Origin of the sequence: Aquimarina aggregata, assembly GCF_001632745.1 — a bacterium.
Lineage (GTDB): Bacteria > Bacteroidota > Bacteroidia > Flavobacteriales > Flavobacteriaceae > Aquimarina > Aquimarina aggregata.
The window spans coordinates 230,687-288,357 of sequence record NZ_LQRT01000058.1 but is presented as its reverse complement, the minus strand read 5'-3'; the positions used below and the strand labels follow the sequence as shown (position 1 = coordinate 288,357).

Here is a 57,671-nt window from a genome sequence, read left to right as displayed (position 1 = left end):
TTAGTTAATTGGTCTAAAGAAGTTTTTAAATATATACTCTTAGCTTTTTCTGATTCTTTAATTATTTCAAGATTACCTGCAAAACATGGTGTACCTCCACCAAGCGAAATAACGCTGTTATTTTGCTTTTCTAATACCTCTTTTAAGTATCGAGATTCTTGTTTTCTGAAATAAATCTCTCCTTTTTCTTCAAATATTTTTGAAATTGTATTTTTTTCTTGATTTTCTATATAATCATCCAAATCCAGATACTCTAATTTCATCTTATCAGCTAACTTATTACCTATCAAGGATTTTCCGCTACCCATATACCCCATTAAAACTATATTCATACTGTAAAAATTAAGTAGATATTGCCCAAAAGAAATATCATTTTAAACAAAATGCAAATTTATATCAAATTCTTCTTGAAAAATAAATTAATGATAGTATATTTGCACCCGCATTGAAGGAAAAAAATGCAAGACCTGGTAGCTCAGTTGGTAGAGCATCTCCCTTTTAAGGAGAGGGTCCTGGGTTCGAGCCCCAGCCCGGTCACAAAACATAGATAATAACAAGGTATTGCTATTATAAATTATGTTCTTTAAAAATATTTTGATAAGAAAAAATTATCAATGACCTGGTAGCTCAGTTGGTAGAGCATCTCCCTTTTAAGGAGAGGGTCCTGGGTTCGAGCCCCAGCCCGGTCACTAAAAAAAGTATCGTATATTTTTACGGTACTTTTTTAGTTTTAGAGTATCTTAAAGCACCTTTTATTGCCCAGGTGCTGGAATTGGTAGACAGGCATGGTTGAGGGCCATGTGTCCATTAGGGCGTGTGGGTTCGACTCCCATCCTGGGCACTTTTATACATTAAAGAATCAAAACTAAAAACCAAGCAAATAAACAGTTAGAATAATGATAAATTAAAATATTTATCTTTACTTGGTTTTTCAACTTGTAGAATCACATTCCCGTCAAATGCACCATTTGCTCCACCAAGCAAACACTCATCTAATGTTTTTTGAAAAATCAAGAAAGAAAAATTACTATCAAATGCTATAGCACTAATCTACTCTTTTCTTGAGTTCCAAGATTATTTTACTTTCTGCTGCCGTTTGTTGCGGAATATTATAAGTAGACCAAAAATCCAAATTGTATTCTTTTGCTTGATTCTCTATACTTTCACTAATATTCATATTTTTTAAGAATGGATAGTTATGAACATCATCAATTATTATATTATTTATAAAGAGCTCTTTTTTAGGATATTGTACAAAGAGTAGTTTTTTTGATTCTAATCCTTCAAAAATTTTCCATGTATCTTCTTCTTTTTGATACTTTAGGTACATTTTCCCCTTGTACTCTTGATATTCAAACACTACATTATAATGCACTTGTAAAGCACCATTTGTAAATTTCCTCGCCCAAGATCTATTATTGATAGCTTGCCTTGTAAGCTCCATTCTTACAAATGCAAAAGTCTCTGTATCTATAAATAATGTCGCATTTTGAAAAGGTTTATCAACTCCTTTTATTTTATAAACCAATCTTTCATTATACGGTAAAACACCGTCTAATTCATATTTCCAGCCATTTTTTCCTTTAATGGGGCCGTAATCAAATCTAATAAAGTCATCCTCTACCAAATCAATAATTGAGTTTTTTCGTTCTGAATTTTTATTCCAAGGATTCTTTTCAGTTAAGTACTTTGTTCTAACTTCTACTAACTCAACAAGAGGTTCTTTTTTAATCGCATATCCCTGATAAAACAATTTAGCAGCGCATTCTAAATACTCGACATACTTATCATCTTCTTTTTGAAGATCTCTCACGTAACCCTCTAAAATATATGGTTTTGTGGGGTAATTATTTTTAATCTCCTGATAAGCTTTTTTAACGATTTCTTTTGCAGTAAGTTTTTTATCTTTAGTAGATGTGATGATTACTGTTTCTAAATTGGTAGTTCTAGTCGAGAGAAATATTTGTTGGTTCTCTTTAAAAGTATTCGCTTTTTTAGAAACCGATACATACCCTATTACCGATATGATAATTATATCCATTTTTCTTTTTGACGGTATATAAAAAGTAAAGTAACCTTCTTCATTGGTAACCGTACCTATAGATTGGGACTTAATATACACCGAAGCAAAAGGAATTGGTTCTAACGTTTTTTGATCTAAAACCTGTCCAGATAAAGTTGTAATATCACTCTGAGCAAAGTTTGTCAAACAGCCTAATAAAAAGAAAACAATACTAAAAAATAAAGATAGTTTGTTCATATTCATTAAAATAACGAGAATAATCGATCGCTATCGTATACTTTTATTTTTTTATTAAAAAGACCTACACAATAGTAAGAAATTTATAACAAAAAACAATAATGCATAGGCAATGGCCTATTCTCGTATCTAATAGAATAAGTACTACATAATTTATCGATTAAAAACAATTCTTAAAATAATCACAACTAACGATTATTTTCTTGAACAGCTTTTGATTGATTCATAAAAGACTCGATAATCCGTTACAGAAACAACATCACCTTTTTTACTCAAGATAATGGATTTGTCATTTTCAAAGTTTCTAACGGATAACAGTTTCGTTGCATATCCTTGATAAACGATCTCAAAATGACTTTGATCCTTCACTCTTAGTTCATCCAATTTAAATTCAAACAAGCCTTCATTATCGCTATATGCATTCATACAATCATTCTCATCTAAGTATAATTTTATTGCTACATATCCAAGACTTTTCCTTTTAGAATCAACTATTTTACCTCGTATGACTCTTAAATCAGAAGAGACAACCGCATCTCCATCTGTCTTTTCGTTTCCAGATTTACAAGACGTTAAAAACACAAAACTTAAACAAAAAATAATTATTTTTCTCATACTCTTTATTTTAAAAATTATGAATGATTTAAAGTTACTAAGCATTCAAATGATTAACTCTAGTTATTAAATATACAAAAAATACAAATCTTTCACATGAAAGATCAATATACTTAAATCATTGTTAATATAGTGTAACTTGATATCAATATAGATAAACATCTAAGCTTTGTTAAATTCTATATTGCAGAATATTAAACCAACAAAAATGTTAGGAAAAGCAGCAATATCAAAGGGTGACGGAAATTTTTCAATAGAAGAAATTGAAGTAAAGACGCCTGAAAATGATGAAGTACTAGTAAAAATACAAGCAGCAGGATTATGTCATACAGATCATGATTCTTTACATTGGGGAAGAAAAGTAATCCTTGGTCATGAAGGGGCTGGTATTGTTCAAGCTGTAGGAAATGCAGTAACCACAGTAAAACCAGGAGATAATGTGATATTAAACTGGGCAATTCCTTGCGGCAAGTGCTTTCAATGTCAAGAAATGAACCAGCATATTTGCGAAAACAATTCACCTGTAGTAGCTGGCGATAAATTACCTGATGGCGAAGTTTCTACCGGACATGCCGCATTAGAAAGGACTTTATATCAAGGAGAAGGAATTGAACGATCTTTCAACATAGGAACACTATCTACCCATACGGTCGTTAAAGAGCAAGCGGTAGTAAAATATGAAACAGCCATTCCGTTTAGCTCTGCTGCGATTATTGGTTGTGGTGTAATGACTGGATATGGATCTGCTGTAAACACAGCTCATGTTACGCCAGGATCTTCTGTAGTCGTAATTGGTAATGGTGGAGTTGGACTTAACGTTATCCAAGGCGCAAGGATTTCTGGGGCAGCAATGATAATTGCTGTAGACGTTAATCCAAATAGATTAGAAATGGCAAAACAATTTGGAGCTACTCATACTATTCTAGCTAATAAGACTGACAAAAATTTACAAGAGGTCTCCAAATTAGTTCAAAAACTAACAGGCAATGGCGGAGCAGATTATGCTTTCGAATGCACCGCTATTCCCGCTTTAGGAGCAGCACCTCTAGCTATGATTCGCAATGCAGGTACAGCAGTACAAGTAAGTGGTATAGAAGAAGAAGTTACTATCGATATGAGCTTATTTGAATGGGATAAAATTTACATAAATCCATTGTATGGCAAATGCAGACCTCAAATAGATTTTCCTATCTTATTAAATTTATATAAAAAAGGAGAACTATTACTTGATGAAATGGTAACCAAAATATATAAATTTGAAGATCTTGATCTAGCTTTTGAAGATATGTTAGCTGGTAAAAATGCAAAAGGAGTAATCGTTTTCGAATAATCTCTATTTATGTCAAAATTTAAAACTGTAGAAATTTCAGATCCACGTTTTGAGGCTAATAACTTAAGACACATCACCGTTAAAAGTAAAAATCTTAGCCATAGAGGTGACATTAGTGTTTTTGTACCTCCTGGAGTCGACCATAAAGATTTACCTATTACCATATTATTGCACGGTGTATATGGCAGTCATTGGATTTGGTCTCAAAAAACAGGGATTCACTTAAAAATGAACTCTTGGATAGAACAGAATATACTCTCTCCTATGGTGGTTGTTATGCCATCAGACGGGTTATGGGGGGACGGGAGCGGTTATTTACCTCATCAAGAATCAAATTTTGAAAAATGGATCATTGAAGATGTCTTTAATGCTACACTAGAACTAATCCCTCAAACCAGTAAGCAATCGCAGTTATTTATTGCTGGTTTATCAATGGGTGGTTTTGGTGCTTTGCGACTTGGTATAAAGTATGGATCTATGTTTTCAGGAGTCTCTGGGCTTTCATCGATTACACAACTCGAAGAAATGAAATCTTTTATTGAAGAAGATCTTACACTACTAAAACAAGACCAAACTGAAAACGAATCTGTTTTTGACACTATCGTAAAGTATAAAAATCAAATTCCAAAATTTCGATTTGATTGCGGATTATCTGATCCATTATTGGCTGGTAACCGAAAATTACATACCCAATTAAATGAATTAGCCATTCCGCACATTTACGAAGAATATCCCGGTGGTCACGAATGGGAATATTGGGAAAAGCACATCAAAGATACTATGTTATTTTTCAATCAATTGATTCTAAAGAAATAGAATCTAACGAAAAAAACAAAACTGTTTACGTAGATTATTTGTAAATACTTTTTTCTCGGTATTAAAATCCTTTATTTTTAATTTTATGATCATACAAAATAAAATAAAGTCTGCACTATTATTGTTTATCATAGCAATATTGGCCCGCCCATTAAACGCTCAGGAACTACCTTTATTTAAAAATGGTGATGTCGTAGCTTTAATAGGAGATAGTATAACACATGGAGGGTCCTTTCATGCTTTTTTACAAGTTTTTAATGCTACCCAATTTCCTAATGAAAAAGTGAGCTACTATAACTGTGGTATTGCAGGTGACAATACGCCCGGGACCACAGATAGAGTTGAAAAAGACATTTTGATACACAACCCTACACATGCTTTAATCATGTTAGGTATGAACGATGTAGGCCGTTGGTTATACCCTGGTACCAAAAAGGTAGATCAGGAAACATTAAAAAAACGTGAAGAGATTTTAAAAAACTATACCAAAAATATGGAGAAATTGAGTGCTCTCCTTATTGAAAAGGGAGTGAAACTTATTTTCACAACACCTTCTATATATGATCAAACTGCAGTATTAGAAAGAAAAAACAACTTTGGCATTAATGATGGGTTAATCGACTTTGGAAATGCCGTACGAGAAATCGCTAAAAAACACAATGCGCCAGTTATCGATTTCAATACCGCTATGCTAGCGGTAAACAAAAAAATTCAAACTAACGATAAAACAGCAACTATTGTTGGACTAGATAGAATACACCCTGGCGATAATGGCCATTTGGTAATGGCTTATGAAATAATTAAGACTATAATTCCTGTAGCATTTACTTCTACTATAGAAATTGATGCAAAAACCATGAAAGTGAATAGTGCTAAAAATTGTACGGTTGATATAAAAAGTGGAATTAAAAAATTTCAAGTATTACAAAATGCATTACCATTTCCGGTTAAAGAAAGCCTAAGAACTACAGAAAAACTAATTCCAGAATCAGGAAATATTGCTAGAGAAATACTATCTATTAAAAATTTGGAAGAAGGTAAATACACTCTATTAATTGATGATATTAAAGTAGGTTCATATTCTAATTTGGCATTAAAAGAAGGGATAAACTTATCACGAAACAGTCTTACTCCACAATACAAACAAGCAACTAAAGTATCCGATTTGTGTTTTGAATATAGGAGTACTAATGATAAACTAAGAACCATTGCTGCTACAGAGTTTCGGAGTTTAAAAGAGTTTAATGGGCCAAATACTCTTGAAGCTAAAAAAGCATTTCTAGAGGCTAAAAACGAAAAATCTAAAGGGAAAAGTTGGTATTTTTATGAGAAGAAAAAAGCCAAAGAATATTTTGAAGTTTTACCTAAAAAAGATTCTATCATTAAGGCTTTAGATCATATTCGAACAGAAATTTATACTGCAAATAAACCTGTTACTCATACATACAAACTAATCAAAATTTAAATCACCTACCTACTTATTTAGCCTCTAAGTCTAGGGTATTTGAAGTAACTGTTTTACTTTTTGTAGAAATCTTAATTGCTCCAGTATCTTTTGTAGATTGCACGAATAATATAGCTTTACCTTGATGTGTTACTATCTCATTTGATTTATGAGATTGAATGTTTCTCTCCCAACCATTATCAACCCCAATATTTCTAGCTGCTCCTTCTACTTCAAATTCAATTTTTATATCTGCATCTGTAACAACAGCTCCATTGGCATCAAATAATGTTGCCGTAATTACTGCAACATCATATCCATCATTTTTAATAGTGGTTTTATTAGTTGTTATTTTGATTTCAGATACTGTACCTTGAGATTTTAAGACATACTCATCTGCTTTTACTCCATTATTATACCCAACAATTTTCAATTCTCCATCTGCATAAGGCACTAACCATTTAAGGATATGATCATTTTCTACTACGGTTGTTAATTTTTGTTTCCCTAATGATTTTTTATTTAAGAATAACTCTGCTTCTTCACAATTTGTATATGCTTGCACAATAATTGATTCTTTATCCTCATATTGCCACTTAGGATATACTTTATACCACTCCCAAAGGCGTAGTTTATCCCATACTGGCGGAGGTGTAAATTGCATATTAAATTTCCATCCTTCTTTTTCAGAATAAGAATACTCTGATTCTGAAACAGGAGTAGTAACCATATATACTTTAGGGTCTTTTTTCCATAATGTTTCAAAAAAATGTCCTCTTGGTGTTTTAAATCCAGCAAAATCAAAGAAAGAAATATTTAAACCTTTGCGCGGCCATGGTCCAGCTTCGCCTAAATATGCAAATCCTGTCCAAGCAAATATTCCCGCTACAAAATCACGATCATTTGCCGTCTTCCACTCAGAATAGGCACCCCAGTTTTCTGAACCTAAAATTTTTAAATCAGGATATGTTTTATGAGCAATATCATAATCAGCCTGACGATAATTAAATCCATAAACATCAACAGTAGTACCATAACCACTAACCATTCCAATTGAAGGAAGTACACTACCACATACAGTTGGTCTTGAGGTATCCTCTTCTTTTACCCATTTTACTAGTTTTTTGGCAATGGTAGTCAAAGGATCAACAGTTTCTATATTATTTTCAAAAATTGGTTTGATCTTATCTGCATCATATACTGGAACATATTCGTATCCTGCAGCACTTGAATTAGGGTTTACTTCATTAAATGTTTTTGAATAATGAGGATAGGTCCACTCTATTTCATTACCAATACTCCACATAAATACCGATGGATGATTAAAATCTCTTCGAATTAAATCTTTTAAATCGCGCTCTGCCCATTCATCAAAAACTTCGGGGTAAGCTTTGGATGCCTCTTTTGAAGCAGCATTATCTCCTAAATACACTTTACTTTTGGCTTTAGGGGCACTCCATTCGTCAAAAGCCTCATTCATTACTAGAAGTCCTATTTCATCACAAACTTCAAGCAATTCTGGTGAGTGAGGGTTGTGTGCAAAACGTATTGCATTAGTTCCTATAGATTTTAGTTTCTTCATTCGATATTCCCAAATTGCCTTAGGTACAGCTGCTCCTACCGCCCCAGCATCATGATGTAAGTTGACACCTTTTATTTTCATTCGTTTTCCATTTAAAGAAAAACCTGTATTTGCATCAAAATTAAACGTCCGAATACCAAATCTTTGAATTACATTATCGACTTGTTGTTCATTTTCAAAAACAAGAGCTTCTAAATGATATAAGTTTGGATCCTCTAAAGACCATAATTTAGGAGTATCGATAGTAATATTTACATTAGCATTTAAATCATCACTTTGTGTACTCTTAGAAATTATAACATTATGGTTTGAATCCAAAATATTGTATTTCACCACAATCTGTTGTTCTTCTTTTGGATTATTATTTATTAATGCGGTTTTTATTTGAATTTCTGCTGAGTTGGAATTCACTTTTGGTGTAGTAATCTGCAATCCCCATTGGGCAATATGTAAAGGTTCTGTTTTAATCAGTTTTACATTGCGATAAATTCCTGAGCCTGTATACCATCGTGAATCTACATACGCAGTATGATCCACTTTAACAGCAAGAACATTTGGTGTGCCATCATATTTTAAATGATTTGTAAGATCATATACAAAAGTAACGTACCCATTTGGTCTGGTTCCTAATAATTTTCCATTGATCCAAACTGTAGAATTATTGTATACTCCATCAAATTGAATACTGATTTGCTTATTCTTATCAGCTTCTGTAAGTATAAATGATTTTCTATACCATCCAATACCTCCAGGTACAAAGCCACTACTACTTGCTACATCTCCAGTTTCTTGATATCCTTCTTCAATACTCCAATCGTGAGGAACATTAATCATTTTCCATTGATCATCATTAAATACAGAATCAAAAGCATTTGGGGTATCACCCAAATTAAATTTCCAGTCATAATTAAAATCCTCAATGCTTCTAGAAATATCGTTATTATCTGTTTTGCAAGACGAAGAAATTGATAATATACTTATCAGTAAAAGGAATAATCTCATAATTTAATTTTTATTTTAGATGTAAGCAACTTATCTATTTCTACTTTAAACACACCTCATAAAAACAAAACTATAGTATTATAATAGCTATAATTTACACTATATTAGCAATAACTTTTACTCTATTTTCTTTGAAACAAGTAATTACAAATAATAAAATAGCTGTATCTCTAGAAAAGATCGAGAAACCACTACATTCTTCTTTTCATACGGGGGTTTATCGTCAACGTTATTTTAGTGGAGCTTGGCATTACCATCCGGAGTTTGAATTATTACTGATAACAAATGGTAATGGAAAGCGATTAGTAGGTGATCACGGTGAGAATTTTAACACAGGTGACCTTGTATTATTAGGTGGATTTTTACCTCATGCATGGATTCCTGATGATCATTACTTACAACAAGACTCTACTGATCATTGTGAATCTATTTATGTACAATTCAAAAAAGATATTTTTGGATCTCAATTCGTTGATATCCCAGAATTAAAAGGTGTTAGAAGGGTCTTATTAGCCTCTGAGCGCGGATTAAAAATCGTAGGAAAACATAAAGAAACGATCATCCTATTATTAAAAGAAATCCCTAGACTAGGGCCTCTTGATCAATTACTAAAATTGTTAAAAATACTAGATCTAATTAATTTATCTGGATATGAAACTTTAGCATCTGAAGGATATCTTAAGGAGAGTTTCTTTTTTAAATCTAATCGAATTTTAAAAGTACATGAGTATATTATGGAAAATTATAAAAAAGAAATTTCTGTAGATCTATGTGCTGAAATGATAAATATGACCATTTCTTCTTTTTGTAGATACTTCAAAAAAGAGACAGGATATACTTTTACTAATTATCTTAACAAAATACGTATTGACTTTTCTAAAAAGCTACTAACCAATACCGATTTACCCATTAAGGAAATAGGGTTTGAATGTGGTTATAACTCTGTGCCTTATTTTAACAAACAATTTAAGAAAGTTGTAGGGGTGCCTCCTTTCTCATATAGAAAGTCGATACATAAAAATGGATAAAGCTCTAAAAGTACTATCCATTTAAGAGGCAAAGAGCAAAAAATGAGTTTTATGATTCTACTACTAAATTAGCTGGTTTAAAATCAACAAAGGGATCTACTAATTTTGATGTATCTATTCTTTTCTGGTTTTTAATAAATTTTGTACCCAAAACATATGCTTTAGCATTATTAATAGCATCTACAGCCAACAAGGTGTTGTCTTTAAAATACCAAATAGAGAATTTTGTATTTTCACTTTCTTCTTTACGCACACATACTTTATTATGACCTGTTGACAAACCTACCATCTGTAACTTAACATCATATTGATCCGACCAAAACCATGGTATCGCATCATAAGTAGCGTTCTTTCCACAAATGGCAGCAGCAGCAACTTTAGCCTGATCAACAGCATTTTGAACAGATTCTAGCCGTACAAAACGATCATAATGTGTATTATAATGAAACGTGCAATCACCTATGGCATAAATATTTTCATCATTTGTTTGTGTTGTTGAATCAACCGATACTCCATTATTAATATCAAGACCTGCGTCTCTTGCCAATTCGATATTTACTTTAATTCCTACTCCCACAATTATCATATCAGATTTAAAAGTAGAATTATCCTCACAAATAATAGTATTTAAACCTTCGGATGTTTTAATAGAAATAACGTTCTTATTGGTATGTATTTCAACCCCATTATTACTATGTAAGTCTTCAAAAAATGTTGACATTTCTGGAGTAGTAACTCTGGCCAAAATTCGATCTTCTCGTTCTAATATTGTAACGGTTGCTCCTAGTTTCTTAAGAGATGCAGCTGCTTCAAGACCTATATAGCCTCCCCCTATAATGACTACTCTTTTATGTTGACTTTTAGCTAATGAATTTCGTATATTTTCTACATCACCTGCAGTTCGTAAAGGGAATAAATTACTTGCCTCTTCTATCCCTAAAATAGATGGTATAATTGGTCGTGCACCTGTTGCTAAAACTAATTTATCATAACTTTGTGTAGTTCCATCATGTAATACGATTGTTTTTTTAAGCCGATTGATCGATGAAACTTCAGTTCCCAACTGTAATATTATATTATCTTTTTCGTAGCTTTCTTGAGACTTTAAAACGTTTTTTTCGATTGCATCTTTACTAGTTAAATAGGCTTTTGAAAGCGGTGGTCGATGATAGGGCAATGTTGGATCCTTATCAAAGAGTATGATTTTACCTTGCCAACCTTCCTTGCGTAAAGCAAAAGCGAAATTTACGCCAGCATGACTTGCTCCTATGACAACGCAAGTCTTATTATTTGAATAATTTTCAGACATCAAATTCAATTTTATTCACTTTCTGCAACTTGCAACACTACACCATCTAATTTTTCATTAATTTCAATTTGACAGCATAAACGACTGTATTCATTATAATGATCATTAAGTTCTAGCATATCTGTTTCGATTTCACTTGCTTCTCCAGTTTTTTCAACATGTTCTGGATGTACATGCACATGACATGTAGCACAAGAGCATACACCCCCGCAATCCCCATCAATTCCTGGAATACTATTATCTACAGCTAGTTGCATCAAAGACCCCGTAGTACCTTCTAAAATGATTGATTTATTTTCTGTTGTTATAAAAGTAATCTTAGCCATATCTTTTTTTATAAATTCTTTAAAAATATTAGTACATAAACCCTATTAAAATTATAGTGCATTAAAATTCACCTTAATGCTATCATATCCCACTTTGCGTTTAAATTCTTCTAGATCTTCTATATTTTCTGTATAATCTAATATCTCTATAGATTTAACCTTTTTGGCCAAGGTGACTAATAAGATATTCATAATTTGTCGAGCATGTGTAGCTCCTAAACAATTGTGCGTACCAAAACCAAAACTTACGTGAGGGTTAACTTTACGATCTAATACTATATCGTTTGGATTTTCGAAAACAGAAGCATCTCTATTCGCTGATGCCCAACATAAGGATATACGAGAATCTGCCTTTATCGCATGTTCACAAACTTGAGTATCTTGAGTTGCTACTCTCCCCATGTGCGTTAATGGCGAAAAGTATCTAATTAATTCTTCAACTGCTTTACCTGTAACATCAGGATTTTCTCTAAGTTGTTTTAATGATTCAGGATGTTCTGCAAAATAAGCAATAGAATTTGTAACTGCATTAATCACTGTATCTCGTCCTCCTGCAAATGTTAAAATCATTACACCTTTTACTTCTTCGTGTGTAAGTTTTTTTCCGTTTACTTCAGAACTTAGCAACATAGAATACAAATCATTTCCTGGATTTCTTTCGGCTTTGATAATTTGTTGATCAATGTAGTCGTATAATAGATTAGCTTTATCTGCATCTAAAGATTCTCCTTCACTTCTAAATACATGTGTACCCCAACCAATCCATGTCTCAGACTCTTCAAAAGGTATATTAAGTAGTAATGTTAACGCTCGAGATTGTAATCTCAAAGAAAAATCTTGTACTACTTCAACAGTTTTTTTTGCAATCACCTCATCAACAATTGCTTCTATTTGCCCAGTAAGTTTTTGTTTATACTCTTTTTCTAATGGTCGTTTAAACCATGGTTCTATTAATGAACGATAATCTTTGTGCAACGGTGGGTCTACTTCAAAAGGTATTTGACGAGTATCTCGAATATTCACTTCAGAGGGCACTACAATACGTCCTGGAGTAGCTCCAGATTGAAAAGCTTTCCAATTATGTGCACATTTACGTACATCTTTAAGACGTAAAATCATAGTAACAGGATCATCCTGATCATTCATCTTACCATATCCTTTACTCAAACGAGCTTCCTCAAACGGGTCTAAAAGCTTACTTTTCTCCATCTTAAACATATTTTTTTAGTACTTATGCTCGTATAAAGCTTATAAATAGTATCAATCTAGCCACTTACAACTATATCATATTTACTTTATACAGTACAAATAACGATAGATTAGACGCATCAATCTTATTCTATTTTAACCTATACCTAAACTATTTTATCTTCGATATTAAAAGATTAATACTCTACACATGTACTTATTTACACAAAAAACCTTTTACTAAAAATAGTAAAAGGTTTTTCTTTATTAAAACTGTATGTCTTATTATCTAACTATAGATTTTTACGGTATTAAAAAATGAAATACGTTGATAATACTACTAAACATATTACCAGACCAACTATCTTAACATGTTTCCATGGTGTAACATCAACCTCTTTAGTGTAAGTCTGTACATAATCACTCTCTCTTGGTTTTAATTTTCCAATAGTTAACATGATTATTACTGTTAATACAAATGTGATTGCCTGCATGTGTAGCATATGTAAATCTATAACTCCAAATCCATTTGCTAAAACGATATATCCAACATAAACTGTAAAAGCAAATATGATTCCTACTTTAGCGGCTATTGCAGGTACCTTCTTTGTTAAGAAACCAATAACAATAACGGTTAAAATCGGAATACTATAAGCTCCATTAACGGTTTGTAAATATCCAAAAATACTATCGGCATATACTAAAAATGGTGCTATAATCATGGAAAAGAATGCCAGAATAATCCCAAAACGTTTTCCCATTTTCACAACAATCTTCTCACTGGCTTCTTTATTTATAAACTGCTTATAAATATCAACTCCATATAAAGTTACACAACTATTTAGTGCAGAATTAAATGAACTTAAGATAGCACCAAACAGAACGGCTGCAAAAAAACCAACCCAAACATCAGGCAATACATCTGCAACTAATTTTGGATACACATCACTAGTATTTAAATTTGGCCCATACTTATGATATGCTATAATACCTGGTAAAACCACAATGATCGGCCCTAATATTTTAATAAAAGCTGCTAATGTTAGTCCTTTTTGTCCTTCTGCTAAGTTTTTAGCTCCAAGAGCACGTTGAATAATTTGTTGATTACTCCCCCAATAGAACAATTGTACTAGCATCATACCTGTAAAAATGGTAGCAAACGGGATAGAAGAATCTGGTCCTCCTACTGCATTAAACTTTTCTGGATGTTCTGTTGTCAATTTAGTTAATCCACCAAAAACACTACCATCTTCGCTAATTGCCATTAAACCAAATACCGGAATCAACAATCCTCCTATTAACAATCCGACTGCATTTATTGTATCAGAAACTGCTACAGCTTTTAGACCTCCGAATATGGCATAGATAGAACCTATAATTCCTATTCCCCATACACATATCCAAACTGAAACCCAATCGCTTACCCCGAGTAATTCAGGAATACCAAACATTCCACTAATAGCCTTTGAGCCTGTAAAAAGTACCATAGGCAATAATACAACAGCATAACCTGTAAGAAATAATCCCGAAGTTAACGCCTTAGTAGTACTATCAAAACGTCTTTCTAAAAATGTTGGAAGTGTAGAGATTCCACCTTTTAAATAACGTGGTAGCAAAAATATTGCAGTAATCACCATTGCAATAGCTGCTAAAGTTTCCCAAGCCATTACGAGTATACCATCTGTATATGCATCCCCATTTAATCCTACAATTTGTTCTGTTGAAAGGTTCGTAAGTAATAAAGAACCTGCAATAACGGTTGCCGTAAGACTACGACCTCCTAAAAAATACCCCTCAGAAGTATTTTCATTTGTTTTTCTAGTTGCAAAATATGATATGATTGCTACTAGCAATGTAAACCCGATAAATGAAATAACTCCCATAATACTCTAAATTTTATACTTCAGTTTATGTTAAATTAAAAAAGATGATTAAGACGACAATATATAAATGTGCATTTTATATGTATAACACATATGTCTTTTTAGATGCATTTTTCTGTTAAACCCTAATTATACTAATGAAAGCAGAACATCTCTAGAACCAAAATACAACATATGTGGTATGATTTGTACAATCTATCGTAGATAATATATACTTATAAAGCTATTTACATTCCGTAAAATACTCGATAAAATATTTCGTAAAGTGTTTGGCAAAATGTTTCGTAAAATGTTTCGTAGAATATTATCATTGTGTAAAATCAGAAGTTCTATTTTAATTAATTTTATAACCGTTATATGCGAAATTATATCGCGAAAAAGAAATGTTAAAATAGTAAAAATAATAACTAAATGATTGTTTTAGGAGATAAAGAATATTATAAAGGAATCGGAGAAATCAAATATGAAGGGAAAGAATCCGATAATCCATTGGCCTTTAAGTATTATAACCCAGATATGGTTGTTGCAGGAAAAACAATGCGAGATCATTTTAAATTTGCCATTGCATATTGGCACACATTCTGTGGAGTAGGTTCGGATCCTTTTGGACCTGGAACACAAAAATTTGCTTGGGATCAATCTTCTGATCCTATTCAAGCAGCAAAAGATAAAGCCGATGCAGCTTTCGAATTTATAAGTAAAATGGGATTTGATTATTTCTGCTTTCATGATTATGATTTAATACAAGAAGCGCCAACATTTTCTGAATCAGAACAGCGTTTATCTACAATTACTGATTATTTAAAACAGAAAAAAGCAGCATCTGGAATAAAACTACTTTGGGGAACAGCCAATTGTTTTTCAAACCCAAGATATATGAACGGAGCCGCAACTAATCCTGATTTTAATGTTGTTGCTCGTGCTGGTGGACAAGTTAAATTAGCATTAGATGCTACAATTGCACTAGATGGAGAAAATTATGTTTTCTGGGGTGGTCGCGAAGGATATATGTCACTGCTAAATACGGATATGGGTCGGGAATTAGATCATATGGCTCAATTTTTAACTATGGCCAAAGATTATGCAAGAAGTCAAGGATTTAAAGGCACATTTTTTATTGAACCTAAACCTATGGAGCCTTCAAAACATCAATATGATTTTGATACTGCCACTTCTATTGGTTTTTTACGTGAGTATGGGCTAGACAAAGATTTTAAAATTAACATAGAAGTAAACCATGCAACGCTAGCACAGCACACTTTTCAACATGAAATTGAAGTTGCAGCCAAAGCTGGTATGTTAGGTAGTATTGATGCAAATCGTGGAGATTATCAAAATGGTTGGGATACAGATCAATTTCCTAATAACATACAAGAAACCACCGAAGCCATGTTAGTATTCTTACAATCTGGTGGATTACAAGGTGGTGGTGTAAATTTTGATGCCAAAATCAGAAGAAACTCAACCGATATAGAAGATGTGTTTCATGCACACATTGGTGGAGCTGATACTTTTGCAAGAGCATTACTTATCGCTGATAAAATCACAACCTCTTCGCCCTATAGCAAGTTAAGAGAGCAACGCTATAGTTCTTTTGATTCTGGAAAAGGAAAAGATTTTGAAGCTGGCAAATTAAATCTAAATGATCTCTATAAAATAGCTCAAGACAATGGAGAACTGGAATTGCAAAGTGGAAAACAGGAATTATTTGAAAATATAGTAAATCAATACATATAAGTATCCAACACTATTAATACTATTTCAAAAACCTTCTTAAAAACTTAAACCATTTCTTTATGTATTGTATGCTTCGAAAACATACAATACATAAAGATTATTTTTAAAATAGAGAATTACATTATTAATTATCTTAAATTGAAGATTCTGCCATAACTATAGGTTGCTGAGTTAAAAATTCAAAAGCTTAAGGGTTATTTTTTTCAAGTAAAAAATATATTTTCCTTATTTAGAAACTTTGTTTTAATGTTTATAAATAGAATTCAAAAAAGAACGGCAAAATTTAGAGCTTCTCTACTCTACCTCATATTCTTTTTAAATTCATTTTCTATTGTTTCTCAACAACATCAAGAAATAGTACTATTAGAAGCTATCGAAAACCAAGCTAGTTTATCTAATACAACTATAAATACTATCGTTCAAGATTCTGTAGGTTTTCTATGGATAGGCACCTATGATGGACTATATAGATACGATGGGCATAATTTAAAATCATTTCAATATGAACCTAACTCTAATTCTGGGCTAGCAAGTAATATAATTTTAGAATTACATATCGATAATGATAATAACCTTTGGGGAATAACCCCAACTAAAGGAATTTTTAAGCTTGATTTACGTACTGAGCAAATTGAACGCTTTCCCGAGTTAAATAAAAAGATAGTTGAATTAGGTGGAAATACAAATAGCATCTATATTCAAAATAAAAACATATGGATCGCTACTAACCTAGGTGTCATACAATTAACAAATACAAATAACACACTTGCTTTACTCCAATTTTATTCATCGTTTACAAAGAATGGTAATCACCCAATTAATAAAATAATTTGTGACGATGAAAGCCGAGTATGGCTAGGAACGAATACAGGCTTATTTTGCTTAAAAAAAACAAAATCGAAAAGCTATGATTGGCAAGAAGTTTATCTTGGAACATCTGTTTTCGATTTAAAAAAAAGAAATAATAAAATATATTTTGCATCAGCTAACCATATATTTTCTTATTCTAAAGATTCAATTTCCACAATAAAAACAATTCATCAACAAAACTTAATACGAAGACTCTCTATCGATTCTCAAAATAATCTTTGGTCCGGTTCATCAAAAAGTCTCGTTGTTTTTAATAAAACTTTAGATCAAAAGACAATGAACACTAAAAAATGTTCATTTATTAGGCCTGATAATTTTTTGAAGGATATTCGTTGTTTTTATGAAGATAGTTCTGGAGTCGTTTGGATTGGTACCGCACATGGCTTATTTAAATATAATTATAAAAAGTCTTTGTTTAAAAGATATTACTTTACCAATAAAGACAAAAGACAAGGGCTACCTATATCTGCATTATTACCAAATACAAATCAAAGCCTATGGGTTGGCACAGAAGGAGGAGGACTCGTTTCTTTAGACAACATATATAACCAAAACTCAAATATTACACAAAAATACATTGCATTACTTGATTACAAAAATGAAGCTATTACGGCAATCGGATATGACAAAAGAAATACTTTTTTTTATGGAACAAGAGATTTACAACAACTTGTAACATTTAATTCAGATCTAGAATTAAGATATATAAATACCTCGTCAAATTACAAACGATATATGGATATCGAAACTAATTCGAAAGGTAACATTTGGCTAGCTACCATCAATAATGGCATTACACATTTAGAGAAAAAAGATAACAATGCATTTAACATTACGAATTATACAAAAGATCTTTCTAAAAATCATAACTTCCCTTCGAATGTTGTGCGTAGTATAGCTTTTGATGAAAACAAAAATATATGGTTCGGTACAGATAAAGGACTTGTTTTACTAACAGATACAGAAAGCAAAAAAAACAATCCCGTTTTTGAAGTTTTTCAACACAAAGCAAACACTAAAAATAGTATTAGTGCAGATTTTATATTACCCATAATAACCTCTACAGACAACACAATTTGGATCGGTACTTTTGGCGGAGGGTTAAATAAATGTCATTTCAATGAAAAAACAGGTACTTATGATTTCACTGCATACACAACAAAAGATGGATTACAGAACAATACAATAAAAAGTCTAGCAGAAGACGATCTAGGTAATATTTGGATGGGAACCAATAGTGGCATTTCAAAATTGAATCCTAAAACTAACAATATTAAAAATTTCAGTAAAAAGGATGGTTTAACAGATAATGTTTTTATGGATTTATCTGCTACACGGCTAAGTAATGGCATGCTCGCTTTTGGAGGACAAAGTGGGTTAACCATTTTCAAACCTTCAGAAATCAAATCAAATAATTTTACTACTAACCTCGCAATTACTAAACTTGAAATAAACAATATCGAAATTAGAGTTAACACGAATTTAAATGATCGCATTTTATTAAAAAACACAATTTCTAATACTCAAAACATACTTCTTAAAACCGGTGAAAACAATATCGCAATCACATTTCAAAACCTTAATTATTCTGATCAAAACGATATATTAAGCTATAAATTAGAAGGCATTGACAAAGATTGGCGCACAACTAAAAATGCTTTGGGAATTGCCAAATACTCTAATATCCCCAGTGGAGACTATATTTTCAAAATTAAAAACTTTAGTAATCCAGACGTTAAAACCAAAACATTAAATATAAAAGTACAATCTGCTCATTCTTTTGCAATACTGTATATTCTCTTTTTTAGTATTGGAGTGGCATTAATTATATATTTTAAAACAAGGTATTCAAAAAAACAAAAATCGAAAATTTCTTCGACAAATTTAGAAGCAAAAATAAGTGCCGTAGACCAAGACTTTATTACTAAAATAGAACAAGAAATCATTATTGAACTTTCTAATCCTGATTTTACTGTAAGTCAGCTTGTACAAAAGATGGGGCTGAGTGAATATTTATGTAATAAAAAACTAAAAAAATTAACAGGATTTACAACAAATTCATACATCCGAGAACAACGTTTATTAAAAGCTTCTGAACTTTTAAGAGCATCAAACTTAACTATTGCAGAGATTACTTACAAAGTTGGTTTTAGAGATTTAGAATATTTTAGAAATTGCTTTAAAAAGAAGTATGGCAATACGCCTTCAACATACCAAAAAAATAAAACTCAACACACATAGGGCTTTATTAGTCCATTTTTAGCAAATCTCATGCTAAATTTTGTTTTTACCTGTGTTCATCAATACTTAAAAATACTAAAATTGTAGTATCATAACACAATAACAACAAAATGTTCAAAACACTTACAACCATAACAATTTTAGCACTACTTATTAGTTGCACCTCAAAAACAGAAAAGGTAATAGAAACAGAATTACGATCTCCTGATAGTAAAAATACCTTTTCTTTTGACGTTGATAGTACTGGGATGATTTCATATACTGTTCATCATAATGATTTACAATTTATAGAAACCTCTAGACTAGGTTTTGAATTAAAAAAACACTCCTTAAAGAATAATTTTGAGCTGTTATCTTCGAAAAAACAAAGTAACAATAGCCAATGGAAAACTGTTTGGGGACAGAGAGAAACAATTAAAGATCATTATAATGAATTAACACTTCATTTAAGGCAAAAAGAAACTAACCTTTTATTGGATATTGTTGCAAGAGCTTATGATGATGGAATTGCTTTTAGATATGTTTTTCCTCAACAAGAAAGTTTAGATGAATTTATCATTATGGATGAGCTTACAGAGTTTGATTTTGCAGGAGATTATAAAGCGTGGTGGAATTTTGCAGATTATGATAATTATGAAAAAGAATACTACAATTCTCCTATAAGTCGGATAGGTGATTCTACAAAATTTTACAGACGTCCCAATAAAGAAGAACGTCCAAATATGGCTAATACGCCTACAACCATAGAGGTAAATGATAATTTAGTAATTAGCATTCATGAAGCAGATCTTACAGATTACGCAGGAATGAACTTACTAAATACACTAAACGATTCTAAACTAAAAGCACAATTAACGCCATGGTTAAATGGAGATCTAGTAAGAGCAAAAACTCCGTTTCAATCACCTTGGAGGACCATTCAAATTTCAGAAAATGCAGGAGGATTAGTTGAGTCTGATATGATTATGAATCTTAATCCACCCAATGCTTACGAAGACACTAGCTGGATACAAACTTATAAATATATTGGTATTTGGTGGGAACTTCATATCGGAAAAACCGCTTGGGCAGAAAAAACTCAATTCGGGAAACCAATAACCAAGCCTCATGGTGCAAATACAAAAAATGCAAAGTATCATATCGATTTTGCAGCTAAACATGGATTTCCTGATGTATTGATCGAAGGTTGGGATAAAGGTTGGGATGATATGGAAGGCTCATGGACAGGCTATGGTATATTTGATTGGAAAACATCGACAGATGATTTTGATATCAAAGAAGTATGCCAATATGCAAAAGAAAAAGGTGTTCGTATGATGATGTATCATGAAACAATATCTGACATTGATCACTATGAACCTGCTATGGACGAATTATATAAAATGTGCAGTGATCTGGGAATTAAAACTATAAAAGTTGGTTACACTGGTGATGTAAACTACGATACCGTAAAAAAAACATATAAACAACACCATCATGGTCAATATATGGTACGTCATTATAAAAAAATGGTGCAAAAAGCTGCAGAATATAAACTAATGATTGTAAATCATGAACCAATAAAATATACAGGAGAGCAACGTACATATCCAAATTTAATGGCTCGTGAAGGTGCGCGTGGACAAGAATACAATGCATGGAGTAAAGGTAATCAACCAGAACATGGTGTAGTTCTACCTTTTACTAGAATTCTAGGAGGACCAATAGATTTTACTCCGGGAATTTTTAAAATGTTCTTAGGTAAAAGAGATTGGAGTGAAGTACCGTTTCGTGTAAAAACAACATTAAGTAAACAATTAGCATATTACTTAACTATGTATAGTCCTATGCCAATGGCAGCAGATTTACCTGTTAATTATGAAGGTAACCCAGCTTTTCAGTTTATAAAAGATGTTCCTACCGATTGGTCTGATTCTAAAGTTTTAAATGCTAAAATAGGAGATTATTACACTATAGTTAGACAAGAAAAAGGAACCGATAATTGGTATTTAGGGAGTATTAGTGATGAAAATGCTCGATCCTTAGATATTGATTTATCTTTTCTTTCAAAAGGAAAAAAATATCAAGCTACTATATATGCAGATGCAAAAGATGCACATTGGTTAGAAAATCCAGAATCTTTTGAAATCATAAAAAAAGAAGTTACTTCTATAGATAAAATGACTTTGGAACTGGCTCCTGGTGGCGGACAAGCTATTGAATTTAAAACACTATAAAGTTTAAGATTTCATGAACATATTTATATAAGTCCATTTAAATTTTCTCAAATTGAAAAAAAACTCAAAACTCATTTTAGTCTTAATCTTTAGTTTTAGTCATTCATTTATTTTTGCGCAAAAAATTTCTATATGGGAAAATCATGTAAAATTAAATTCTTGGGCTCATAAAATTCCAGTGGAGCAATCTACTGAAATAGCTAACATTGGATTTACAGGTAAACATGCTAATTATACAAATGCAGATACATGGTATCCTAGTTGGGCTTCTGACGGAAACTTATATTCTCCATGGACAGATGGAAAAATCAATAATGAATTATGTAGATCTTACCCTGGAGAAAAAGCACATACAGGTCAGGCTAAAATAGAAGGCAGCGATCCTTTGAATTTAAAAATCACTTCTTTAGGAACTACAAAAGGTAGTGCTTTACCTTATGAAGGAAGATACCCTGCCGGATCTTTAGTTTACAATGGCATCTGGTATTATGGAACATATTGCCTTCTGGACGCTCCTTCTTTAAGTATGAATTGGCCTATACTTGGGCCATTTGTTGGCTTTAGAATTTCAAATGACTATGGAAAAACCTGGAATACCCCTAAAGTATCTCCGTCCAACAATTTATTTAACGAAAAAACTGATTTGACTGCTAAACCAGTAAAGATTGGAGTTCCTCATTTTGTTGATTTTGGTAAAAATATGGAACATTCACCAGACGGGTATGCATATCTTACCTGTCATAGCGCTAGAATAGATAACAACAAACCCAGACCTGGTAACTTAAGTTGGGTTAGTGGAGATCTTATTTATCTTATTCGAGTAAAACCATCTCCCAAAACAATAAATGATAAATCACAATATGAGTTTTTTGCCGGAAAAGACGAAAATGGTAAGGAGATTTGGTCTAAAGAGTTACATGATTTAGAACCAATTTTCGAATGGAATAATAACGCCGGTAATGTAAGTATGACTTATAATGCACCTCTCAAGAAGTTTTTAATGTGCATTACCGATGGATGGCCTACAGTAAAATCAATGGATAGTTATATTTTGAAATCAGATAACATTACTGGACCGTGGAAAATAGTTTCTTATCTCAGAGATTTTGGACCACAAGCATACTTTTTAAATATCCCTTCTAAATTTATTAGCGATGATGGCAAAACAGCGTGGTTATGCTACTCTGCTAACTTTGCCTATTCAAAAAACGGTCTAGGTAACCCTACTGGCAGTAATTATAGCATGTCGTTGCACGAAATCAAATTTTTAGATAAAAAAGAATTGTCCTCAATAAAAAAATAAAATGAATCTTTATAAAACCTTCACATTATCTTTTTTTTTAAGCCTTAGTCTTTTGCAGGCTCAATATCAAAATGATTGGGAAAACCCATTAGTTGTTCAGAAAAATAGGGCGCCATCAAGAGCTACCTTATATTCATACCCATCACTGGATCAAGCTAAAACGCTAAACAGAGAAAATTCTTCTTGGTATCAATCTTTAGATGGCTTATGGAAATTTAAATGGGTATCAAAACCTGCAGACGCTCCAAATGATTTTTACAAAGAAAATTACGACGTCTCTAATTGGAATACTATCGAAGTACCTTCTAGTTGGGAAATGAAAGGATATGGAAAGGTGACTTATGTAAATTCTGGATACCCCTTTCCTAAGAATCAACCTTATATAGATCATAATCATAATCCAGTAGGTTCGTATAAACGAGAATTTGATGTTCCAAACGATTGGGGAGACAAAACTATCTTAATTAATTTTGGAGGAGTCCTAAATGCCTATTACCTCTACATAAATGGAAAAGAAGTTGGATATAACCAGGGAAGCTACACCTCATCAGAGTTTGATATTACTAAATATGTTAAAAAAGGTAAAAATACTATTGCTGTTAAGGTATACCGTTGGAGTGATGGAGCCTATCTAGAAGATCAAGATCATTGGAGAATGAGCGGTATATTTAGAGAAGTATTTTTACAAGCATGGCCAAAAGTAGCTATTTCTGATGTTTTTGTGCGTACACCATTAGATCAAAACTACACTAATGCAAAGTTGCAACTACGACCTAAATTATATAGTGCATCAGCTCAAAAGTTAGATGGTTATATCGTTAAAGCAAATCTACTTGATGGAGAAAAAACAGTTTTAAAAAATCCCTTAACTATTCCTGCTAGTAAAATTAAAAATGAATGGTACCCACAAATCGATAGTCCATATTTTGCTTTATTAGAGGCAGATATTAAAAATCCAAAGAAGTGGAGTGCAGAACATCCAAATCTTTATACGCTTTTACTAACTCTAGAAAAAGATGGAAAAGTAATTCAAGCTACATCTACTAAAATTGGTTTTAGACAAATCCATATTAAGGACGGTGTACTGAAAGTAAACGGAAAACGTATTGTAATGTTTGGCGTTAATCGGCATGATCATAGTCCAACAGGTGGTAAAACTGTTACACGAGAGGAAATATATCAAGATCTTATGATTTTGAAACAAAATAATATGAATTTAATCAGGACCTGCCACTATCCAAATGATCCATATCTCTATGAATTGTGTGATGAACTAGGAATTTATGTCATGGATGAAGCAAATATAGAAACTCATGGTATGAGAGGCGAACTTTCTAATAGGCCAGAATGGGCGTATTCTTTTTTAGATCGTGCTATTAAAATGGTTGAGCGAGATAAAAATCATCCATCTGTTGTATTTTGGTCGTTAGGAAATGAATCAGGTGCCGGACCAAATCATTCTGCAATGTCAGGTTGGATCAAAGAGTACGACCCTACTCGACCAATTCATTCTGAAGGAGCTCAGGGGGATCAAAGCAATCCTAAATATATTAAACATAGTAACGAAAAATGGTCTTATGGAATTTTAAATCCTAATGATAGATCCTACGTAGACATGATAAGTAGAATGTATGCACCTGTAACAATGCTTGAACAACTAGCAACTAACACAAGAGATCGACGTCCTATTTTTAATTGTGAATTTGCTCATGCCATGGGAAACTCTCTAGGTGGATTAAAACACTATCTTGAGATCACACGCAAATACCCCAACATTATTGGGGGTGCAATCTGGGATTATATCGACCAAGGAATCTCTTTAAAGACAAAACAAGGAGTATCCTATTGGGGATATGGAAATGATCCTAATGAAAATTTTGGAGCACATCCAGGTCGTTTTAATTTTCTAATTAATGGGATTATCAATCCAGACAGAAGTCCCAAACCAGCATTGTATGAATGTAAAAAGGTTTTTCAACCTATAGAGTTTTCAAAAATAAACGAATCTAACTTAAGTTTTACTATCAAAAACTGGCATCATTTTACTAACCTAGATTCTTTTACTTTTAAATGGAATCTTAAAGCTAATGGAGTAATTATCAAATCAGGAAATTTACCAACAATTAACTGCAACCCTTCTGAAAAAAAGACAATTACACTTCCTTTTACTCTAAAAAAAGAACCTGGAGTAGAGTACAATATTCATATAGCTGCTTTCACTAAAACATTAACAAAATATGCTAAACCAGGTCATGAAGTAGCTTGGGAGGATCTAGTACTTTCTAAAATACCTAAACATGGGAAAAATAGTTCTTCAAATGTGATTATTTCTGAGACTACAGATTTTGTTTTGATAAAAACGAACACTTACGAGGCCAAAATTAATAAAAGCACTGGGTATATATCTTCTTACGTTGCTCATAACAAACCTATATTACTTTCGCCATTAAAAGCAAATTTTGTGAGAGCATCTACAGATAATGATCGTGCTAGAGGTAATAAAATTAATCAAAGATCTCGAGGTTGGAAAACCATTGCTGATAGTTTAAAAATAAATGATATTAGTATCAAAAACAATATAATTTCGGTTAATAGTACTTCGAGTTTTGCTTCAAATTTAATGCTAACGTATCAATTTTTAGATCAAGGAATTAAAGTAAATTTTAAAGTCAATACTCCTAAGAGCTCACCAGATTTGATTCGATTCGGAATGCAAACTACAATCCCCGATACTTTTAGAACTACTGAGTATTATGGAAAAGGTCCTCATGAAAATTATTCTGACCGAAAAGAAGGCGCAAAATTAAGTTTACATACATGTGAAACAAACAAAATGAGTTTTGACTATATCTATCCACAAGAAAACGGAAATCGCAGTGATGTACGTTCGTTACGCTTAGTGGGACCAACTAAAACTCTTAACATTAAAGGGTATCCTACTGTTGACTTTTCTATTTGGCCCTATACACAAGAAAATTTGGAAGAAGCCACTCATACTTATGACCTTAAAACAAACTCTTTTTATACACTGAACATTGACCATGCGCAACTAGGAGTTGGTGGTGATGATAGTTGGAGTCAAAGCGCTATTGCACTACCCCCCTATCAATTAACCAAAAATAAATATGAATATTCTTTCATGTTTTACGCTGAGAAAAACAATAAAAATTAATCAAATTATAATTATAAATCCCTACTTGGCGTTTTGGTATCTCGTATCTTTTTATAATTTGTAAACATTTGATCAATTCTTTCTTTATGTTTTGGACGATCTATTAGGTTATCTTCTTCTTTTTCTGAAGGAGATTGATCTAAATTAAATAAAGCTATAGGCTTGATTTCATCTTTATCATATTTAATAATTAATTTCCAGGCTTGATCTCGATAAGCAACTTCTTTACCTGTACCTCCTTGAATCATTAATACTTTTCTTGTATCTACTTCTTGTTTCAATAAAACAGGTAATAGACTTGATGAATCCATTGCTTGATTATCAGGGATTTTCTTGTTTGTTATATCTGCTAGTGTGGCTAAAATATCTGTTCCGGACACCAAAGTTTTTGATATCGTATTCGGTTTAATTTTTTCTGGCCATACTACTATAAACGGAACTCTATGTCCTCCTTCATAAATTTGATTTTTAGCACCTCTGTAAATATCACTAGGTCTATGCCCTGTTGCCATTGTTTCTTTAAATGTTAATCCTCCGTTATCTGATGTAAATATAAATACTGTGTTTTCATACAGCTTATTTTTCTTCAAAGCAGTAATCAACATATTCATTTGCACATCCATCTCTGCAATCATGTCTAGATGATAATTTGCATTAGTTCCTCTAACTTTCTTACCATTCAAAGAGTCAGATGGTGTATGTGGTTTATGTACTGCTTGAGTGCAGTAATACATAAAAAAAGGTTTTTCTTTATCCACATTATTGATATAATCTACGGCCTTAGTAGCTAAAAGAGGTCCTATTTTAAATGGATTCCATTCTGTATCACCTAAACCTTCGTCTTTATCTAATTTTACTTTTAATGCATTCATCTTTTCTTGGGTAATTAACCCAATTTTAGAGTTATCATTTAAAGGCATCCATTTTTCATTTTCATAAATAGCATATGGTACATCTTGAATTCCTGCCGGAAACATTAAACTATAATCAAATCCGTTTTGTTGAGGCCCTGCGCCTACAATTTGATTAATATCAATATCTGTTTGTGTTTTCCAACGTGGTCCTCTATATATTTCAGTAGTACTACCTTTACGATACCAGTCACCTCCCATATGCCATTTTCCAAAAAATGCAGTATGATAATCGGCTTGTTTCATCAATTTCCCTAGAGTTAGATCTGTTTTTTTAATTGGGGATTCCTGATATGATCCCCATACTCCCCAAGGTGCATAACTATGGTATGTATTATTACCCGTCATGATACTATATCTCGAAGGAGCGCAAAGTGCAGTTGGAGAATGTGCATCTGTAAAAGACATACCTGCTTTCATTAACTGATCCATTTGTGGGGTTTCTACTATGATTTTTTTTGAATGTGCTTTTCGGTATCCAGATATATCACCTAATCCTATATCATCTGCTAAAACCACAACAATATTAGGTTTTTGAACTTTAGCCTGAGAAAGCCCATTAAAACAACAAACAACACTTAGTAATTGGATAAGAAGCCTATTTTTCATGTTTTTATATTTTATAACAGCAATTTATGGTTAATGACAAGAATTATTTACTAATTATGTTTTTATATGTTGTTCTTATGTATTGCACGACAAATCTATTATTTGAATCTAATTTCTAATATTATATAGAATCATTTAGCCTAGAGTTTTACACATATGTTATGCCTACGCTTAGTATCAATTCAGACTTTAGCGGTAATAAATTAAAAACAAAATTTACTAGATGACATTCAAAAAAGTTCTTTCTATCGTGTGTTGTACGCTCGCAACGATATATTCTGTAACAGCCCAAAATCCTTTGGTAACACATTTATATACCGCTGACCCAACAGCTCGTGTTTTTGATGATATACTTTATATTTATCCATCACATGATATCGAGGGTTGTACTGAAGATCAAGGGTCTAATGGATTTTGTATGCCCGATTATCATATTTTTTCGACTACAGATTTAATAAATTATAGAGATCATGGTGTAGCTCTTGATCAAAACGATGTGCCTTGGGGTCAAAAGAATATGTACGGAATGTGGGCTCCCGATTGTATAAAAAAAGGAGATAAATACTACTACTATTATCCAGGGATGCCAGAAGACAAAAGTGCCTTTAGACGTGTTGGCGTAGGAATATCGGACAGCCCGACTGGACCATTTACATGGGAAAAGGATTATATAAAAGGAATTCAGGGGATTGACCCAAACCCTTTTGTAGATGATGATGGCAAAGCATATATTTATTATGGTGGAGGTAAAGGTACTGGTGCATTAAAAGTAGCAAGATTAAAAGACAATATGACTGAAATTGAAGGAAAACCGGAGGATATTATTGGTATTCCTGAAGAAGGTTATAGAGAAGCCTCTTTCATGTTTAAAAGAAATGGTCTTTACTATTTCTCTTGGGGTCGTGTAAATCAAAATAATTATGAAATTGAATATGCTACCAGTAAAAGTCCAATGGGTCCATTTGATTTTCAAGGAGTTATTATGCCAAATATTGATAATGGTACGAACCACCACTCTATTGTAGAATATAAAGGAAAATGGTATTTATTTTATCACTATTGGTCTTTAAGCAACCACAATAGATTACGATCTATGAGAGCCGACGAAATCATATTTAATAAAAATGGAAGTATTGTTCCTAAAGTAGCTACTTTAAGAGGAATCGGAACACCTAAAGCAGGAGATCTTATTCAATTAGATCGCTATAATGATCTTGTTAATGCTAAAATTAGTCTATTAAAAGATCAACCTACAAAAGGTTGGCAAATAGATTATATTAAAGAGTACGGTTGGGTCCAATTTGATAGAGTATTGTTTGAAAAAGGTAAGCAAAATAAATTTACTGCTCGTGTGGCTAGTGGTTCGCAAGGAGGTACTTTAGAAATACGCATTGATAACCCTCAGGGTCCTTTATTAGCAAGAATAAAAATCGAAAATACAGGTGGATGGAATAATTGGAAAGAAATAACCGCTCCTTTTATAAACCAAACCAAAGGTGTTAAAAATATATTTGCAACTTTCAAAGGTCCTAAAGGATATTTATACAATCTTGACTGGATAAAATTTGAATAAGCATTTTTTTATAGTACAAAGGACACTAAAAGTTGTGTACACAACTTTTAGTGTCCTTTGTGTTTTTACAGTAAACTGTATTCTACTCTTCTTGTAACAGACTGTTATTACAAGAAAAATATCAACAAAATATCGGGTTTGTATTCTATTAGATAATCTTAGATAAAAAATAAATAGAATTTAAAAGTTGGGACTTATTTAGTAATACTAACGTATTTCTCAGATTATTTTATCACATCTTTTACACATCTAAAACCAGTATGTTCTAAACCTGAGTCTGGAGTAGAACTCATTCTTGCGGCTGCTCTATATCCTGTGCAATAACTTTCACTACACAAAAAAGAGCCTCCTCTTACTACTTTATGCTGTTCTTGATTATAGTATTTTTTAAAATAACCATCTTCTCTTTTGTCAAGTTGTAAATATGCATCTGGATAATATGTATCCAAACACCACTCCCAAACATTACCTGCCATATCCAATAATCCAAATCCATTTTCAGGAAATGATCCTACACTAGATGTTTTTACATAAGAATCCTCTAAGTTGTTAGACATGGGAAAATTTCCTTGAAAAAAATTAGCATACTTTGTAGCACTTTTAAAATCATCTCCCCAAAAATAGATATTGTCTTTTCTTCCTCCTCTTGCCGCATATTCCCATTCTACTTCTGTAGCTAAACGTTTTCCAGCCCAAAATGCATATGCCATTGCATCATACCAAGAAACTTGTACTACTGGATGGTTATCCTTACCCTCTATTGTACTATTTGGCCCATATGGTTTTTTCCAATTTGCACCTGTTTCAAATTTCCACCACATCTTAGGATTAGTTTCATCAAAAACTAACGCTCCGGGATCATATACTTTACCTTGAATTTCAATTTCTCTTTCTGCTGTAGTTACATATCCTGTTTGCTCTACAAATTCTCTAAACTGTTTATTAGTAACCTCGGTTTTATCTACCCAAAAATCTTTGACCTCTTCTTTATGTCTCGGAAATTCATCTCTTCGAGCTTGATCACTTATACCACCCATTAAAAAGATACCTCCTTTTACTTTTATCATACTAAGCGTATCTATATCAGATTTCTTTTTCTTTGGTAACTGTAAAATTTCTTTTAAATAAATCTCGTGATAAGATAGTTTCTTTTCTTCTACCTTCTCAATTATATCGGTACTACTCTCTCTTTCTTTATTCTTATTACAAGATGTTAGCATACCAATGCATACTAATACCAAAATATATGTTTTCTTATATTTCATCATAATCATCAAAATATTAAATAGCAGAACAAAAGTGAACTTTTTGCATCTAGAAAAAATCAATAACAAATTTAAACTTTCATATAACAATAAACGATTATAAATCTGTATAACAATAGACCATATGAACAATAATAAAACAGTTAATAACAAACGAGATATTTTTATGTCTGATTATAAATTTATGTAATACCAAGACCTATAAATCTTAGTTCACAAACGACGAAAACTATATATTACATAATCCAAAAATAAGACAAGGTTTCATTGATAATTTGTCGTATTTTGAGCCTTAAAAGTATGTTAATATTAAAACTTTAACTTATCCTAAACAATTAAAACATTTGTTTCATTAATTAAGACATTTGTTACTCTGGATAAATTAAAATATGTGAATTTTTGTTAAAATTAATGGGAAAACCTAAATTCAAACAACAAAAATCATACAATATGAAATTTAATTTACTTGCTAATTGCAAGAACAAAAGCTATTATGCATTGATTTTATTTATAATGGGTTTTGGCGCAATTCATGCACAATCAATAACAATAAGTGGAGCAGTTTCCGATGGAGACGGCATTCCCCTGTTAGGAGTAAATGTATTAGTCAAAGGTACGAGTAATGGAACGGTCACGGATTTTGATGGACTTTATGAAGTAAAGGCTAATGTTGGCGACATATTAGTATTTACGTCTATTGGATTCGAAGCAAAAGAAGTCACTGTAGGGTCAGAATCTAAAATAAACATTTCATTAACTAGTAATGTTTCTGAACTAGATGAAGTTATTGTTGTCGGATATCAAACTCAGACTAAAAGAGAAATATCTGGATCGATAAGTCAGGTTAAAAGTGAAGTATTAGAACGACAAGCCGTTGGAAACTTTGCTGAAGCACTTCAAGGTCAATTAGCCGGAGTTAATGTACAGGCGCAAAGTGGTGCTCCTGGTGCTAGGGTTAACATCCAAATTCGTGGTGCTAACTCATTGGCCAGTTCAGGAACTCAAGGATTAGATCCACTTGCAGGAGAAATTAACCCTGCAAATAACGCATTAGGACCACTATATATTATAGATGGTGTTCCTTTTTCGGATAATCCAAACTTAAGTCCAAACGAAATCGAATCTATCGAGGTTCTTAAGGATGCAGCAACAGCAGCTATTTATGGATCTAGAGCTTCTGGTGGAGTTATTATCATAACTACTAAAAGAGCGAAACCGGGAAGTTTAAAATTTAACTTTTCTACATATACTTCTGTAAATAGAATTACATCTAGTGTACCAACACTTACAGGAAGTGAAGCTATTGCAACAGACATACAATTTATTGAGAATTCAGGATTGTCATTTGAAAGCAGTGGTATTTTAAATAGAAATCCAGATGCTTTAAATAACAATACAGATTGGCAAGATATTATCCTTAATAATAATGCCGTTACTACAAATTATAATTTTAAACTTTCTGGAGGTAGTGATACGGCAAACTTTAGTTTAGTATTGGATCATCTAGATCAAGATGGTGTATTAATAAATTCAGATTTTAAAAGAACTAATTTAAGACTTAATAGTAATTTTAAGACAGGGAAATTTTCTTTATTCTCTAGTATGAATTTAAGTCGATCTGATGCCAATAGAGAACCTTGGGCTATCCTTTATGATGCAGTAACTGCTTCTGCTACAGAACAAGGTCCTGATCGATTAGGTGCCGGAAACGAATTAGGAGGTAATGCAGATCAATTCAATGTTCTTGGAAACATTCTTCAAAAATTACAAGAAGTTAGTACTAACGAGAGTAATTCTGCTGGTGGTACTTTACAATTTAGATACGAACTAGCTGATGGGTTGAGTGCTAGACTTAACCTTAGTGGTAATAGAACACAAACAAGAGGAATATTTTTCCAACGTTCTTTTCGATTTGTTGATGATGAAACAGGAGAAATATTAGTTGGTAGAGAAGATGCTGCAATAGCAAAACTTCAAGAATCGACTACAACATTTCAACAAACTTCTGTAGAAGGTATTTTAGATTATAATAAAACATTTGGTAAACATAAATTATCTGCTCTGGTTGGATATACTTTAGAAAACAGGTTATGGGCAACTACTAGAACAAGTGTAAGAGGATTTAGATCAAATGACCTACCAACTATAGATCAAGCCATTGATAGAGAAAACATTAATGTACAAGGTCAAGATACAGATTCGGCTCTTTTAGGAGCGATAGGGACTTTAGGGTACAATTATGATGGTAGATATTTATTAAGAGCGAATGTAAGATCAGATAGCTCAAGTAAATTCGCAGAAGGAAATCGAGTAGGTGTATTTTATGGTGCATCATTTGCATGGAATATTAGTAATGAAGAGTTTTTCAAAAATGCTTCTGCCCTATCTTTTATTAGTGATTTAAAGTTAAGAGCCAGTTACGGTGAAGTTGGTAATCAAAACATTGGTGACTTTAGAACACTTCCTCTAATTAATAATAATCTAAATGTACCAATTGGTAACGACGGAGGAATTGTTAATGGTTTAAATCAAACTAGAATTTTTAATGAAAACCTACAGTGGGAGACTAGTATCTCTCAAAACTTAGGTATAGATCTTAATCTTTTCAATAATTCTGTAACCATTGTTGGAGAATATTATAAAGTAGAAAAAGATGATCTATTATTTGATTTAGTTATTCCTGCTTCTTCTGGAGCCGATCCAGACGGAAACAATGGTGCTCGTATTGCCAGTAATATTGGTGCCCTTACTAACGAAGGATTAGAGATTACTGCTGGATATAAAAATAATTCTCGTGCACTTAAATGGGGTATTAATGGTACGTATACCATGAATATTAATGAAGTGACAAGACTAGCTGGTAGTACTTCTCAAATTGTAGGAGATAGACTTACGCCTGGTAGCAATAGAATTTCTACACTTCCTGTGAATTTTGCAAGAGAAGGGTTTCAAGCAGGAGCATTTTTCTTATTAGATACAGACGGGATAATACGTACTCAAGAAGAGTTAGATGAATATTTATTACTTGGTGGTCTTACCGATGGTGCCCAAATTGGAGATGTTAGACTTGTTGATGCTAATGGAGATGGAACTATTGATTTTGACAATGATAGAGTATTTAAAGGTAATAACACTCCTGATTTTGAAGTAGGACTAAATATAAATTTAGATTATAAAAATTGGGATTTTAATATGAGTTGGTTTGGTTCTTATGGTAGTAAAATACTAAACGGACCTAAGGCGTTAGCGTATGATTCTCAAAATCACAGAGATTTATTATTTGCATTTACACCTACCAATACAACATCAGATATTCCGATCAATAGAAGAGGTGGGGAAACTACGAACTACTCTCCTATTACTGACATCTTTTTAGAAGATGGAGATTATATAAGACTTAGAAACATTCAATTAGGATATAGTCTTCCTCAAGACATCTTAAAAAAGCATGGAATTGCTAAATTTAGAATATACTTAGGAGCATCAAATTTACTTACTATTACCAACTATACTGGATTTGATCCTGAAGTTGGAGGTGATGGATTATTCTCAAGAGGTTTAGATAGAGGATTAACACCGATAACTGCGTCTGGTAGAATTGGTCTAGAAGTTGGATTTTAAAAAATAAAAAGATGAAAAAAATAGTTATAATATTATCCCTAATAAGTATCGTTGCAGTTATAACGGGGTGTAGTCAAGACGAATTCCTTAACGTCGAAAATAGAAACTCTTTGAATGCAGAAAACTTCTGGCAAAACCAAAACGATGCAGAATCGGGAATATTTTCTGTGTATAGTTCACTTCAATTTACAGGTGTTCTTGGAGGAACTTCGGTAACAAACTTCGCTTTATTATCAGAGGCTAGTAGAACAGGAAATATAGGTTTCAGTGCCGAAACACTTGAAATTGATAATGCCATAATCAACTCTGCCAATCCTAGAATTTTTAATATGTGGGAGGATCTATACAGAGTCGTATTTAGAGCTAATCAAGTAATTAAAAATGTTCCTGGTATCGAAATGGATGAAACCGCAAAAAGAGAAATACTAGGTGAAGCTTATTTCTTACGTGGACTAGCAATGTTTTGGTTAGGAACAACTTTTAATCAAGGTGATGTTCCGCTACCATTAACTCCTGCTGCTAGTGTTGAAGAAAGTAGATTATCTATTTCTCCAAAAGCACAAGTATTTGAACAAATATTTTCTGATTTACAATTAGCTCAAAACAATTTAAGAGATCGATTAAACTGGACAGGCGAAGGTCAAGAAGGTCGAGCTACTTGGGGAGCTGTTACTGCAATTTTGGGAAAAGTTTATCTATACGAAGAAAATTTCAGTAGAGCGAGAGAAGAGTTTTTAAAAGTAATCAACTCTAATGAATATTCTCTTACTGCCAATATAGAAGATAACTTTACTGAAGCAGGAGAATTTAATTCTGAATCTATATTTGAAGTTCAATTTTTTGCAAACCTAGAAAATAACGGAAATTTTGGTGATGGTGAAGGTTCGCAACCTAATGAATCTACTTTAAGAGGTACATCTTGGGTAAGAGGTAATGGTGGTTTTGGTGCTGTATTTGCTACGCATTTCATTTCTGCACTTTATCGTAATGAGGTTATTGATCCTAATTTACCAATTAATCAAGCGCCTGTTACTGTATATGATGATGAAAGTAACCCAAGTGAAGAAGCAAGAAAATTCTCTACAAGAAGTGAAGCATCGATAGCCTATGAAGGTGATGGTTCATTATTTTACGGTCAATCAACAAGAGAAGGTTTTATTAGAGTAGTTTCAAGAGCACAAATTAAGAAAAACACACATTACTTTGAAAATAGAGAACCTAGAAACTCTGGAATTAATGAACGCATAATACGTTTAGCAGATGTTTATTTAATGTATGCAGAAGCTGTGTTACGTGAACAAGGAGATGCAGGTATTACTGAAGCACTAACCTATATAAACCAAGTTAGACAACGATCTGGATTAATTACCTTAGAAGCTTTATTTGAAGGTGTTGGTACACCTCCAATACTTAGAAATACTTTTCCTGATTTAACAGATGCAGAAATATTGGCACTAGTTCCTGATGTTCATCCATCTCTTATGATCGAACGTCAAGATTTAACCGCTGATAATATTATTATTCACCTATTTAATAAAGAAAGACCAGCAGAGTTTGCTTGGGAAGGTAGAGGTATTTTATGGCATGATTTAAGAAGAAGACCAGATGGAGGCGCTAATCGTATTAGAGAATTAGGAGAAATTCGTTATACAACAACTACTCTAAATGTCCAACCTTTTGAATTGTTAGAAGAGTTCGTGGATAACACTATGCAAGATTTTAGAGATCGAAAAGTGAATTTTACAGAAGATGATTATTTCTTCCCTATTCCTGCTCAAGAAATCTTGCAGAATCCAAATATAAATAATTAACATTTTTAAATAATTAATTATGAAAAATATATTTAAAAAGACTCTTTTTATTTGTTTGAGTATGGTGTTAATTTTAGCATGTACTACAAATGATTATGAGGAACCAGAAAATACTACTGCTGGTAGAGCTTTTGGGATCAACAGTTTTGATAGAGGTCGCAGAGGAGAAACTATTGACGTTCGTGTCGGTACAAGTGAAGTAGAATTTAGAGATTTATCAATTTTAGCAAGTGGCAGAACCTGGACATTTCCTGAGGGTGCTGTAGATATTCTTGGAAGTGACAATGATACAACCACAGATCTTGAAGTTTTTAGTGTAACATTTAGAAGAACAGGCCCTGTAGATGTACTTTTAGAACCTGTATTTGATGGTCCTGTACCAGACGAAGTAGCAACAGAAACATTTACATTTAATGCTCTAGATCAAATTGCTGCTAGTTTCAGTGTAGATCTTCCTATTGTAAATAATGCATTTCAAGTAGAAGCCGGTACAGAAGTTACTTTTACCAATACCAGTACTGAAACAGAAAGTGCCGAATGGAGAGTAATAAATACTACCACTGGTAAAGAAGAAGACCTTATTACAACTACTGATTTAGTATTTCAATTTAAAGCTCTTGGAGAATACATTGTAGGATTAAGAGCTTTTGATGATGCGCCTTTTTCTTCATCAATTTCTGCCGTTCAAGTTAGAGTGATTCCTTCATCTCAACCTCTTGTCCCTGATACCGATATAGATGAAAATGAAGCAGGTCAAATTATACTTAAATACTCTAGAGATTTAGATGTTACAACTCTAGATCCAATTTCGAGTTTTACACTAACAGTAGATGGTGCACCTGCTACGATTACTTCTGTAGCTATAGATCCGGATAATTTATCTAATATTATTATTACTCCAGAAGTAAATATCAAAAATACGCAAACAGCTACATTAGCATATACAGTTACCAGTTTAACATCTACAGATGCAGCTACTGCAGAATCTTTACCAGAAACTGCAATTAATGCGTTTACTCCAAATCTATTTGTATTAGATCCAACTTTTGAAGAAGGTCCGATACAATGGGGTACTCCATTTGGTAATAATACCGATGGTGTTGTTAGAGAGCTTGTTTCTCCCGGTAATAATAGTAATAATGCAATGGGGATTACAGTTAATACTGATACAAATGCTCAAGTTGCAATTGGTGGTGCAGTCGAACTGAAAGCCGGTAGTAGAATAACGCTTAAATTCGATTATCTTTTACCAACAACTTGGACTGGCGGTGAATGGAATACAAGGATGTACCCTGCAGGAGCATTCAACGATGACTTCAGAACTTTTCACGGTACTTGTTGTGGTCTTATTGCAGATGGTGAATGGCATACAAGAACAGTTCCTTTAGTTGGATCTGGAGGAGCAGGAACTGTAGTTTCAGAAGATATGACAGTATCTTTCTTCTTACAAATAATTGCAAATACTTCTGCAGATACGCAGATTCTTTTCGACAACTTTGTAGTCGAAAGTGTAGAAGAATAAAATAAAAATTATAAAGGCCGTAGTATTTACGGCCTTTATTTTATTTTCAGTTAAAAAAACATGAGTTAGGAATATGAAAAAACTATTAAAAAAAATACTATTCATATGTTTAAGTACGATATTCGTCTTGGCATGTACGACAAACGACTATGAAGAACCAGAAAACACTACCGCCGGTAGAGCTTTCGGTATTACTAGTTTTGATACAGGTCGAACAGGACAACCAATAGATGTGCGTATAACTACAAGTGTTGTTGAATTTACAGATTTATCAATTCTTGCTAATGGCCGAACATGGACATTCCCAGAAGGCGCAGTTGATATTATAGGAAGTGATAATGATACAACTACAGATCTTGAAAATTTCAGTGTAACATTTAAACGTGCTGGTCCAGTAGATGTAGTGTTAGCACCTGTATTCGAAAACCCTGTCCCTACAGAAGTAGCTACAGAAACATTTACATTTAATGCTCTTGAACAAATTACAGCAAGTATTAGTACTGATCTTACACTTGTGAACGGAGCTTTTGAAGTAGAAGCTGGTACAGATGTTACTTTTACTAATAATAGTAGCGAGAGAGATAATGCAGAGTGGAGAGTTATTAATACTACTACTGGTAAAGAAGAAGATCTAATAACCACAATAGACCTAACATTTCCTTTTAAAGCATTAGGAAATTATATTGTAGGTTTAAGAGCATTTGATGATGCACCTTTTTCTTCATCAATAGCAGCTATACCAGTAAGAGTGATTCCATCATCTCAACCTGTAACTGTTGAACCTAAAATAGAAGAAAATGATAGTGGTCAAATTATTATAGCATACTCTAGAGATTTAGATCCTGCAACTTTGGATGCTATTTCAAACTTTACTTTACTAGTTGATGGTGCTCCAGCAATGATTCAAACTATAATGCTTGATCCTAGTAACCCTTCAAATCTTTTGGTAATACCAAGTACAAACATTAAAAACTCTCAAACGGCAACTATTGCATACAATGCCGTTAATTTACGTTCTGCAGATGCTGCTCCAGCTCCCTCTGTTAGTCAAACTACAATAAGAACATTTGGTGGACCAAATTTATTTGCCAATGGCGTATTTGAGGGGATAGATGGTCCTGTTGCTGGTGGAGAAAGATTTTATAGTACTGGTGGGTTTCTATCAGCAGATGGAGGAAACAATATAACAGCAGCTATTACACCTGGTTCTGGTGTTGATGGTTCTTCTGGACTTGTGTTTTCTTTTGCAGCTGGTGCTGGTGCCGGTAACAATAGAACTGTTTTTGGAGATGGTTTAAACGGAGACCCTATGGGTAGAGTTGTACAAGAAATCAAAACTTTAGAAGAAGCCACGTATATTGTAAGAGTTTCAATAAAATATACAGGTGCTGTACCTGGAGAATTTAAATTCTCTATGACCAGTTTTCCTTTCAATTTTGGAGGTATTGTAAATAGCTCAATTACTACTGGTTTTGTCGAAGGTGAATTTGTTGAATTAACAACTGAAATCACACCAAATGCAGGAACTTTAAGTGCGGGTGGACTCGCTTATCCTTTAATTAATGTTGGTGGTGTTGTAGGTGTAAGTGAAGTTACAATTGATAATATTGAGATATTCTTAAAAGAAGAATAAATTATATCATTTACAAAATTATAAATTATAATATTTTATAGTAATTTAAGGGCTGTTCATTAACAGCCCTTTTTTTTAAAAAAAATTATGCTTAGATATTGCCTTATTATTTTGCTTTTTACTAGTTGTTCTAAATCAAAAAAGGTTGAAGAAAATTCATCTCCAGCCACTACTCTTTTCTCCCTTCTTCCAGAAGAAAAAACACATGTAAACTTTAACAATACGATTACCGAAGATTACGCCAATTTTTTTGGAGTTTATAATTATGCATATAATGGTGCAGGTGTTGCAGTTGGTGATATTAATAACGATGGCTTACCCGATTTATACTTTGTAGGAAATCAAGTTGAAGATAAATTATATTTGAACAAAGGGAACTTTTCTTTTGAAGATATCACCAGTTCATCTGGAATAAAATCAAAAAAAGCTTGGCATAATGGAGTAGTTATGGCAGATGTAAATGGAGACAATTTGTTAGATATTTATATCACAGCTGGTGGGTGGAATGAATCAAAAAAAGATCGAAAAAACTTACTTTATATCAATCAAGGTAATTCTAAATTTAAAGAAGCCGCAGAATCATTTGGAATAGCAGATTCTGGTTTCTCGGTTATGGCATCTTTTTTTGATATGGATAATGATAATGACTTAGATTTATATATTACAAATAGGCCAAAGGATTTTTTCCTTACTCATGAAACCGTTCTAAAAGGAAAACAACAGTTTCTAGATGATTATAGAGATAAATTGTATGAAAACAAGGATGGTAAATTTATAGATATCAGTTTCAAGAATGGAATTACAAACACTTTTGGTTATGGTTTAGGATTAGCAACAAGTGATCTAGATAAGGATGGGAATATAGATATATACGTAGGTAATGATTTCTTTGAAAATGATTATTATTTTAAAAATACTGGCAAAGGTATATTTAACGAAGAAGTTCGTAACTTTTCTAATCATGTATCATATTATACAATGGGTGTAGATGCCGTAGACATCAATAATGATGGATTTGAAGACCTTTTTTCCTTAGATATGTATCCCGAAGATTATGTTCGATCAAAAACCACAATGGCTCCTATGAATGTCGAATTGTATAATTCTATTCTAAACAAAGGTTTCTACAATCAATACATGCACAATGTTTTAAATTTAAATAATGGTAATGGATTTTTCAGTGATATAAGCCAACTTGCAAAAGTGAATAGTACAGATTGGAGTTGGGCATGTCTAGGAGCTGATTTCGATAATGATGGAGACAAAGATATTTTTGTTTCAAATGGATACAAAAGAGATTTATGGGATAGAGATGCTGGTATCGCTAGAGAAAAGTATACTTCAAAACCTATAAATCAAAATAAAAGTCCTAACCAAATTATCAAAGAAATAGCTGATTTATATCCGTCCGTTAAACTTCAAAACTATATGTTCGAAAACAAAGGAAATTTATCATTTACAAATCAAGCTACAAAATGGGGATTAACAGAATTAAGTTTTTCTAATGGAGTAGTATTTGGTGATTTGGATAATGATGGAGATCTTGATTTAATCACCAATAATATAGATGAAAGGGCCTTTATTTATAAAAACAACTCAGAAAAATCTGGCAACAATTATATTAAAATAAAACTAAATGGACCAGAGAAAAACACAACAGGTATAGGTGCAAAAATCACACTTTTTCATAATGACAGCATACAATATCAAGACTTTAAAACAGTAAGAGGGTATTTATCTTCAGTAGAACCAGTACTTCATTTTGGACTTGGTGATATTAAAGAGGTAGATTCATTATCTATTGTTTGGAATGATGGTAAACAGAATATTGTAAAAAATATAACTGCAAATCAACTTTTAGAAATAAATTATAAAAACTCTATTGCAAATATTAAAAGGGAAAAAGAAGATAAATCACAATTGTTAACTAACAAAAGTGATATAGCATTCACAACACCAATTATACATTTAGAAAATGAGTATGATGATTATAAAGATCAAATTTTATTACCTCATAAATTATCTACTCAGGGACCCGCATTAGCCGTTGGTGATATTAATAATGATGGATTAGATGACTTTTATTTAGGAGGTAGTAAAGATCAATCTCCTCAAGTTCTAATACAAAATATCAACTCTTCATTCACTAAGAACACGCAAAAAGTATTTGTGAACGACAAAGCTTATGAAGATGTATTTGCACATTTTTTTGATGCAGATAATGATAATGATCTCGATCTATATGTTGTAAGTGGCGGAAACGAATTTAAAGCCCAAGATCAATTCTATAAGGATCGACTATATATAAACGACGGAAAAGGAAACTTTAGCAAATCATCTTCACTACCAGAAATAAAAACAAGTGGTTCTTGTGTTGTTCCTTTAGATTTTGACAATGATGGTGATATGGATCTCTTTATCGGAAGCAGACATGTACCAAGAAAATATCCTTCACCCCCTTCTAGTTTTATATTAGAAAATAAAAATGGAAAATATATAGATGTTACCAATACAATTGCTCCTGATTTTAAAAACTTAGGAATGGTCACTTCTGCCGTTAGCAGTAATATAGATCAAGACAAAAATAATGAATTACTAATTGTTGGAGAATGGATGAAAATTCATGTTTTTAAATGGTTAAATGGTCAATATACTGATATTACTGATTCCTCGGGGCTTTCAAAAACGCACGGCTGGTGGAATCGCATTCAAGCAGATGATATTGATAATGATGGAGACATTGATTTTGTTGTAGGTAATCTAGGTTTAAATTATAAATTTAAGGCTACTCCAGAAAAGCCATTTTATGTATACGCCAATGATTATGATCAAAATGGGACTCAAGATGTCTTTTTGGCAAAGAAAATTGATAATAAATTAGTACCTATCCGGGGGAAACAATGCTCTACAGAACAACTACCCCATTTAGCAAAGAAATTTGAATCTTACAATGAGTTTGCCAATGCAGAGCTATTCGATATTATTGGAAAAGATCAGAAATCCGCATTAAAATATCAAGTAGAAACGTTTGCTAGCACCTTATTAATTAATGAAGGCGGCAAATTTACCCTTAAAGCATTACCTATAGAAGCTCAATTTTCGGTAATTAATGGAATTGTCATTGATGATTTAAATAATGATGGTATTAAAGATATTATTATTGGTGGAAATCGTTTTGAAGTTGAAATCGAAACTACGCGATCAGATGCTTCGATTGGTTTAGTTCTTTTGGGCTCTAAATCAGGCGAATTTATACCTATGAATTATTTAGAAAGCGGGCTTTTTATACCTGATAATGTAAAAGAAATCAAAAAGGTAAAACTATCAAAGGATAAAGCGGGAATTCTTGTAGCAACAAACAATAGTCCTCTAAAATTACTTATGATCAATAACTAGATATAAAGACTTCATTTTCCTAAAATTGACTACCTGAAGTAAAAGAACAATTTTTACTCAAAAGAAAGTTGTAAAATCAAATACAATTAGTCAATTAAACCACAAAAAAGGTATTCTTTACGACAAATATTAATGCTATTTCTAAAGCAAAAAGGCATTCATCTTAAGATGAATGCCTTTTAACATGATTAATAAACTATAAATATTACTACTTATATTTTTACAAATTTGGCTGTTCCTTTATCCGTAACCAAAAAGTATATTCCAGTTGCCAGATCAGAAATATCAATGGTTTCTTCTGCTCTACCTTCCATAATAAGTATACCAGAGGTAGAAACAACTTGGTATGTAGCAACTTCCATTTCATTATTAATTCTAATAATATCTTTTGCAGGGTTAGGGCTAAATAAAGCAGGGTCGTCAGAAATTATTCCTGTTCTTATCACAGTAAATGGTACACTTACTGCATCAACCCTATTATCAAAAGTTCCTGCATCAAAGTAATTTGCTATAAATAGATAATCCCCTGGTAGCAATGGATCCGCAAAACTTAATGTTAAACTAATAGCTGATAATCCAGTTGCAGCTTGGTTAAGTAATGTCACACCTCCTAATGCATCACCCGTTGGCATTCCCGTACCATCATTAGCTCTTACTTCTACATAAATATCTACAGCTCTTGGAGATTGATAAGCAAGTCTAAAATTAGAAATACTTGTAGTACTTGTAAAACTTGTACGATTTCCTTCTAAACTTATTCTACTAGCTGGGGCAGCTGATACAGTAAATGACACATCCATTGCATCAATTCTGTTCTCAAAACCTCCTGCATCAAAATAAGCTCCTGTAAATAAATAATTTCCTGGAGGTAACGGAGTTGCAAAACTTAATGTTGATGTTATCGTTGATAAACCAGTAGTAGCTGGTTGGTTTAATACAACAACTCCTCCTAAAGAAGCTCCTGTTGGCATTCCTGTCCCATCATCTGCTTTTACTTCTATATAAATATCAACTGCTCCTTCTGCTTCATAAGAAATATCAAAATTTGGGATACTTGCAGTACTTACAAAACTAGTAGGACTACTATCTAGTACAAGTTGATTCACTGGCCCTGCCGTTACTGTAAATGGCACATCAGTAGCAGATACCTTATTAGCAAACCCTCCTGCATCAAAATACGCTCCTGTGAAAAAATAATTCCCAGGAGGTAATGCTGTCGCAAAAGTTAGTGTTGAAGTTATCGTTGATAAACCAGTAGTAGCTGGTTGGTTTAAAACAACAACTCCTCCTAAAGAAGCTCCTGATGGTATACCTGAACCATCATCTGCTTTTACCTCTACATAAATATCAACTGCTCCTGCTGCTTCATAAGAAATTTCGAAATCAGAAATACTTGTTGTACTTATAAAAGTACTTGGATCTCCATCCAAGACTATTTGTCCCGAAGTTGCTGCAGTTACTGTAAACGGTACATCTGCCGCAGATACTTTATTCGCAAACCCTCCTGCATCAAAATACGCACCTGTAAATAAGTAATCACCAGGAGGCAATGCTGTAGCAAAAGTTAGTGTTGAGGTTATCGTTGATAAACCGGTAGTAGCTGGTTGGTTTAAAACAACGACTCCTCCTAAAGAGGCTCCTGTTGGCATACCAGTACCATCGTTAGCTTTTACTTCAACATAAATATCAACCGCTCCTGCCGCTTCATAAGAAATATCAAAATTTGGAATACTTGTTGTACTTTCAAAACTATTTGGATCTCCATCAAGAATAATTTGATTTCCTCCAGAAGGAGCATCATTAACTGTAGAAATAAAAGTATCTAGTCGTATACCACCAGCATTATTTGGATTAGAGAAAGTTTGCCCCGCTCCTATTGTAAATTGGATTCTATAATTAGTAAGCATACTTCCTACATTATTTCTTAAGGCTATAGGGTCGTTATCTCTAGGATTTCCATCATCGTTTACTTGTGAAGGATCTAATGTCCATATATCTCCATTACCTGCGGTAACTTCTGCAGTAGCTGGAAATGTTAACATTGCAGTTGCCGTTAAATTATCTCCGGCAACTAAATTTGTTAAAACGGCTTCTGTTCCAGGTAAAGGGAATTCTCTAAAAGGCCCATTAAAACCTACAACTTCTAGATTTACAGTTAATTCTGCAATATCAACACTAGAGGTATAAGTAAATTCAACAGGAAAAGTTTGTCCTCTGGTTACAGATGCTATTGGTATAGCTGCAACTCCATTAGTTGCTGCATTAGTAATACTTTCTATTCTAATAACATCAGTTACAGGTGGAGCTGCAACATCTGTAATTTCTAAAATATCTAAATCTCTAAACTCAACATTTGATATTGGACCTGAAGCATTTAAAGGAAAATCACCACCTCCACCGCTAGTAGGTGTTCCTGTAATAGTATTTAAGTCATTATCTGTTGTAAACTTAACTCTATATCCAGTATTGGGTCCTGCACCTACCACAGATAAATCAGACTCTGTAGCTGTACCCCCCGTTGCACTAATAGTCCAAATATTACCTGTATCTGCATCTGTTATTGGATTATCTGATGGAAAGGTTATGGTTGCCATTAAAGGAGCATCCGTTGCAGCGGGTAAATTAGTAAACGTAGCAGCAGAACCTGGAATAGGAAATGTAGAAGGTCCACTTGGGCCAAATGCAACAAATTCTAACTCTACAGTTAATGTACCTATAGCCTCATCTGATGTGTAGGTAAAAGGAACATTAAATGTTCGGTCACCCGTAGCTGATGCAGATACTGTTGTTATAGGAATTGCTTCAGCAGATGCAATAATTGTAATATTTGCTACTGGTGCGGGAGTAGCTGTCACTGTAAAAGCGACATTAGTTGCATCTACTTGATTTGCTGTACTCCCAGTATCAACAAAAGACCCTGTAAACAAATAATCTCCTGGTGGTAATGCTGATGCAAAAGTTAAAGTAGATGTGATCGTTGAAAGACCAGTGGTAGCTGGCTGATTTGTAACAACAACTCCTCCTAAAGAAGCTCCTGTTGGAGCGCCCATACCATCATTAGCAAAAACGGCTACCGTAATATCAACAGCTCTATCCGCATCATACATAATTTCAAAATTCGGAATGCTTGCTGTAGTCACAAAAGTTGTTGGAGTACTATCTAAAACAAGTTGACTTACTGGAGCTGCAGTTACTGTAAAAGGAACATTAGTTGCATCGGCAATTCTAGGACCTCCTCCCGTACCAAAGGATGCTCCAGTAAAGAAATAATTACCTGGTGGTAATGGCGGTATTGGTGCCATACCAAAGACACCCACGCTAGTATTAACTACTGTAGCACTACCACTTGTAGCAGGTTGATTAGATAACGTAACACCTCCTAAGGCCGAACCCGTAGGGTTACCCATACCATCATCTGCTTTTATCTCAACAAAAATATCTACTGCAACATCTGACTGATAAGAAACATCAAAATCAGGAAAACTAGTTGCACTAACAAATGTAGTCGTATCACTATCCAAAATAAGTTCTCTAACTGGCACTGGAGTAACCGTAAAAGCAATATTATCAGCTACGACTCCCGCACCTCCGGCAGTAGGGAAATAAGCTCCAGTAAATAAATAATCTCCTGGAGGTAATGGTAACGCTGGCATTCCAAAAATACCAACAGTAGTATTAACCACAACTGCACTACCAGTAGTTGCAGCTTGATTATTAAGAGTAACACCTCCCAAGGCTGCTCCGGTAGGATTTCCCATACCATCATCTGCTTTGATTTCAACAAAAATATTTACTGGCTCATCTGATTGGTAAGAGATATCAAAATCAGGGAAACTAGTCGCACTAACAAAAGTTGTAGTATCACTATCTAAAATAAGTTCTTTAACAGGAGTTACAGTAAATTCGATATTACTCGCGACTACCTCATTCGCCATAGTACCTGTATCTACATAAGATCCAGTAAATAAATAATCACCTGGCGATAATGCTGTTGCAAAAGTTAAAGTCGAAGGAACAGTAGACAAACCAGTTGTAATCGGTTGATTAGATAACGTTACACCACCTAAACTAACTCCCGTAGGGTTTCCCATACCATCATTAGCGAACACCTCAACAGTTATATCAACAGCTCTATCTGCTTCATACATAATATCAAAATTCGGAATACTAGTAGTGCTTTCAAAACTATTAGGTGTCCCGTCCAAAATCAATTGATTTGTAGCTGGGGCTTCATTAACAACAGAGATAAAGGTATCTAATCTTATACCACTTCCATTATTCGGATTAGAAAAAGCTTGCCCAGAACCTATAGTAAATTGAATTCTATAATTAGTAGATGCGCTACCAACATTATTTCTTAGAGCAATTGGATCATTGTCTCGAGGGTTACCATCATCATTTACTTGTGAAGGATCTAAAGTCCAAATATCTCCATTTCCCGCAGTTACGTTTGCCGTTGTTGGGAATGTTAACATTGCAGTTGCCGTTAAATTATCCCCTGCAACTAAATTTGTTAGTACAACTTCTGTACCTGGTAAAGGAAATTCTCTAAAAGCCCCATTAAAACCTACAACCTCTAGATTTACTGTTAGTTCTGAAATATCTACGTTAGAAGAATATGTAAATTCAACAGGAAAAGTTTGCCCTCTAGTTACTGATGCAATTGGATTACCAGATACACCTCCAGAAGCAGCATTTGTAATATTCTCTATCCTAATAAATGATGGAGGAGCTGCAACATCTGTTATTTGCGTAATATTTAAATCTCTAAACTCAACATTTGAAACTGGTCCCGAGGCATTTAACGGGAAATCACCCCCACCACCACTAGTTGGTTCTCCTGTAATTGTATTAAGATCATTATCTGTTGTAAATTTAACTCTATAGCCAGCATTTGGACCCGCTCCAGTAACGGATAAATCACTCCCGGCCGCCGTACCTCCTGTAGAGCTAATAGTCCAAACATCAGAAGTAACCGCATCTGTTATAGGGTTATCAGATGGAAATGTTAAAGTAGCCATCAAAGGAGCATTCGTTGCTGCAGGTAAATTGGTAAATGTAGCTGCCGAACCTGGAATAGGAAATGTAGAAGGTCCGTTACCGCCAAAAGCTACAAATTCTAACTCTACAGTTAATGTATTTATCGTAGCATCTGAAGTATATGAAAAAGGAACACTAAATGTTCGATCTCCAGCAGCAGCAGCAGAAACAGTAGCAATAGGTATTTTTTCTGCAGACGCTATTATCGTAATATTCGCTTGAGAAAAAGAATTAGTAACTGCTAACAGTAAAATAAAAATTAAAAAATATCTTGGTAATTTTTTCATCATGACAAAAATTTATGATTAGTAATTGTAGAGAATTTATGTGTAAAACATAGATTATAAGAAGCTGTATTTCCAAAAGAAGTATTTAAACCAGTGATAGAAATATTGTTTGTGCCTGCCCTTACAAGACAAACAAAACTATCAACATAAGAATTCTCAAAATCAAAAATATAAGTACTCTCTATGGGTATATTGGGATCCCCTCTTAAACTCATGTTTTGCCCCAATACACCATTAGTTGTACACAAAAACATAAGTGATAAATAAATTTGGATAATAAATTTTTCCATACGATTATTCACTTTAATTATTCTTTAACAATTTAGGGGAAATACCCAAAAACCATAAGTACTAATATTCAATTATATACAACAAATGTTTAAACATTATGTTAAAACAGTAAAAATATACTTGTAAAAAACAATTTTAAATAACAAAAAGAATATGTTATTTTTTACTCTATAAAAATGCCTGATTCTCAATTATTCACTTAGAATTAAACAGTATTCATAAAGAGAAAAAAAGCATTTGTTATACAAAAACATACATCTGTGACTATTAAATACACGAAATAATTGCATTTTCGAATGTATTTAAAACCATAGGACACAATTCATGAAACTTAATCCATCAACCTACTCAAAAAGAATACTAATATTCCTTCTTACTATTGTTACAGGTTTATCTAGTTGTACTACGCAAACAAAAACAGATAATGAAGATTTAGCACAACCCAAAAAGACACAACCAAAGCAATCTGCACCACCTAAATATAAATGGCAAAACACAACCTTAACTAATGACGAACGTGCAGATGCACTAATTGAAGAATTAACATTAGAAGAAAAAGCATCTCAAATGCTTGACATATGCCCTCCAATTGAAAGGTTGGGAATACCAGAATACAATTGGTGGAACGAAGCTTTACACGGCGTAGCCAGAAATGGTAGAGCTACTGTATTTCCGCAAGCCATAGCCTTTGGAGCAACTTTTGACGATGATTTAATACAACGTGTAGGAACTGCAATTTCTGACGAGGCTAGGGCAAAATACAATGAAGCTATAAAAATAAATAACAGAAGTAGATATGCTGGATTAACTTTTTGGTCACCTAATGTGAATATTTTTAGAGATCCTAGATGGGGTCGTGGACAAGAAACCTATGGTGAAGATCCATATCTAACAAGTAGAATTGGCGTCTCTTTTGTAAAAGGCCTACAAGGAGATGATCCAAAATATATGAAAGCTGCCGCATGTGCCAAACATTACGCGGTTCATTCTGGGCCAGAAGAATTAAGACATGAATTTGATGCAGTAGTTTCTAAAAAAGATTTATTTGAAACTTATTTACCTGCTTTTAAAGCTTTAGTGCAAGAGGCTAATGTCGAAGGCGTAATGGGTGCTTATAATCGAACTCTAGGAGAGCCATGCTCTGGTAGTCCTTATTTATTACAAGATATCCTCAGAAAAAGCTGGGGATTTGATGGTTATATAGTTTCTGATTGTTGGGCAATAGCAGATTTTCATACATATCATAAGGTTACGAATACTCCAGAAGAGTCAACCGCATTGGCCCTAAAAAGTGGTACAAATATAAACTGCGGAAATGTATACTCAAATTTAAAAAGTACCTTAGAACAAGGACTAATTACAGAAGAATTACTAAATCAAAGACTAAAAGAAAATCTACTTACACGTTTTAAACTAGGTCTCTTTGATCTTCCCGGAAATAACCCATATGATACTATAACTGCAGATGTAATTGATTCTGAAAAGCATCGAAAAATTGCCAGAGAAGTTGCACAAAAATCTATTGTGTTATTAAAAAACAAAAACAATGTTTTACCTCTTAAAAAGGATATTAGAACTGCTTATATCGTAGGCCCAAACGCCTCGAATGAAGAAGTTTTATTAGGTAACTATTACGGGGTAACTAGTAATACTCAAACTATTTTAGATGGTATCGTAGGTAAAGTAAGTCCTGGTACCAGCATTAATTATAAATCTGGTGTTTTACCATTTAGAGAAAACGTTAATCCGATTGACTGGTCTACTGGAGAAGCCAAGCAAGCAGATGTTTGTATTGCTGTAATGGGAATTTCTTCATTATTAGAAGGCGAAGAAGGTGAAGCACTGGCATCTTCAGAAAAAGGAGATAAAAAAACTTTGAAATTACCCCAAAACCAAATCGACTATATTAAAAAACTTAAGAAAGACAGTAAAAATCCTCTAGTCTTAGTTTTAACAGGAGGAAGTCCAATTGCTATTCCTGAAATTCATGATTTAGCAGATGCAATACTCTTTGTATGGTACCCTGGTGAAGAAGGAGGAAATGCTGTAGCCGATGTGTTATTTGGAGACATAGCTCCTTCAGGAAAATTACCTATTACATTTCCTAAATCAGTTTCTCAATTACCACCTTATGAAAATTATGATATGAAAGGAAGAACATATAAATATATGGTTAAAGAACCTTTGTATCCTTTTGGCTTTGGATTGTCATATACAAAATTTGAGTATAACAACATAGTTGTAGATTCTGATCTTAATATCTCTGCAGAGGTAACTAATACCGGAAATATTGCAGCTGAAGAGGTGATTCAGTTATACATAAGTTCGCCATTAGCAGGGAAAGAAGACCCGATATATGACTTAAAATCATTTAAAAGAGAATTACTAAAACCTGGAGAAACAAAAAAAATAGTTTTTAAATTCAGCCAGAATTCGCTAAATCAATTTAATGAAAATGGTGAAGAGATCTTAAGAAAAGGTAACTATAAAGTATATATAGGAGGTGCATTACCATCACAACGAAGTCAAGACCTAGGAGCTACTCCGTCAATTTCAACAGAAATTACTATTTAATTATGTCGTAGACACACTTAATATTAATATAGATAAACATATATAAAATCAACTTTAATAAAAACTTGCAAGATATCTTTGTTGATATTACTATGTAGTATTGTCTGTTCTTTTTATTTTCTTGCGTTAGCAAACAGGTAAAGAAAAATCATAGTAAGCGTATTCCTAACAAACTTCCTAGTATTATTTTGATTATTGTAGTTGATATGTATATTCTAAAAATCCAGAGTAATACCCGATAATATTAATAGTATAAATGTAATTCTTATTTTAATAGTCTAAAATACAGCTAGGAAATATTCTATTCTGGAATATCAGCTATAAAATAGTGGCGAGAAAAGTATTCAAGAATGATCATGTTAATATGAAATGATCAATTTATAACTAGAAGAGCGCCTCTATAATTACGATGAGAATATGAGTCAAGAAACTTATATTTTTGCAAATACCATTTGATCTTATAGAGCACTAGAAGAAGGAATAAAATTCATTAAAAAATCAAAACTCAGGAAGATAATAGTATAAAGTCAGCCGTTTAAAACTGGGGGCGTTTATCAAATCTCCAAAACGTTAGTAATTTGAGTGATTTTTTGGTAAAAAACGCTTAAAAAAAATGTTTAATTCGCAAAAATGTTTGCAATATTTACAACGAATTAATGTATTTATTACATTTAATATAATAATCCATACTTACTAGTACAATATTCTATTTTACAAGCCTTTAACATAATTTATTTCATTATATTGTATCTATAAAAATATAAACTAAGCTTAATTATTTAATAAATACGTAGATCTACAAAACACTTCCGACAGGAAGAAGCTTACATTAAATTTAATACATATTTTTAGAAGTTTTCGCATTATTTTAATGTGTTAATGGGAGTCGTTTTGTCTTTTACGAAAACGTTTTCGTTAAAATTATTTACCACTATATATTATCAAACAACTCTTAAAACCTATAGTAATATTTTTAATTAACGTATAAACACATTATGTCTTAACTGGGCATAAACACACTTTTAAACACAAACAAATGAAATACTTAAACACAAAAACACTTATTGGTATATTATGTTTTATAGTATATCCGATTTTAACATTTGGACAACCGCCCGGTAATGGCTGGGGAAACCCGGTATTTCAAGATGATTTTAACGGTAATTCTTTAGACACTAGTAAGTGGAGAGTAAAGAACAACAACGGTAATGGAGATGGAGAAGGACAGTTTAAAGCTAATATGGTAAGTGTGGCTAATGGCATTTTGACCATAAAAAACAATCTTGTTAGCTCAGGAACAGCCGGAAGAAGAGGTGGATGGGTAGATTCCAAAATAAAATTTGGAAATGGTGGAGCTTTTCCTAAATATGGATATTTTGAAGCCGACATTAGAATAAATCGCCAAGGAATTAACTTCAATTGGATAGGTGGAAAAATATGGCCTACATGGTGGCTATGGGAAGGGGGACAAAGCAATTACATCCCTACCGAATTTGATATCATGGAATATAGTAGATGGACTAATTTTAAAGCTAATGGCAATGCAACTAGTTCTCACCACTACAGAAACAAAGCTTCTATTGGACCTGGTGGTGCCAAAAAATTTGCTATTACTGATAAAAATTCACCAAGAGACGAATTTAATTGGCACAAATGGGGAATGCTATGGACTCCTACACGAGTTACCTTCTATTATGATGGAGTACCTTATGGGTCTTCTGATCGTCCTGAAGATGCAGCAAAAGAAAATGTGCCTTTAAAATTAATTTTTTCTTCAAGTCCACATGTAGTAACGCATCCAGATACTCCACCAAGATTTGCTCCAAAAGTATCTGATATCCTTCCTTCTTTTCAAATTAGATCTGTAAGAGTATGGCAAGGAGGTAACGCTGGTGGCGGAAATAATGGTGGTGGGAATAATGGCGGCGGCAATGGAACTGTGGTTAAAATTCCAGGAACACTTGAAGCCGAAAATTATAAAGCTTTATCTAATGAAGTAAGAGTAGTAAATATCCCAAATAATAAAAAAGCGCTTGGGTATATTAGAAACAACTCATGGTCCGAGCACTATATTGATGTTCCAGCTGCTGGGACATATGCTATAGATGTGTATGCTTCTTCTGGTGGTAGTGGAGGTACTATAGATTTTACTATTAACGGAAATACATTGGGAAAATTAGATGTTCCAAAAACTAACAATTGGAATGACTATAAAAAAGTTTCAACAGGAAACATATTTATTAATGCAGGAGTAAAAACAGTTCGTCTTATTCACAAAGGTGCCGGCCCATATTTATTTAACATAGATGGATTTGTATTCAGAAATGTTTCAGGCAAAAGCGAATTTATTGCCCCTTCAAAAGAAACAACAGTAAGTCAAATAAAAATTTATCCAAATCCATCAAAAGGAAATTTCAATATCGATTTTAACCAAAAAACTAGTAATGTATCTGTTGTATTAACTGATATTACTGGAAGAATCGTATATCGAGAAGTTATAGAAAATACAACTAGTCAATCCATAAATATACAAGGAATGCCACGTGGTATTTATATACTCAATTTGCAAGGCAAAGATTTAAACTTACAAGATAAACTAGTCATCGAATAAAGCAATTATACTTAATAAACACCTTCGAATTATCAGATTCAGGAGGTGTTTGTTCAAGTATGCTTATCTGGTTTTATGCCTGAAAAATGATATAAATTTATTCAAATCTAATAAGATACTTGACTCTCATATTTTAGTTTCAAAACAATGTGCTGATTCATTAATTTATAACAGACTTTTTATCAAAACATGATAAGCAATTGGATCAAAACTGAACTCTTAAGAAAACTTAATATTTAAAACACAAACAAATGAAACAATTAAACACAAAAACACTTATTGGTATATTATGTCTTATGATATACCCGATGATAACATTTGCTCAACCACCCGGATCTGGATGGAATGTAGTATATGCTGATGAGTTTAATGGCAATAGCCTCAATGAGAACAGATGGTTTATTCGAACAAATGGCGTTTTTACTAGAGACCAAGTTGTTGTAAATAATGGTACACTCAAATTAAAAAACACGTATACCAATAATGGGATCATTAAAGGAGGTTGGATTACTTCTAAGCAAAAATTTGCTGGTCCAGGCAATATTAAATATGGTTTCTATGAAGCTAGAGTTCGTATCCAGTGGAATCCCAATGGATCTGTTTGGCCAACATGGTGGATTTGGGGAAATCGTGTAAATGGTGAAACCACTACCGAAATTGATGTCATGGAGTATAGTGGATTCTCTCAAAAATTCTTCAATAACAGAGCTACTTCTTCCCATCATTATAGAGGAAAAAGAAATATTAATGGAGTTTCTAGTACAACCACAAGTGCAAACAATGTATTAAACAGAAATCCATTTGAATGGCACCGTTGGGGAATATTATGGACACCAAATGAATTGTCTTTTTATTATGATGGCGTAAAATATATGTCTTCTGCCCAACCAGGTGATGCAGCTGCAGAGAATAATCCTTTGGGGCTAATTTTCTCTACAAGTCCACATACAATAAATGCAGATCCAGAACAACCTGATAACCCAACGGCTGCAAATGCCGCGAGACCTGGACAAAACTTTCCTGCTTTAGAAGTTGACTGGGTTCGTATCTTTACTGGTGGAAATGTAGGTGGCGGTAATCCTGGTGGAGGAAACAATACTATTGTTGCACTAAGAAAAGGAAATGCAACTAACTTTGGTATAGATGGTAATGTCGGTGGAGCAAATGGTCAAAATGTATATTTATGGTCTGCTAGCAATGGTAATGTTAATCAGCAATGGGTAGAGATTAATCGAGGAAACGGATATTATTCATACCAAAAGAATAATACCAACTTCTGCCTTGATGGTGGCAATGGCGGTAGCAATGGTCAAAATGTATATCTTTGGACCTGCTCAAACAACAACCAAAACCAACACTGGAGAAAAGTAAATGTAGGTAATGGGAAATTCAGACTAGAAAAAAGAAATGCTTCTGGATTTTCTATAGATGGTGGTAATGGTGGTGCCAATGGTCAAAATCTCTATTTATGGTCTTCCAGCAATGGAAATCAAAATCAACATTGGCAGTTCTCTACTATTAGTTCAGCCCGTAGTCAATTTATAGGACCGCTTAAAGAGAATGCTGATTTGAAAGTAGCTCTGTATCCAAATCCTAACAATGGAATCTTCACAATCGATTTTAATAAAAATATTAAAAATGCCACAGCCATAATCACAGATATGAGCGGCAGGGTTGTTCATTCGGCAGATATAGAAAACACTACTCAAAAATCAATTGATCTACAAGGATTACCTAAAGGTATTTACCTATTAGATCTACAAGGAGAAGATATTAAAATACAACATAAACTAGTTATAGAATAAACATAACTTAGTCTAAATCTTCAACATAATAATAAAAAGGCTGTCTGAAAAGACAGTCTTTTTTTGTTACTAAAAGTTTCGCATTTTATATTTAGACATTCTTTTTACGAAATTAGTATAAATTAAACCTTTTTTGATGCCTACACTCTCTTATTTAAACATATGGTATAACACATATGTTCTATAAATACAAACATCTGTAGCTACAGAGTTTAGTTTCAAATCAGAATTTAGTGATCATATTAAATTAATAGATTAGAAATTTTATCTTATGAAAAAATATAGTATTATATTTTGCCTTATCTCTATTTATACATTTGCGCAAAACCCACTAGTAACACACATGTATACCGCAGATCCAACTGCTAGGGTCTTCGACGACAAATTATATATTTATCCATCTCATGATATTGTACCTGTTTCTGAAGAAAATGCTCCAAAATTCTGTATGCCAGATTATCACATTTTTTCATTAGAAAATGGTGCCACATGGAAAGATCACGGAAAAATTCTTGATCAGAATGAGGTTCCTTGGGGTAAAAAAAATTCATTAGGCATGTGGGCGCCTGATTGTATAAAAAAAGGTGACACTTACTACTACTACTACCCTGCTCAACCCGAAGATGGGTCATTTTTTAGACGAATCGGCGTAGGAACATCAAAAAATCCAGCTGGACCATTTAAATGGGAAAAAAATTACATAGCAGGTGTTAAAGGTATTGATCCAGGACTACTTTTAGACGACGATGGAAAAGCATATTTATATTATGGAGGTGGTGATGATATTTATGTTGCTAAGCTAAAAGATAACATGAAAGAAATTGAAGGAGAACCGATTAAAGTAGAAGGATTACCTTCTAGTTATAAAGAAGGGTCTTTTCCTTTTAAGTATAATGGAACCTATTACTACACATTTGCTCATGTTTTTCCAGAAGAAGGATACACTATTGGCTATGCAACTAGTAAAAATCCTCTTGGTCCTTTTACCTATCGTGGTAAAATCATGGATAATATAGGAAATGGAACTAATCATCACTCTATAGTACAATACAAGGGAAAGTGGATTTTATTTTATCATTGGTGGGAAATAAGCGGATACAGTAGATTACGCTCTATGCGCGCAGATTACATGGAATTTAAGAAGGACGGAACAATCAAAAAAGTAAAACCAACACTAAGAGGGATAACCAAACCAACTATAGGAGACACCATTCAGATAGATCGCTATAATGAGATAAAAGGAGCTAAAACTGCTTTTGTTGATGGGAACGAACCTAAAGGGTGGATGGTATGCGATACAAAAATGATGGGACAAGTTAAATTTAATGATGTTGATTTTGGTAATGGTCAAGCAAAAACTATTGCTGCACGTTTTGCTTGCGGACAAAGAAAAGGAAGTTTTGAAGTACGACTAGACAATCCTAAAGGTAAATTAATTGCTGAATTCCCTGTACATTTTACCGGAGGTTGGAACACATGGGAAACTATGGAAGTGGATGTAAAAGAAAAAGTTACAGGCATGCAAAATATTGTAGTAGTCTTTAAATCCATGTGGGGAGCAGATAAGATTGCAAACCTTAATTGGTTAATTTTAAAAGATTAACACTATACAAAACAAATGCAATTACGCAAAAATCTCAAAAATAAATTTTTGCGTAATTGTTTAATATAATATTTTAGTAATAGTCCCAAAAATCATATTTCTCTCCCCAAATATTTTCTTTTTTATCACCCAATCTTATCGATTCTGTCTTCATTTCATTTCGCATTTGATGCAATATAACTTTATATTCAGGTTGAAAAGACAGATCTATAACCTCCCATGGGTCTTTCTTTATATTAAAAAGTTGAGTTACTCTAGATCCTGTTTCAAACTCACCTCTAGCCTTGGTAAAATCTTTTGCTCTAACATATTCTATCAACTTATAATCTCCTTTTCTATAAGCTCGCTGAAACTGTTTATATGCATGATATGTATATACTCTATGTTTCTTTCTTGGTTCTTTCATTACGGCTAATAAACTTTTTCCTGTAACAGAACTGGGTATTGGTGTTTTGGTAATTTCGCAAATTGTAGGAAAAATATCATGAATATAGTTATATGCCTCTATCGTACTTCCTTTATTTTTTATAACTCCACCCGCTAGAATTAAAGGTACATGAACACCATCTTCATCATAAATATTTTGTTTACCTATTAAACCGTGGTTTCCAACTGCTAGACCGCTATCTCCTGCAAGAATGATTAACGTATTATTATAATTACCACTTTCTTTTAATGTTTTAATTACACTACCAATTTGTGCATCTAAGTGTGAAATTATGGCATAATAATCTGCTAATTGTTGTTGAACCACTTGTTTGGTTCTTGGCCAAGGTGCTAATTCTTCGTCCCTTAAT

32 protein-coding genes and 3 tRNA genes (2 of these 35 running past the window's edge) are annotated in these 57,671 nt (G+C 32.9%); 22 read left to right on the top strand and 13 right to left on the bottom strand.

The genetic code is table 11. The features are described 5' to 3' along the window. On the bottom strand, positions 1-332 hold the 5' portion of the coding sequence (locus AWE51_RS24375; RefSeq protein WP_066319507.1) for a shikimate kinase. 190 nt of this gene lie to the left of the window's left edge; only the first 332 of its 522 coding nucleotides appear in the window; it begins with the start codon at positions 330-332; the stop codon falls past the left edge of the window. A 132-nt stretch (positions 333-464) separates the two neighbouring features. Here AWE51_RS24375 and AWE51_RS24370 point away from each other — a divergent pair. The 3 genes from AWE51_RS24370 to AWE51_RS24360 all read left to right on the top strand — a co-directional run bounded on the left by AWE51_RS24370 (position 465) and on the right by AWE51_RS24360 (position 841). Continuing rightward, positions 465-537, top strand: a tRNA-Lys gene (locus tag AWE51_RS24370). A gap of 79 nt (positions 538-616) precedes the next feature. Then, positions 617-689, top strand: a tRNA-Lys gene (locus AWE51_RS24365). A gap of 68 nt (positions 690-757) precedes the next feature. Further along, positions 758-841, top strand: a tRNA-Leu gene (locus AWE51_RS24360). Positions 842-1,045: 204 nt separating this feature from the next. Here AWE51_RS24360 and AWE51_RS24355 read toward each other — a convergent pair. After that, positions 1,046-2,260 carry a carboxypeptidase-like regulatory domain-containing protein gene (locus AWE51_RS24355; RefSeq protein WP_157766217.1) on the bottom strand — a complete coding sequence of 405 codons (1,215 nt, stop codon included), beginning with the start codon at positions 2,258-2,260 and terminating at the stop codon, positions 1,046-1,048. Positions 2,261-2,455: 195 nt separating this feature from the next. Further along, a complete protein-coding gene (locus tag AWE51_RS24350; protein ID WP_066319503.1) occupies positions 2,456-2,875 on the bottom strand; it encodes a hypothetical protein in 420 nt (139 codons plus the stop codon). Between the two features lie 208 nt (positions 2,876-3,083). Between AWE51_RS24350 and AWE51_RS24345 the strand changes: the two genes are divergently transcribed. The 3 genes from AWE51_RS24345 (at position 3,084) to AWE51_RS24335 (ending at position 6,486) form a co-directional block, all read left to right on the top strand. Continuing rightward, positions 3,084-4,205, top strand: coding sequence for a Zn-dependent alcohol dehydrogenase (locus AWE51_RS24345; RefSeq protein ID WP_066319496.1), 1,122 nt, complete (start codon positions 3,084-3,086; stop codon positions 4,203-4,205). A 9-nt stretch (positions 4,206-4,214) separates the two neighbouring features. Beyond that, positions 4,215-5,021, top strand: a complete 807-nt coding sequence (locus tag AWE51_RS24340) for an alpha/beta hydrolase (RefSeq protein ID WP_066319493.1) — start codon at positions 4,215-4,217, stop codon at positions 5,019-5,021. 85 nt (positions 5,022-5,106) lie between these two features. Continuing rightward, positions 5,107-6,486: an SGNH/GDSL hydrolase family protein gene (locus AWE51_RS24335; RefSeq protein ID WP_066319491.1), complete on the top strand. Its 1,380-nt coding sequence runs from the start codon at positions 5,107-5,109 to the stop codon at positions 6,484-6,486. A 13-nt stretch (positions 6,487-6,499) separates the two neighbouring features. Here AWE51_RS24335 and AWE51_RS24330 read toward each other — a convergent pair whose 3' ends face one another. Next, entirely contained in the window at positions 6,500-9,049 is a 2,550-nt protein-coding gene (locus AWE51_RS24330; RefSeq protein ID WP_066319489.1) for a sugar-binding domain-containing protein, read from the bottom strand. Positions 9,050-9,180: 131 nt separating this feature from the next. Between AWE51_RS24330 and AWE51_RS24325 the strand changes: the two genes are divergently transcribed. Then, positions 9,181-10,077 (top strand): AraC family transcriptional regulator, encoded by an 897-nt coding sequence (locus tag AWE51_RS24325; RefSeq protein ID WP_099098817.1) that lies wholly within the window; start codon positions 9,181-9,183, stop codon positions 10,075-10,077. A gap of 49 nt (positions 10,078-10,126) precedes the next feature. Here the strand turns inward: AWE51_RS24325 and AWE51_RS24320 are convergent, their stop codons facing one another. The 4 genes from AWE51_RS24320 to AWE51_RS24305 form a co-directional block, all read right to left on the bottom strand. Continuing rightward, positions 10,127-11,386: an NAD(P)/FAD-dependent oxidoreductase gene (locus tag AWE51_RS24320; protein WP_066319487.1), complete on the bottom strand. Its 1,260-nt coding sequence runs from the start codon at positions 11,384-11,386 to the stop codon at positions 10,127-10,129. A gap of 11 nt (positions 11,387-11,397) precedes the next feature. Beyond that, on the bottom strand, positions 11,398-11,712 hold the full coding sequence (locus AWE51_RS24315) for a 2Fe-2S iron-sulfur cluster-binding protein (protein ID WP_066319485.1): 315 nt from the start codon (positions 11,710-11,712) through the stop codon (positions 11,398-11,400). A gap of 51 nt (positions 11,713-11,763) precedes the next feature. After that, a complete protein-coding gene (locus tag AWE51_RS24310; protein ID WP_066319482.1) occupies positions 11,764-12,921 on the bottom strand; it encodes a cytochrome P450 in 1,158 nt (385 codons plus the stop codon). Between the two features lie 290 nt (positions 12,922-13,211). Next, positions 13,212-14,783 carry a solute:sodium symporter family transporter gene (locus AWE51_RS24305; protein ID WP_066319480.1) on the bottom strand — a complete coding sequence of 524 codons (1,572 nt, stop codon included), beginning with the start codon at positions 14,781-14,783 and terminating at the stop codon, positions 13,212-13,214. A 411-nt stretch (positions 14,784-15,194) separates the two neighbouring features. On the opposite strand from AWE51_RS24305, the gene xylA reads away from it, so the two are divergent. The 5 genes from xylA (at position 15,195) to AWE51_RS24280 (ending at position 26,322) form a co-directional block, all read left to right on the top strand. Next, complete coding sequence (xylA, locus tag AWE51_RS24300; protein ID WP_066319478.1) at positions 15,195-16,520, top strand: xylose isomerase; 1,326 nt, start codon at positions 15,195-15,197, stop codon at positions 16,518-16,520. Between the two features lie 246 nt (positions 16,521-16,766). Beyond that, complete coding sequence (locus AWE51_RS24295; RefSeq protein ID WP_066319476.1) at positions 16,767-19,631, top strand: ligand-binding sensor domain-containing protein; 2,865 nt, start codon at positions 16,767-16,769, stop codon at positions 19,629-19,631. Between the two features lie 110 nt (positions 19,632-19,741). Then, positions 19,742-21,847 carry a glycoside hydrolase family 97 protein gene (locus AWE51_RS24290; protein ID WP_066319473.1) on the top strand — a complete coding sequence of 702 codons (2,106 nt, stop codon included), beginning with the start codon at positions 19,742-19,744 and terminating at the stop codon, positions 21,845-21,847. A gap of 52 nt (positions 21,848-21,899) precedes the next feature. Further along, positions 21,900-23,150 (top strand): DUF4185 domain-containing protein, encoded by a 1,251-nt coding sequence (locus AWE51_RS24285; RefSeq protein WP_066319471.1) that lies wholly within the window; start codon positions 21,900-21,902, stop codon positions 23,148-23,150. Position 23,151: 1 nt separating this feature from the next. Continuing rightward, complete coding sequence (locus AWE51_RS24280; protein WP_066319469.1) at positions 23,152-26,322, top strand: glycoside hydrolase family 2 TIM barrel-domain containing protein; 3,171 nt, start codon at positions 23,152-23,154, stop codon at positions 26,320-26,322. Positions 26,323-26,333: 11 nt separating this feature from the next. Here the strand turns inward: AWE51_RS24280 and AWE51_RS24275 are convergent, their stop codons facing one another. Beyond that, complete coding sequence (locus AWE51_RS24275; RefSeq protein WP_066319467.1) at positions 26,334-27,842, bottom strand: sulfatase family protein; 1,509 nt, start codon at positions 27,840-27,842, stop codon at positions 26,334-26,336. A 223-nt stretch (positions 27,843-28,065) separates the two neighbouring features. Between AWE51_RS24275 and AWE51_RS24270 the strand changes: the two genes are divergently transcribed. Next, positions 28,066-29,415: a family 43 glycosylhydrolase gene (locus AWE51_RS24270; RefSeq protein ID WP_082832601.1), complete on the top strand. Its 1,350-nt coding sequence runs from the start codon at positions 28,066-28,068 to the stop codon at positions 29,413-29,415. Positions 29,416-29,639: 224 nt separating this feature from the next. On the opposite strand, the gene AWE51_RS24265 is transcribed toward AWE51_RS24270, so the two are convergent. Further along, positions 29,640-30,683, bottom strand: a complete 1,044-nt coding sequence (locus AWE51_RS24265; RefSeq protein ID WP_082832612.1) for a formylglycine-generating enzyme family protein — start codon at positions 30,681-30,683, stop codon at positions 29,640-29,642. A gap of 447 nt (positions 30,684-31,130) precedes the next feature. On the opposite strand from AWE51_RS24265, the gene AWE51_RS24260 reads away from it, so the two are divergent. The 5 genes from AWE51_RS24260 (at position 31,131) to AWE51_RS24240 (ending at position 42,663) form a co-directional block, all read left to right on the top strand. Next, positions 31,131-34,301 (top strand): SusC/RagA family TonB-linked outer membrane protein, encoded by a 3,171-nt coding sequence (locus AWE51_RS24260; RefSeq protein ID WP_157766216.1) that lies wholly within the window; start codon positions 31,131-31,133, stop codon positions 34,299-34,301. Between the two features lie 11 nt (positions 34,302-34,312). After that, complete coding sequence (locus tag AWE51_RS24255; protein WP_066319461.1) at positions 34,313-36,112, top strand: RagB/SusD family nutrient uptake outer membrane protein; 1,800 nt, start codon at positions 34,313-34,315, stop codon at positions 36,110-36,112. A 19-nt stretch (positions 36,113-36,131) separates the two neighbouring features. Next, complete coding sequence (locus AWE51_RS24250) at positions 36,132-37,634, top strand: hypothetical protein (protein ID WP_118502403.1); 1,503 nt, start codon at positions 36,132-36,134, stop codon at positions 37,632-37,634. A gap of 73 nt (positions 37,635-37,707) precedes the next feature. Continuing rightward, positions 37,708-39,267 carry a hypothetical protein gene (locus tag AWE51_RS24245; protein WP_157766215.1) on the top strand — a complete coding sequence of 520 codons (1,560 nt, stop codon included), beginning with the start codon at positions 37,708-37,710 and terminating at the stop codon, positions 39,265-39,267. An 87-nt stretch (positions 39,268-39,354) separates the two neighbouring features. After that, a complete protein-coding gene (locus AWE51_RS24240; protein ID WP_066319454.1) occupies positions 39,355-42,663 on the top strand; it encodes a VCBS repeat-containing protein in 3,309 nt (1,102 codons plus the stop codon). A gap of 212 nt (positions 42,664-42,875) precedes the next feature. Here AWE51_RS24240 and AWE51_RS24235 read toward each other — a convergent pair whose 3' ends face one another. Next, positions 42,876-47,993: a T9SS type A sorting domain-containing protein gene (locus AWE51_RS24235; RefSeq protein WP_082832600.1), complete on the bottom strand. Its 5,118-nt coding sequence runs from the start codon at positions 47,991-47,993 to the stop codon at positions 42,876-42,878. After that, positions 47,990-48,280 (bottom strand): hypothetical protein, encoded by a 291-nt coding sequence (locus AWE51_RS24230; protein WP_066319450.1) that lies wholly within the window; start codon positions 48,278-48,280, stop codon positions 47,990-47,992. Before AWE51_RS24230 ends, AWE51_RS24235 begins: the two co-directional genes overlap by 4 nt. Before the next feature lie 325 nt (positions 48,281-48,605). Here AWE51_RS24230 and AWE51_RS24225 point away from each other — a divergent pair, with 325 nt between their 5' ends. From AWE51_RS24225 to AWE51_RS24210, 4 genes are all read left to right on the top strand, one after another. Next, a complete protein-coding gene (locus tag AWE51_RS24225; protein ID WP_082832599.1) occupies positions 48,606-50,855 on the top strand; it encodes a glycoside hydrolase family 3 C-terminal domain-containing protein in 2,250 nt (749 codons plus the stop codon). Positions 50,856-51,891: 1,036 nt separating this feature from the next. Then, on the top strand, positions 51,892-53,466 hold the full coding sequence (locus AWE51_RS24220) for a carbohydrate-binding protein (protein ID WP_066319448.1): 1,575 nt from the start codon (positions 51,892-51,894) through the stop codon (positions 53,464-53,466). 251 nt (positions 53,467-53,717) lie between these two features. Continuing rightward, positions 53,718-55,271, top strand: coding sequence for an RICIN domain-containing protein (locus tag AWE51_RS24215; protein WP_066319446.1), 1,554 nt, complete (start codon positions 53,718-53,720; stop codon positions 55,269-55,271). Between the two features lie 271 nt (positions 55,272-55,542). Next, positions 55,543-56,874 carry a family 43 glycosylhydrolase gene (locus AWE51_RS24210; protein WP_066319443.1) on the top strand — a complete coding sequence of 444 codons (1,332 nt, stop codon included), beginning with the start codon at positions 55,543-55,545 and terminating at the stop codon, positions 56,872-56,874. 73 nt (positions 56,875-56,947) lie between these two features. On the opposite strand, the gene AWE51_RS24205 is transcribed toward AWE51_RS24210, so the two are convergent. Further along, on the bottom strand, positions 56,948-57,671 hold the final stretch of the coding sequence (locus AWE51_RS24205; RefSeq protein WP_066319439.1) for a sulfatase-like hydrolase/transferase. 848 nt of this gene lie beyond the right edge of the window; only the last 724 of its 1,572 coding nucleotides appear in the window; its start codon lies beyond the right edge, outside the window; the stop codon is at positions 56,948-56,950.

Bases quoted from the DNA above. Each gene is read 5' to 3' on its own strand.
- AWE51_RS24355 (WP_157766217.1), bottom strand. From the start codon at position 2,260: ATGAACAAACTATCTTTATTTTTTAGTATTGTTTTCTTTTTATTAGGC.
- AWE51_RS24350 (WP_066319503.1), bottom strand. From the start codon at position 2,875: ATGAGAAAAATAATTATTTTTTGTTTAAGTTTTGTGTTTTTAACGTCT.
- AWE51_RS24345 (WP_066319496.1), top strand. From the start codon at position 3,084: ATGTTAGGAAAAGCAGCAATATCAAAGGGTGACGGAAATTTTTCAATA.
- AWE51_RS24340 (WP_066319493.1), top strand. From the start codon at position 4,215: ATGTCAAAATTTAAAACTGTAGAAATTTCAGATCCACGTTTTGAGGCT.
- AWE51_RS24335 (WP_066319491.1), top strand. From the start codon at position 5,107: ATGATCATACAAAATAAAATAAAGTCTGCACTATTATTGTTTATCATA.
- AWE51_RS24330 (WP_066319489.1), bottom strand. From the start codon at position 9,049: ATGAGATTATTCCTTTTACTGATAAGTATATTATCAATTTCTTCGTCT.
- AWE51_RS24320 (WP_066319487.1), bottom strand. From the start codon at position 11,386: ATGTCTGAAAATTATTCAAATAATAAGACTTGCGTTGTCATAGGAGCA.
- AWE51_RS24315 (WP_066319485.1), bottom strand. From the start codon at position 11,712: ATGGCTAAGATTACTTTTATAACAACAGAAAATAAATCAATCATTTTA.
- AWE51_RS24310 (WP_066319482.1), bottom strand. From the start codon at position 12,921: ATGGAGAAAAGTAAGCTTTTAGACCCGTTTGAGGAAGCTCGTTTGAGT.
- AWE51_RS24305 (WP_066319480.1), bottom strand. From the start codon at position 14,783: ATGGGAGTTATTTCATTTATCGGGTTTACATTGCTAGTAGCAATCATA.
- xylA (WP_066319478.1), top strand. From the start codon at position 15,195: ATGATTGTTTTAGGAGATAAAGAATATTATAAAGGAATCGGAGAAATC.
- AWE51_RS24295 (WP_066319476.1), top strand. From the start codon at position 16,767: ATGTTTATAAATAGAATTCAAAAAAGAACGGCAAAATTTAGAGCTTCT.
- AWE51_RS24290 (WP_066319473.1), top strand. From the start codon at position 19,742: ATGTTCAAAACACTTACAACCATAACAATTTTAGCACTACTTATTAGT.
- AWE51_RS24280 (WP_066319469.1), top strand. From the start codon at position 23,152: ATGAATCTTTATAAAACCTTCACATTATCTTTTTTTTTAAGCCTTAGT.
- AWE51_RS24275 (WP_066319467.1), bottom strand. From the start codon at position 27,842: ATGAAAAATAGGCTTCTTATCCAATTACTAAGTGTTGTTTGTTGTTTT.
- AWE51_RS24270 (WP_082832601.1), top strand. From the start codon at position 28,066: ATGACATTCAAAAAAGTTCTTTCTATCGTGTGTTGTACGCTCGCAACG.
- AWE51_RS24265 (WP_082832612.1), bottom strand. From the start codon at position 30,683: ATGATGAAATATAAGAAAACATATATTTTGGTATTAGTATGCATTGGT.
- AWE51_RS24260 (WP_157766216.1), top strand. From the start codon at position 31,131: ATGAAATTTAATTTACTTGCTAATTGCAAGAACAAAAGCTATTATGCA.
- AWE51_RS24255 (WP_066319461.1), top strand. From the start codon at position 34,313: ATGAAAAAAATAGTTATAATATTATCCCTAATAAGTATCGTTGCAGTT.
- AWE51_RS24250 (WP_118502403.1), top strand. From the start codon at position 36,132: ATGAAAAATATATTTAAAAAGACTCTTTTTATTTGTTTGAGTATGGTG.
- AWE51_RS24245 (WP_157766215.1), top strand. From the start codon at position 37,708: ATGAAAAAACTATTAAAAAAAATACTATTCATATGTTTAAGTACGATA.
- AWE51_RS24240 (WP_066319454.1), top strand. From the start codon at position 39,355: ATGCTTAGATATTGCCTTATTATTTTGCTTTTTACTAGTTGTTCTAAA.
- AWE51_RS24235 (WP_082832600.1), bottom strand. From the start codon at position 47,993: ATGATGAAAAAATTACCAAGATATTTTTTAATTTTTATTTTACTGTTA.
- AWE51_RS24230 (WP_066319450.1), bottom strand. From the start codon at position 48,280: ATGGAAAAATTTATTATCCAAATTTATTTATCACTTATGTTTTTGTGT.
- AWE51_RS24225 (WP_082832599.1), top strand. From the start codon at position 48,606: ATGAAACTTAATCCATCAACCTACTCAAAAAGAATACTAATATTCCTT.
- AWE51_RS24220 (WP_066319448.1), top strand. From the start codon at position 51,892: ATGAAATACTTAAACACAAAAACACTTATTGGTATATTATGTTTTATA.
- AWE51_RS24215 (WP_066319446.1), top strand. From the start codon at position 53,718: ATGAAACAATTAAACACAAAAACACTTATTGGTATATTATGTCTTATG.
- AWE51_RS24210 (WP_066319443.1), top strand. From the start codon at position 55,543: ATGAAAAAATATAGTATTATATTTTGCCTTATCTCTATTTATACATTT.